This window comes from Bacteroidales bacterium MB20-C3-3 (genome assembly GCA_035609245.1).
GTDB lineage: Bacteria > Bacteroidota > Bacteroidia > Bacteroidales > UBA932 > Bact-08.
In genome coordinates, this window is the sequence record CP141202.1 from 2,017,947 (window position 1) to 2,075,617 (window position 57,671).

Sequence of the window (57,671 nt, forward strand, 5' to 3'; positions counted from 1 at the left end):
AAGCTTAACTAGTGCAAATTCAATGTGAAGGCGCTGATTACCGCTGGCCTTATAAGATGATTCGCACTGTGTAGTGATATTTAGTGCATTGAAAAGAAACTCTACAGAGCATCCGGTGGCCTGTTTCCTGTATTTTTCAGCAACAGACGGGGCCAGCTCCAGTAATTTTGCACTTGCAGGATCTTTGCATATTAGCAGATCTCTGAAGTGAGTACTCAGTCCGCCAATAAAATGGAGGGCATTAAATCCTTTAGACAAGATCTCATCAAATATCATTAGCGTAGTGGCATGCTCTCCCTTAATGAAGAGATCTGTAAGTCTTAAATAGTATTCGTAATCCAGAATGTTAAGATTGGCAATAACCTGATCATATGTGACCCTCTCTCCGCAAAAAGCGACAGACTGATCAAAGAGAGTAAGTGCATCTCTCATTGCCCCGTCAGCTTTCTTTGCTATAACATGCATAGCCTCCTCTTCAATCTCTACTTCCTCTTTTGTCGCAATCCCTCTGATATTCCTGACAATATCCTCAACGGAAATTCTGTTAAAATCGTATGTCTGGCATCTTGAAAGAATTGTTGGTATGATTTTATGCTTCTCTGTTGTGGCCAGAATAAAAATTGCGTGAGCAGGAGGTTCTTCCAGAGTCTTCAAAAAGGCATTGAAAGCTTGCTGGGAAAGCATATGAACCTCATCAATAATATATACGCTATATTTCCCAATCTGAGGGGGAATCCTTACCTTTTCATTCAGAGCACGGATGTCATCCACAGAGTTGTTTGAAGCGGCATCCAGCTCGTGTATGGAGAAAGATCTGTTTTCGTCAAAAGCTTTGCACGATTCACACTCTCCGCAAGGATCCATTTCCTGAGAGGGAGAGAGGCAGTTAATTGTCTTTGCGAATATTCTGGCACTGGTAGTCTTACCAACCCCTCGCGGTCCGCAGAATAGATATGCGTGAGCCAGCTGGTTTCTGAGAATAGAATTCTTGAGTGTCTTTGCAATATTCTCCTGTCCTATAAGCGTCTCAAAGCTTCCCGGTCTGTACTTTCTTGCCGATACTATAAATCTTTCCATACTCCACAAAAGTAAGAATTTTTATCTAATTTTGCATTTATGAGAATAATACGAATATTACAATTGACGCTGATTTTACCTATTCTCTTTTCATTCGCTTCCAGAGCAAATGGTCAGGAGATTTTCGGGAAGGCAAAATATAACTACAGGAGCTTTGCTGACAAGAAGACTTTGGTTGTAGTCAATCAACAAGACTTTACAGACCTCTCTCTGGCTGATGCAGTGAAGAGCGGATGGAAGTTGTCTCTTTATGAACTCTGCAATCAGGAGAGATTCTCTAAACTGATGACAGACACAAATTACTTTTTTCTTCTCAGGGTTGAGGGAAAAATGAAACGAGAGGGAGAGGCCTCTCTGGAGTATCTGACTCTTGTTAAGGGTGGTCCATCTGCAAAAAAAGGGATAGACAAAATGTATGAGATAGTCTCAATGCCTCTTCAGCCTATTAATGATGAGTCAGGAAAAGCATTTGTATTTATGCCTGTTCTGATAAATATAATGCAGGATCATATAATAAATGTGAGAGAGAGTATTTTGAGGGCTTATGTTGGAAACTCATTTTACAGTAACAGAATAGACAATATTGGAGATAGAGTCCTGCTAATTGACAAGGGAGATATTGGATGGAATTATTCTGACCAGGAGATGAAAGATCTTTTTGGGGATAACATTGTTATTGGAGATGCATCACAAATTGCCCGGGCAGTAAAAGATGCAGAAGAGAAGAGAGTTGTGAGTTATACCGTATCACCCGCTGGAGCCAAGAGCAGAGGATTTTCTTATAAAATGCTTATAGATGCTGAAACACACGAGCTTCTATTCTTCAGAAGACACAGAATTTCTCAGAAATCACCGGCCGGTTTTACAGAGGAGGATCTGAAAAGAATCTCCATTCCTTACAGAACAAAATAATGATTACATATACAACTCAGTTTCCAAATGGTCTTAGGTTCGGTTTTAAAAAGGCTGTCTCTCCTGTTGCATATTGTGCTCTGACAATTAATGCCGGAACAAGAGATGAGAATACCTCCCAGGGAGGTATAGCCCATCTCATAGAGCATATGCTATTTAAAGGAACCTCAAAAAGGAGCGCCAGAAGTATAAATAATTTTCTGGAAAAGCTGGGTGGCGAGTTAAATGCTTATACCACCAAGGAGGAGACAGTAATTCATGCAACTGTTTTAAAAGAGGACCTTCCCAAGGCGATAGAGCTTCTTCACGATCTGGTATTTCACTCAATATTTCCAGAAGCTGAGCTTGCAAAGGAGAAAGAGGTGGTGCTTGAAGAGATTAAATCATATAAAGACACCCCTTCTGAGCAGATTTTTGATGACTTTGAAGAGCTCCTTTTCGGCTCTCATCCACTCTCCGGTAACATATTAGGGACACCCAAGACAGTTAGAAAAATCTCCCGGGATGACCTGATAAACTTTATAAAGCTGCATTACCGGTGCGAAAACATGTCCCTTTCAATTGTAGCTGACTCAAAGGCTGAGAGATGCGAAGCTCTTGCAAAAAAATATTTTGGAAATACTGAATCTAATGATCCCCCGGGGCTTGTACCTTTGAGAACTCAGCAGATTCCCCCGGGTAATTCCGGCGGGATTCATATTGTATCAAAGAAAAGTTATCAGGCACATTGTGTACTGGGAGGGAAGGCTTACTCTCTCTATCACAAAAACAGACTTCCTCTTGCACTTCTGGTTAATGTACTGGGAGGTCCCGCACTAAACTCCAGACTTAATCTGATATTAAGGGAGAAACACGCTTTGGTTTATACTGTTGATGCATCTTATACCCCTTTTTCCGATACAGGATTATTTACAGTCTATTTTGGGACAGATAAGGCAAATCTTGAGAAGTCTCTGGCTCTGATAACAAAAGAGTTAAATACTATTAAAGAGCGTGGCCTTAGTCAGTTACAACTGAAGGCTGCAAAAAAACAGCTTGCCGGTCAGCTCGCCATCTCTACAGATAATGCCGAGTCTCAATGTCTGAATACTGGCAAGTCTCTGCTTGTATTCAAAAAAGTTGAGCCAATGGAGGAGGTTATGAAAAAGATTAATGCAATTACCTCAGATCAGATAAAGGAGGTAGCTGGTGAGATATTCACAGATGACAATCTCATAACATTAATATATAAATAGTTATGGCAGCCTTGGAGAGATATCTTGAGACAAATGAGTCTGGCCTTCATCCGGCACTTGCATGGCTTGACAGAGAGACTCATCTGAGGACAACTCACTCAAGAATGATGTGTGGCCCTCAGATTGGTCGCTTTCTTACAACTTTCTGTGAGCTTCATAAACCTAAAAATGTACTGGAGCTAGGTACATTTACCGGATACTCTGCAATTTGCCTGGCTTTAGGCCTCCCTAAAGGAGGACATTTGGATGCCGTTGAGATTAATGATGAACTGGAAGGTTTGATTAGGGATGGCTTTAAAAGGGCAGGGGTTGAGGAGAAAATTTCTCTTATTATTGGAGATGCTAAGAGTATCATTCCAACGCTGAGCAAGGTTTACGATCTGGTTTACATTGATGCCAATAAAAGAGAATATCCGGATTATTATGCAATGGTTATGGAGGTTCTTCGCCCGGGTGGATATATAATTGCAGATAATGTGTTGTGGGATGGGAAGGTTTATATGGATAATCCTCCTGCAGACAAACAGACCCGCGGGATTATGGAGTTCAACAGAATTGTAAAAGAAGACCCCCGGGTGGAGAACTATATTCTTCCACTCAGGGATGGTCTTAATATCATTAAAAAAATATGATTACAGGGAGTATCTATTGATACTCAATCTCCATTTTATATCTCCACCTTCCAAAGTAAAGATTCTCTCCTCTCCACTCAACCTCTCCCCGCTGAAAATCTACTGTTTCGCTTCTTGGGTGAATCTTTGCGGGAAAAAATGGAGCGGAGATTCCCTCATTTACTATCATTCTGTACGCATCCAGACCTCTGGTGAAGAACCAGTGAGAGTCATCGTCAGGAGCTCCAAAAACTCTTCCAAATGATTGATCAACCGGTACCCAGCCTATCCCTTCATAGTATACCTCTGCCCAGTCATGAAGGTTTTTGTTGCCGGGGTGCATCATCCATCCGCTCTCCCATTTTGCCGGTACTCCCGCGCACCTTGCCATTGTAATAAACAACAGGGATACCTGGCCGCAGTCTCCATGTCTGTTTGCCAGTACATATTCGGGGATATTTTCAATTGTTGAGTACTCCCTTGCACTCGCCCACGGGAAGTTTTTGTTTATCCATGTAAAGATTGCTCTAACCTTTTTGTAAGGATTAGCTTCGTCTCCCACTGCCTCTTTAACGGCCGCCCTTATGTTTTCACTGAATTTTATATGATCTCCGCTCTCTGATGTATACTCTTTATAAATTGAAGACTCCTTATCGTAATCTTTAAGAAGGTCTGGGTTAAAAGGGAAGTGTTGATTGTAAGAGGAGTAGGAGAGTTCGTATCCAAAAACAGCTGCCTCTCCTGCTTTTGCAACACCCTCCATGTATATGCTTTTGTGAATATTGCTGTCAGAGGCAATTATATAATCAGGCTGAGTGGTTGAGATTAGTTTTATCTCTTTGTGCGCAGGTACATCTGTTCTTGGATATGGCATCCATACTCTTATGGTCTCGCCAGCAGGCACCTCATCTGCTTTAACGGTAAGCGTGTAGCGAATCTTCATCTTTACCGGAGTGGACAGAGTAGTAATGGCTTTAGGGATGTACCAGGCGAGCAGGCGGTCCAGAGAGTCACTTTGCCTGCCGTTTGCCCCTTCATAGTACTTAGCAGCAATGGAGTCAATTCTGAAAAGATTCCGGCCTGCCGAGTGGAAATATCTCTTCTCTCCGTTGATTACCATATTCTCAATAGCATTGCTCTTCTCCCACTTTTCAATCTCTTCTGCGCTAAGGCTGGGATGGTACTTTTTGATATAGTTAAATACGGCGGTATCTTTTTGTGAAAAATCTCTCTCAATCCTCTCCATCCGCTCTATTTTAAAATTCATCTCCCAGCGATCTGCCGGGGTGAGGGAGTCGTTTGTCAGGGCTAATCTGATCATTTTTTTTGCTTCAGAAAAATTACCCTTTTCAATTGTCTGCTCAATTTGCTCGACAGTTGGGAGCATATCAGAAACAGAATCTCCGCAAGCATTAAGCAGTGCGGAGATTATGAGTATGGAGAGAAATCTCTTCATTATGTATTAATTAATTGTTATTTACATCTTTCATGATAAGAGCGGTCTCTTGTGTCTACCCTTATTCTCTCTCCCTGATTTATAAATAGTGGAACCATAATCTCTGCTCCTGTCTCAAGTGTAGCCGCCTTCATTGCATTTGTTGAAGCGGTATCACCCTTAACTGCCGGCTCTGTATAGGTAACCTCCATTTCAACAAATTGAGGAAGTTCGCAGGTAAGCGCTCTCTCCTCGTCAGCGTGGAACATCATCTCAACATTTTGGCCCTCCTTCATAAGGTCAGCATTTTCTATCATCTCTTCGCCCAGGGATATCTGCTCAAATGTTTCATTATGCATAAAGTTGTAACCCATATCATCCTTGTAGAGAAATTGATAAGGTCTTCTTTCAATACTTATGATATCAATTTTTTCACCTGCGTTATATGTATTTTCCAGAATTCTCCCACTCTCCAAATTTCTTACTTTTACCTTTACAAATGCTCCCCCCTTCCCTGGTTTAACATGCTGAAACCACACTATTGTGCAAGGCTTGCCGTTGAAGTCAATACATAGTCCGTTCTTAAAATCTGCTGTTGTTGCCATATATTAATTTTGAAATTTGATGCAAAGATAAAATAAATGGAGAATTATTTTTGCAAAAATGAAAATAAGCATTACTTTTGCACTCCCAAACCCAATGGTGCCATAGCTCAGTTGGTAGAGCAAAGGACTGAAAATCCTTGTGTCCCCGGTTCGATTCCTGGTGGCACCACTTTTAAAAGACTTAAAGTCGGAAAATCCCTGAAATTAAACCTTTCAGGGATTTTCTTTTTCTAAAAAATCCTCCATGTGAGAAGAACAAAGTTGAAAAAGATAGGTGACACGCCAATCATGCTTGTTTTGTTTTTCAAATACACCGTATTTACAGCATAATTAGGAGTGGATGTGGAGGTTGAAATTAAACAGCCGTAAATTTTACCGCCATAAAAATTTCCGCTAATTTATTATGTAAAATTTTAAATTTCATTTAACTTTGCAACGGTGGTAAAATTTACCGTCGTAAAAATACGAGTTATGAAATTCTATAATCGGATAGACGAAATTACCCTGTTGCAGCGCACAAAAGAGCAGGCATACAATGAGCACTCTAAGTTTACGGTACTTACCGGGCGTAGACGTGTCGGTAAGACTTCTCTTATTCTGAGAGCTCTTGAAAACGAGACTGTAATCTATTTGTTTGTTAGCCGGAAGAATGAGGCTGACTTATGTAGTGGATACACAAAAGAAATTGAGAAGCAGTTGGGGATATTTGTTCCTGCAATGGACAAATTTTCTGATATATTTCGCTTTCTGCTTGAGCAGGGGACTAAAACTAAGTTTTCCCTTGTGATTGATGAGTTTCAGGAGTTTATCAATATCAACGAATCGATATACAGTGATATTCAGAACTATTGGGACCGTTACAGGACTAAAACATACATAAATTTTGTTGTAAGCGGCTCCATCTATTCGTTGATGACAAAAATATTTCAGGATAAGCGCGAACCGTTGTTTGGTCGAGCCGATGCTATGCTGAAAATAACACCTTTCACAACCACTGTACTCAAAGAAATCCTACAGGACTACCATCCGGGTTACACGAATGACGAGTTACTGGCTCTCTACACCTTTACTGGTGGTATACCTAAATATATCGAACTGTTGGTAGATAACAAAGTGTTGACCATCCCTAAAATGATTAGATACATCTGCCAACGCGAATCCCCATTTATAGATGAAGGGCGTAATTTGTTGATTCAAGAGTTTGGCAAAAAATATGGAAGCTATTTCTCTATTCTTGACGCTATCTCATCGGGAAAAAATACTCAAGCAGAGATTGAAGCATTTATGGGTGAAAAAAGTATCGGCGGGCAGTTACATAAATTGGAAACAGTTTACGAAGTAATTAAAAAGCAACGTCCCATTTTTGCGAAGGAAGGAACACAAACTGTAAGGTACGAAGTAACCGATAATTTCCTGCGCTTTTGGTTCAGATATATTGAGCGGAACAGGTCGCTGATTGAGATTGGGAACTTTGAAGAACTGTCTAAAATCATGCTTGATGATTATCCCACTTATTCGGGAAAGACCTTGGAACTGTACTTTAAACAAAAGATGCAGGAGAGTTTTGCCTATCGGGCAATTGGCTCATGGTGGGAACCAAAAGGGAATCAGAATGAGATTGATATTGTGGGAGTATATTTGGATGATAAGAATGCTGTTGCTGTTGAAGTAAAACGGCAGAAAAAGAACTTCAAACCTCAATTGTTTGAAGAGAAAGTCAAAATCCTAAAAACAAAGGAACTGAATAAACATACAGTAAAAAGTTTTTGCTGGGATTTGGCAGATATGTAATAGAAGTAATGATAATTGAGATATGGATGATAAACTAAAAGCAGAATACGCCGATGCGGAAAAAGCACCTTGCTATTGCAACTACTTCGTCTGGATTATCAGGATGCTATTTACCTTAATTTTGACGATATAAGATTGTCAAATTTTGAAACCGGGGATTTTACTCGTCTTCATAGAGAAATCGAAAAAAGAGCAACTAAAGTGCTGTTCTTTGACGAAATTCAAATCATTGAGGGTTGGGAGAAATATATCAATCAACTTTTGCGAGAAGGTTACAAAGTATTTATCACAGGTTCTAATGCATCCATGCCTAGTGTTGAGCTAGGAACACATCTGACAGGAAGACATCTTTCAATGGAATTGTTTCCGTTTTCTTATTCCGAGTTTATACGATTTAAAAAACTTAATAACGAAGAATCGGCAGTTGCAGATTATTTGAAAGCGGGAGGAATACCCGAATACATCAAAAGCGGGATACCTACGGTTTTAAATACACTTGTGGATGATATATTGATGAGGGATATAGCTGTAAGACATTCTATCCGTGACATCGTTTCACTTCGTCAGTTAACAGCATACCTGATAACCAATATAGGAAACCTTGTTTCGGCAAATAAATTGGTAGGAATGTTCGACATCAAGTCTCCTGCTACATTCTTAGAGTATTTTTCATTCCTGAAAGATGCCTACTTACTTGAATTTATGCCTTTATTCAGCCATTCTCTCAAAGTACAGGCTCGCAACCCGAAGAGGGTTTATGTAATGGATATGGGGCTATATACGGAAAACTCAGTGTCAACAAGCGACAACATGGGAAGGCGTTTAGAGAATCTTATATTTTTACATCTTCGTCGAAAATACAAACAGGTTTTCTACTATAAAGATCGTGGCGAATGTGACTTTGTGGCTATGGAAAAGAATACCGTAAAAGAAGCTGTACAAGTATGCTTAACCGTAAACGATGAGAATTTCAACCGAGAGTATAATGGACTGTTAGAAGCTATGCAGAACCTCGGTCTTAACGAAGGCAGTATCATAACGCTTAACCAAAGCGATATGTTTGAAAAGGACGGCATGAGGGTTAAGATGATACCCGCCCATGAATACATGCAATAAAAGAAAGATACGGCAAAAGGTTCAGCAAATAATGCAAACTCAGGATTTAAATCGTGTGAGTTTTCCAACCTAAGAAGATATAAAACGGAGACTATCAAATTAAAGTATCAAATTAGACACAAAACACTGCATACAGTGGTACAGATTTAATATCGTTTTCAAAGCCGAAATTCTTCTTTGAAATTCTAATCGCATATTTCGATTTGTATTTCTCGGAAAAAACACCCAAACTTTTTGAACGATTGCGCCTGCCTTTTTTAACTTCAACAGGGACTACCTTTCCGTCAATTTGAAGCACGAAATCAACCTCGGCCTTTCCGTCACTCTGCCAATAAAATAGATTATATCCTTTTGACATCAATGCCTGTGCCACATAATTCTCGGTCATTGACCCCAAATAGGTGTTATCTTCATCGACGGTAGATAATATCGTCTGCAATGGCATATCTGAGCGCAAAGTAAGCATCCCTATGTCACCCATGTAAAGCTTGAAATTCGACAGATCGACATAGGCATTTATCGGTATTAGTCCATGCTCAAGCTTCTGACATTTAAGTGCAATTCCGGCAAAAGTAAGCCATTCTATTGCCTCGCCGAAGATAGTGGCAGTACCTCCGCGCTGAACGACCTTGTACTGGAATTTCGTATTTTCTTTAGCTAACTGCGCCGGAATCGAGTTGTAGCAAGCCCTGACCTTGATGCTTGTTGTAGGATCGGCATACTTAGCCATATCGGCAATATACTGATTGAGTATGTTATTCTGTATCTGTTGTGCCTTGATGAAGCTATTCGTTTCTACGAAACTTGCAACTGCGGCAGGCATACCGCCTACTATAAAATAGTGTTGATATTGCTCCAGAGCCAGCTGGTGCAGAGCATCCGGCATAGCTTCTGTCGTAGAATAATGTACCTTTATTTCGTCTGCAAGCTTCTCTTTGCCCATTGCCCAAAGAAACTCCTCAAAATCAAACGGATACATGGTCATTTCGTCAACCTTTCCCACAGGGTACGAGTACTTATGACGATTGACAGCCACGCCCAAAAGCGAACCTGCCGCAACGACATGATATTCCGGAGTCTGCTCGCAGAAATATTTTAAAGCTGTCAAAGCTCTTTCGCTAGCCTGAATCTCATCGAAAAAGATTAGAGTTTTTCCGGCGATTATTTCCTGACCTTTTGCCGCCTCGGCAAATTGAATAATCTTTTGAGGGGACAATTCTGTTTCAAAATATTTATTCAACGCACTCTCAATCTCCAAATTAAGGTAAACGACATTCTCAAATTGTTCTTTCCCGAACTGTTCCAAGATGTAAGTTTTACCCACCTGACGAGCGCCATTGACAACCAGCGGCATTCGATTTATGCTATTTTTCCACTTAACGAGAGAGGCGCTAATTTTACGTTTCATCGTATTTTATATTTATGCAAACATACAAATACGTTCCGAAAAATCAAAAATATCTGATTAAATTAACCCAATCAGAATAGGTGAGTTGAACTTAGAGAGTTATTGTCTTGCTTTTTCCCAGTACATGCTGACCATATCTGTACTGATAGAGACCAATGTGAAGCTTTTTCTTCTCTGATTTGACAGGAGATAATATAACAAAATCCATCTTAAGCGCATCTTGATCTATGGCTGCATTTTTGTCTCGAGTCTTTTCATCTTCCCATGTACCTGAATTGACATATAGACACTCCTCCCCCTTACGATTAGTGTGGGTGTTAATCTTTGGAAGATGGGTGTGTCCAAAAATCACGACTCTTACATTTGACTCAGAATTTTTGAAGTATTGTCTCTCAGCCTGCAAATCTATGAATTCTGTAACAAGGCTGCCAACAATAGCACTATCAATATTTGTCATTTTGGGAACATTATTATATCTCTCCCGTGCATCCCAGTTATCCTGAGTAAATAGCCCATTATATAAATTCATCTGGATTGAGCCGTCAGTTTCACTGTTTCTTGGCATAATGTCATTTATAGAGTATGTCTTTGTGAATCCGCCTACATTGGTTTTAATAATTGGTTCACTAAAGCTGTCCTTTACATAAATGAGATTCTCAATTACATTTTTCCACAATTTATAGTAAATATGTTTGCTTTTTTGTTCCGAATCCCCCGGATGATTGAGTTTTACATCCGGTACCTTTGTAGCTGCCTCCTTGGTTGTTGGATTGGTAAATGAGTTGGCTGCGATTCTTGCAAAGAAGTAACCTGGAGGGAGAAAAGCCCCCGGAGCCTCGCTCTCATTTGCACCAGGTGTAATTGCACAGAAGAAGTCATATCTGTGACCGTGTTCAATGGCTATCTGAGGATAATCTTCCGGATAATATGTGCCTACTCCGTATTTGTCACCTTTGTCACGGGCCTGGTTTACTCCCGGCAATGCAATATTTACATTTTCCGGAAGGAATCCCATATCATGGTTACCCGGTATATATGTCAATTTTATCTTTCCATCTTTGATGATTCCATTTAAAGCATCAAATACCCCTTGATTTGCCGTTACAGTTTTTCTTATAAAGTCTGCCTGAGAACCACCTCCATATGTATCTGTACGAGTAGGGATATACCAGTCATCAAACATATCTCCACCAATAACCAGCTCTTTTACAGTAGCGGATGAGCGAACATCAGTTAGAAATTCCTCAAGTCGTGCAAGATGTTTCACATTTTCAGAGTAAGCCAGGTCATTACCAAGATGCAGGTCGCTTATTACTACAATTTTATCTCTTGCGTTATTACTGCTCTCAAAAAGGATGTCAAATGGATTCAGGACAACCGGGTCTGTTTTTGTGCAATTTGCAAAAAACAGGATGAGTACAATCAAAATAAGTGGAAAATTGATGTTTCGCATTTTCAGAGTAATTATAAGTTTATTTGTATTTTTATTATGCAAATCTAACGAAATGCACACCTGTGCTTGTTCCGTATTTACAAAACACATGTTTCATTTATACAATTATGGCATTAATTGTTGTAAATTTGCTTAACCTGAACATTATTTATAGCATAAATGGAGTATTTATATATAGCAACAGTATTTGCCGGTGCCCTTGTCTGTTTGTTAGCCTCTGTTTTACTATTTCTTCGCCGCAAAGCCGGAGGAAGGTCTCGGATTATACTTGCTGTAATAGTATTCTTTTCTGTACTCAACTATATAACCAGATTCATTGATTTATGCAGAGGAGAGGTGCCGGAATTTATTGTTTCAGCTGATATGCTGCTGCTGGCAAATTTTATGGTAATCTCATATATTATGTATCCTGTTGAGGTAATCTCTCCCGGATGGCTGAATTTTCGCAGGATAATTGGATTGTACTCAGTCTGGCTGTTTTTTGTATTTGTATATGTTATCACCCTTGTGGCAGGAGTAAATTACACTCAATACGCCTCTGTATTGGATATGTTTCAAGATGCCGGAAAGTTTGATGTGTGGTTTAGATTGATAATGACGGCTTTAATTATTGCTCCCCTCTTTTTTGTCTTTTTTATACATCGTTCAACCAGATACAATAATAGTGACCTTGCCTGGCTTAAGAGGTACTCATCTGTATTGTTTATTAATATTGTTGCTTATCTGAGTGTCCTTTTCTTTAATCATCAGATACTACATATTGTCTATTACTACCTTAGTGTAGGCTGCAGTCTCTATATTGTATATATGGAACTGTTTGACCGGTTAATTAGCAGCTCTTTAACAGAGATCAGCACTAAAGAAAAATCTTTAAAACCACAGCATGTTCAGGAGATAAAGAATAGTGCCCTTACAGATAAGCTTGATTCATATATGAAGAAAAACAATGCGTGGAGAGATCCTAATCTGACTTTAAACATGCTGGCTTCTGAACTCTGCACCAACCGTACCACGCTTGCATCAGTTATGCGTCAAAATGGAATTGAAAACTATACAAATTATATTAACAGGCTCCGTATTGAAGATTTCCGGAATCAGATAGAATCCGGAAATTTTCAGAATTATCAGGATGCTTTCTTCTATGTTGGATTTCGCTCTCGCAGCACTGCGTTAAGAAATTTCAGGCAGTTTACCGGAATGACTCCGTCAGAGTTTTATAGTACTTAATCTGATTATTATTTTGCAGCCTGAGAAGAGGATGTTTGCTTGTCACCACTTAATCTGTCGTCATTTACATTTCTCCTGGCCTTTTTAACGACAGCCTGAAACTTCCCGAATCTCCAGACAATACTTAGCGTGGCAGCTCTTTGATATGTAATGCTCCTTGCGTGCATTCTGTATGTGATATCTTCCGAATCAAATTTGTATGTTTTTGTCTTGCTGAATGGCTCTGATAGATTTAAGGCAATCGTAAGTTTGTCGTTAAGAAACTTCTGACTAAAACCAAACGAGGTTGAGGAGTTTACCGGATATCTGGACTGGAGTGTTATATTACTTCTGAATAAAAATGCATTTGCGTTAAATGACCCACCTTTCCACAAAGTGAGATTGACTCCACCACCACCGGTATAGCCGAATCCGCTATTGCTGAGATTTAGTTCACCGGAAGAAATTACCGAGTATACAACAGAACCATTTAGAAAAATATTGAGTTTGCTACCTGCTCTGTATGAATAATTGAGATTAAGTGTGTAGTTCCTGTTTCTCCCTATGTTTTCGTATGTAGAGATGCTAACACCATTTTCGTTTACTCTTCTGATATTTTCAATATTGTTTCTTGTAAAATCCGCACCAAGTGTAACCCCAAGATTCCAGCTAAGAGAGGCTTTCATATAACTTATACTAAGAGCATCTCTCTTTACACTTTTCAGATCCGGATTACCGTAAGAGATACTCATTGGGTTTGAGTCATTGATATAGGGGTTCAGATAGTTAATACCGGGTCTGTTTACTCTTTGTGTGTATGAAAAAGAAAAAATATGACCTCCGTTCTCCATATATGAAATATTGAGATAGGGAACTACATCAAACTGCTTGTTTGTAAAATATGTATTTCCGCTTGTACTCTTAGATATCCCATCATTTAGAGTGTATTCTGCCCTGAATCCGCCCTTAAGGGTAAGCTTCTTAAATTTATATGTATACCCTCCATAAAGACTTCCTATGTGTTGGTCATAATCCAGATCATTTACTCTGGTGTAATCATATCTCCAGCTATTTGAAGATTCATCATATATTTTAATCTTAGTGTCAGAGAAATTCTGTCTAAGTGTATATTTTACACCTGTCTCAATAAAATGGGCTTTAGTTATTGGATTGTAATAGTCTGCCTGGAAGGCGTGCTCTATTCCATATGCATTGTTAAAAGAGTTCTGCTCATATCCCTCATAATCCAGAATTGGATTGATAATACTTTCAACTTTAGTGTTCATTGGACTCCAGTCTGCACTGTAACTAATTGTCAAAGACTTTTCAGGTTTTTTGAAGTTCTTCTGCCATGATATAACACCAGAGCCGGTTCCAAACTGATTATCAGTATTTGTTATATTATCATATTTTCTGGTTAAGAGCCCCGCTGAATTATATGCTGAAAACAGAGAACTTCCTGTATTTATTGCATTTCCAAGGTATCCCCATCCGGTTAAAGTTATAAGATTAAGCGAATCAATTTCATAGCTCGCATCCATAGAGAGATATGATACTCTGTTTTTAAGATCAGAGGTCCCGGCAGTTAAAGATTTTCTGAACTCCTCACTGAGAAAATTCTCAGAATCCATATATGAACCATTACGCTTCATCACAATATTACCATGGAAGAGGTTTGTGCTTATTGCGAATTTTCCTGCCTGTGCCGAAATATATCCGCCTCCGGTGTATCCACCTCTTGTGTTAACCGATGCGCTTACGCTCCCGTTATAACCATTGTTGCTTCGCCTGTTTGTGATGATATTAATAATACCGGTAATCCCCTCGGCATCATACCTTACAGGGGGATTTGTAATAATCTCTACTGATTTTATTGCACTTGCAGGAAGTGCCTGAATTGCCTCTTTGAAATTTTTTGCAAGTACTCCTGTCGAGCGCCCGTTAACCAGAACTTTAAAACTCTTCTCTCCATTAAGTCTAACCTCATTCTCCCCATCGATGCTGAGCATTGGAACCTTTCTGAGAATTTCGGCTGCTGTACTTGAGGCGGTCTGAGGATCAGAGTCAAAGTTATATGTAATTTTATCAGCTTCTGCCTTAATAAGCGGCCTCACCCCTGTAACTGTTACCTCTCCAAGCTCAAGCCCCTCAGTTAACAGGAACTCCCCGGCGTCAAATCTTCTCTCGCTTCCATCAGCAGCGATAAACTTTTTGGTTGTTGAATAACCAAGCATTGACGCAATTATTGAGTATCTCCCTGGAACAATATCACTGAACAGGAATCTCCCGTCAGCACCACCAGCAACTGCTGAAACAATTTTCATTGAATCAGAGATAAGAACAACAGTAGGGTATTCAAGTGATTTGTTTGATAAAGAGTCTTTTACATATCCACTTATGGATATTGTCTGATTAATTTTATTTTGAGAAAAAGCCTGTGTCCGGATTATTACAATAAAGAACAAAGCAAGCAGTATTCTTACCCTTGTCATTTAATAAAAGAAGTTTTGTGTTTAGCTAAAAAACAAATCTAACCACAATATCCTCTCATTGTACACTTTGAGCTAAAAAATATATAGTTTTTGTAAAAAAATAACTAATTTCAAAATCGATTGTTATACATAAAAAACTAATTATGATGAAACGAATTCTAACATTATTAACTGTTGTTGCTTTATTCACTTTTGTATCAAAAGCCGGTCACTCACAGGTAAGGTACAATATTCAGGCAGGTGTTAATTTTAGTACTCTTACAAATAATTTATTACCAAATACCTCTTCAAAAACTGGGTTTAGGGCAGGTTTAGGAATAAACTATAACTTTTCAGACTTTTTCTCAGTTGATCCTTCTTTGCTTATTGTATCAAAAGGATTTAAACAATCTGATATAAATCTTAGTGTAAATCCAATATATCTGCAGTTACCCGTTAATTTTACGATTAATCTTCCATTGACAAGGGATATTAAGATTCTTATTGGCGCAGGACCTTATGTTGCTTATGGTATCGGAGGCAGTGGATCAATTGGTCTCTCTTCCGGGGAAACTCTAATTGATGCTAAAATGTTTACTAATGAATCTGTTTTTACATACTACAATAAATTTGATGCAGGATTGAACTCATCTGTAGGGATAGCCTTCGGAGATATTGTTTTATCTCTTGGAGGAGAGTGGGGTTTCTTAAAAGTTAATGACTATGAGCTAAATAACAAGCAACATTTAAACAATAGTTATTATATTTCTCTATCATATAAATTTTAATTAAACAAATAAATGAATAAAATATTTTCACTTTTAATTTCAGCATTTATTCTGATGCTCCCATACGGAGTTACTGCACAGGATAAAAAAGCAGCTCCTCAGCAGGATTTTTATAAGCTTAGTTTTAAAACAATAACAGGGGAGAAGTTTGACTTTTCAACACTAAAAGGTAAGAAGGTACTTATAGTAAATACAGCCTCCAAGTGTGGATATACTCCGCAATTTAAAGAGCTGGAAGATCTGCACAAAAAATATGGAAACAATCTGGTAATACTGGGATTTCCATCAAATGATTTTATGAATCAGGATCCGGGATCAAATGAAGAGATTCTGACCTTCTGCCAGGAGAACTACGGAGTCACTTTTACAATGATGGATAAATCATCAGTTAAGGGTGATAAGAAAAACAATGTATATAAATGGTTAACAGAGAAATCAGGTAACGGATGGAATGATAAGGAGCCTGGATGGAATTTTAATAAATATTTGGTTGACGAAAACGGAGCTCTTGTTGAGCATTACTCATCAAAAGTAAAACCTATGTCTGATGAGATTATCTCAAAACTTTAGATAAATATTTCAGTTTTGATGTCTTTTGTTGCGGAAGGAGTTATTCATAAATCTTTCCGCAACTTTTTCCCTGTAACTTTTGGATACAGGTAAATCATCTACACCGGTTGCATCAAGTTCCAGAAAAATATTATCCCTCTCTCTTCTCATAACTTTAACCCTTGAGAAATTTACAAGGTAAGATCTGTGACATCTTGTTACAAAAGTATCTGAAAGTTCATCTTCAATCTTCTTTAAAGTGTTTCTGAGCAGGAATTTCTTGACTTGACTTCCTGTTATATAGTGAATAGTCACATAATTATCATCAGACTCTATATAGAGTAAATCTGAGTACCTTACTGAAAGTCTCAGAGTTCCTTTATCATCTGTAAAAAGTATATTTTCCGGAATTGAATTAGAATCATCTTCACTCTCCTTTTCAATTGTCTCAAGCTTCTTTTTGCTCTCTTCCCATCCAAAGTAGAACCACAGGGTTATGTAAGGCAGAAGCAATACTAAAGCAGTATTTACCATTGCCGATTTAAATGTAGCAATGATATCCCTTCCATGGTTTGCATCAATTGAAAGGGTGAAAATGGTATAGAACAGAGACATAAAGAGTATTTCAAAGAATACCCACAAGAAATATTTGACATAAGATACATCGTGTTTTCTTGAGTGGTAGTACATGATAATTCTGCTTATCACAACTACGAGAACCCCTGTAAGAATAATTGGAGCTGAGAAGAGAAAAAATTTGAAGTCCGAGACATCGTACCAGCTTTTGGATCCAAATGGCTTATATATGTTAATAAATAAAAGAGCAAAGGCTGCTGTAAAAATTACCAGCCTTACAATGTTTCCTCTCTTAACTATATGATCAGGTATTTTCATCTTTTAGCAAATTTAATCAAATTTTCATTAACCACATATATGCGAATTTCGCCCCACTATTTTGAGTTTTGCCAATTTGATGCCTGAAAAATACCATTTTTTTTTAACAGTTAAGAAGCCTCTCTTTATTTGTATTAAAATTTTAAAATATGAAGATTGAAGCCTTGAAATTTATCGAAAAACTAGGATTGGATGAGATTCTTAAAAAGAGGAGAGAGGTTGTTCCTGTTGTGCAATTTAAGACTAAAGAGGAGGAGATAAATGAGAATATCAGATTTGATTACTATGTGGTCTCTCCTGATGCCGATAATTTTTCCGGGAATAGGTGGAATTCTGCAATTTTTCTCTTTCACGGATTAAATGAGAGAAGCTGGGACAAATACAAGCCCTGGGCAGAGACACTGGCAAATAAATTAGAGAGGCCTGTCGTTCTGTTTCCACTCTCAATGCACATAAACAGATCTCCTGATTTGTGGTCAGATTCAAGAGCTATGCAAAAGCTAATAGATGAAGAGTATAAAGATAAAGAGAAGGCAGAAAACCTGACATTTGTAAACTATGCTTTAAGTAAAAGGCTTCAGGCGGATCCATACAGGTTTTATCTAAGTGGCAGAGAGACAATATACAATGTCCATCAGCTTATGAATGAGATAAGAAGAGGGAAACACCCTCTGCTTGCAAAAAGCTGTAAGGTGGATATATTTGCATATTCAATCGGAGCATTAATGTCTCAGGTTTTATTGTCATCAGATGTTGAGGGCCATTTTGACAAAAGTAAACTCTTTATGTTTTGCGGAGGAGCTCTTTTTAACGAGATGAATGGTAGTTCCAGAATGATAATGGATGGAGATACCTTCAGGACTTTAAAAAGTTATTTTACAACAAAATTTATTTTTCCTCAGTTTGAAAGCAGGATAATTGGAGATAATCTTGAAAAATCTTTTATTGCTCATGTGGATAAGTCGCTTTGTAAAGAGAGGAGAGAGGCGTTCTACAGGAAAAACAGCTACAGGATTTGCGTAGTATCATTGACAAAGGATACTGTAATACCCACATCCGGAATCAAATCTGCCCTGGGAAAGGAGGCAGAACATTGTATAGAAGAGATGGACTTTCCTTTCAGGTATTCACATGAAAACCCCTTCCCTGAGGGTGAAAAAATAGCCGCCGAGCGTAAATATTTTTTTGAAAAAGTATTCAGCAGGGCGGCAGAATTTCTAAAATAATAATTTTCTATATCATTGAGGCAGAGTCAAGATTATCTCTCTCTATATCTTTAAAATAGTTAACTGTTCCAACCATTAATTCATCTGTAGCGGCATCGTCACAAACTATAACACCTTTGGGGTGCATCTGGAGGACACTTATTGTCCACATGTGGTTCACACTACCTTCTACAGCCATTTTAAGAGCTCTAGCCTTGTGATGACCATTTACAAGAATCATTACCTCTTTTGCGTCCATGATTGTTCCCACACCTACTGTAAGAGCAGTTTTTGGCACTTTAGTTATATCGTTTTCAAAGAACCTGGAATTAGCTATGATTGTATCTGTAGTCAATGATTTCACCCTTGTTCTTGAGGCAAGTGAAGAGCCGGGCTCATTGAATGCAATATGTCCGTCAGGGCCGATTCCTCCCATAAACAGATTGATTCCTCCATATGATTCAATTTTCTTCTCATAATCTTCACACTCTTTTTCAAGATTTATTGCGTTGCCATTGAGAATATTTGCGTTTTCCGGCTTAATATCTATGTGTCTGAAAAAATTATCCCACATAAATGTATAGTATGACTGCGGATGTTCTTTAGGGATTCCTATGTACTCATCCATATTGAATGTTACAACATTTCTGAATGAGACCTTCCCCTCTCTGTATAGCCTTATTAACTCCTTATATGTTCCATAAGGTGTGGAGCCGGTAGGAAGACCCAGTATAAATGGCTTGTTGGGTGTAGGATCAAACTCCCTTATCCTTTTCACAATAAATGCAGCAGCCCATTTAGAGATCTGCTCATACGAGTTTTGAATAATTAATCTCATATTAAGTTTATTTTATAATTTTTCAGTTTCTCAGAAGCTCCTCTGCATTTGCAAGTGCAGCCTCTGTTGTTCTTGTTCCGCTAAGCATCCGTGCAATCTCTTCAATCCGCTCCTCTCCTTCAATTCTCTTTATCAAAGTTCTTGTTCCTTTTGCTTTATCGCACTCTTTATATACCAAAAGATGGCAATCACCCTTTGAGGCAATCTGAGGCAGATGTGTAATTGCAAAAATTTGCATCTCTCCTGCCATATCATTAATGAGTCTTCCCATCTTATCAGCAATTCTGCCGGATACTCCTGTATCTATCTCATCAAATATCATGGTTGGCATTCCGCTACCCTTTGCCAGGATTGCTTTCAGACACAGCATTATTCTTGATAACTCTCCTCCGGATGCAACTTTCCCCAGTTCTCTTGGTTCAATCTCTCTGTTGGCTGAGAACATCAGAGAAACGGAGGTGTTACCTGTTTCGCAATAAGTCTCTCTTTTAGATAGTTTTGCAAAAAACTCGGCATATGGCATCTCCAATTCCCTTACAGAGTCACGGACACTTTCAGAAAAAGCCTTGAGTACTGCCTCCCTTCTTTTGTGAAGCAGATCAGCTGCATCACCCCTTCTTTTATTCAGCAGATCTCTCTCTCTTTGCAATCTTTCAACATCATCTCTCTCTGAACCTGTTTTGTTGATTTTTTGCTCCAGGTTATCCATAAGCTCTATTAACCCGGATACTGAAGCTAAATGATGTTTATTTAGAAGTTTGTAAATATCTGATATTCTCTCTTCAACCAATGTAATTCTTTCAGGAGATACAATAATCTTCTCTGTCATTAATCCAACCTCTTGATGGATGTCTTTAAGCTCAATTCTGCAACTCTCAATACGCTTTGCATATTCTGCAGCAGGTGAAAAATTCTGAGATATCTTTACTGAGGATGAAGCTGCCTCTTTTAGATTTCTTAAAACAGAGAGCTCTTCAGATTCCAGAAGAGTCGAGATTAAAGAGAGTGTTCCCTTTATCTCCTCTGCATTTGACAATATTTTGTACTCCTCTTCAAGCTCCTCAAGTTCTCCCTCTCTTAGTTTTGCACTTTTAAGTTGTTCAAGCTGGAATTTATTGTAATCATTCTCCTCCTCCTGTTCTGAGATCTTTTTTCTTAGTGTAGCGAGCTCTCTCTCTCTCTCTGCAAGCTCACTAAAAACTTCCTGGTACTCTTTAAGCACTCCTCCGTTTCCGGCGTAGGAGTCAAGCACAGATAGCTGAAAACGGCTGTCACCAAGCAGAAGGTGTTGATGCTGAGCATGTATGTCAATTATCTTTCCGGAAATTGATTTAAGAAACTGAAGTGAGACTGGCTGGTCATTCACAAAGCTCCTCGATTTTCCGGCAGGGGTAATGACTCTTCTTAAAATAAGCTCTCCCGTTCTTTCTATCCCCTCACTTTCAAGCAAATCCACCATTTCTCTATCCTGAGAGTATGAAAATAGTGCTTCAACAACACAATTTTTCTCCTGATTAATGAGAGTATCAGATTCTGCTTTATTACCAAGCAGAAGAGAGAGCGCTCCCATTAAAATTGATTTTCCGGCTCCTGTTTCACCCGTAATAATAACCAACCCTTCAGGAAAATCAATTTCCAGATTTTCGATAAGGGCATAGTTTGATATTATAAGATTTTTGAGCATGCCGGCAATTTTAGAAGAGTCATAAGGATACCTACTCCTCTATCTTTCTGTAGTGAATTCGACCCTCCTCAAATTCATTAATTGCAATTAGGGATGCCTTAGGAAGTCTTTCATAGTAGCGAGATATCTCTATCTGTTCGCGATTTTCAAAAGTCTCCTCAAGCGTATCTGCGTATGTTGAGAACTCCTCCAGTTTCTGGCTTAGTTCAAATTTCATCTCTGCCGAAATCTGGTTTGATCTTTTTGCAATAATCATAACAGACTCATAAATGTTCCCTGTAGGCTCTGCAAGCTTTGAGATATCTCTTGTTACAGTATTGCCCGGTACACTTTTTCTGATTTCCATATTCTATTGATTTGTTTTTGTTTCTGCTTGTGCTTTATTGAACATCCCGTCAAGTTCTTTCCTGTATTTTGACTCAGGATATTCACTAATAAAATTGTAATACTCATCTGTAAGAGCAAGGTATCTCTCTCTCTGTTTCTCCTTAACGCTTTGCTCTGCATATCTGAAATGGGAGACAACAAGGTAATACATTATGTCTTCTCTGTATCTGTTATCAGGATTCTCCTTGATAGCGTTTTTTAGAGCAAATGTAGCAGCTTTGTAATCTTCAATTGTATGGTATATCTTTGCTGCTTCATAGCTTTTTCTGTCAAGTCTCTCCTGCAAATCTACTAGCATATCTTTACACTTAACCAAATAGTCCGAGTTGGGATAGTCATAGAGAAACTCACTTATAGCTGCCATTGCTGTATAGGTAGGGATCTGATCCAGTTCAAATCTGTATGTTGACTGATATAGACAATCCAGTCTGAGAAAACGGGCCTCCTCAGTGAAAGGGCTTCGTGGAAACACTTTGGTGAATGAATCGAAATTTGCCTCAGCTGCCTGAAGATCTCCCCATTTATAATTGCTGAGACCGACATAAAACTGTACAGTATCATCTCTCATTGTCCCTTTGGTAGCGATAAGTATCTGTTCAAAAAGGTCAACTGCCTTTTTGTACTTCTTCTGATTGTAATACTCAAAAGCACCTTTGTACTTCTCATCTACATCTGCACTTTTGTAGAGCATTTCAAACCTTGAGGAACACGAGGCAACAATTGCACCCAGGGTTAATACGGCTAGTAGCTTGATGATTTTCATTTTTTAAATATTTATTTGTTTTCAGAGAGAAAACGCTCGGCATCCATAGCTGCCATACAGCCCGAACCTGCTGCAGTTATAGCCTGTCTGTATGAATTATCCTGTACATCACCAGCTGCAAAAACGCCCGGTATGTTTGTTTTGCTGCTTTTACCTTCAGTTATGATGTAACCCTCGTCATTAGTCTTTACCCATTTAGAGAAAAGCTCAGAGTTAGGATGGTGCCCAATTGCCAGGAAGAATCCGTGGATGTCAATTTTTTTCTCAGTACCATTCTTGTGAACAAGAATCGCACCATTCACTCCTCCAAATGGTGTTCCGGTAAGCTCTCTTGTATTGTAATTCCAAAGTATTTCAATATTTGGTGTGTTTTTCACCCTCTCCTGCATTGCTTGCGAGGCTCTCAGCACATCCCTTCTGACAATCATATAAACTTTGTTACACATACCTGCAAGATATGAGGCCTCTTCACAGGCAGTGTCTCCACCACCAACTACTGCTACATCTTTTCCTTTGTAAAAGAACCCGTCACATGTTGCACATGCTGACACTCCCTGCCCCCTGAATTTCTCCTCAGATTCTATCCCCAGATATTTTGCAGTTGCCCCTGTTGATATAATAAGGGACTCTGCCAGTAAATCAGTTTCGCCGTCAACAGTTATTTTAAAGGGCCTGTTTGAAAGATCTACCTCGGTGATAGTGCCGAATCTCACATCGGTTCCAAATCTTAATGCTTGTTTTTTTAGATCTTCCATCATCTCATTACCGCTTATCCCTTCAGGATAGCCCGGAAAGTTATCTATTTCTGTGGTAGTTGTGAGCTGACCACCAGGTTGAATTCCCTCATATAGCACCGGAGCAAGGTTTGCCCGGGATGCATAAATAGCAGCAGTATAGCCTGCAGGGCCACTGCCAATTATCAGACATTTTATGTTTTCAGTACTCATATTATAATTTTGGTAAATTATTGTTTACAACCCGCAAAGGTACTAATTTTTTTCGTATGAACATTTCCAGACGGAGCTCCCATACGAGTAGAAATGAAAGAGTCCATCTTGAGGCAAGAAGCCAGGGTATAGATGCCCCTACTGAGGCAACAAGAAAAACATCTTCAAGGTTACTGTGTGATATACTTATGTGGTGATTAAGAAGATCTACATCTTTTTTTGTGATTTTCCCTGATTCAGTCTCATCAATCATAACAGCTGCACCATATGCAAGTCCCAGGGTGTTTGCCACAATCCATAAAAAAGCAGTTTTGGCGGGTAATCCAAAGAATGCCATTACAGGCCTCATAAACTTGGAGAGCCACCTTATAACACCAAACTCAGCCAGAAGTCTCTGAATAATAGAGAGAGTAAATATCAACACACTCATCATGACAACTAGCTTAAGTGTTTTGAAAAACCACACCTCCAGCATTTCAATTAATGTGAGGTCTGTTGCAGTTGCCTCTATAACAGCCATCTTGCCACCTCCGGGAATAATCAGGTTAAGAGTATAGCCAATTATTAATGAAGATATTGTTCTTACCAGAACCATTCTTACAGCAGAGGAGCCGGTCTTCTTTTGTACGGCAGTTTCTGTTATCATATTGTGAGCAGCAAGAATCATAGCTGCCAGAATAGTTACTGTTCTGATGTCCAGGTTGAGAGTAGCCATCACAGCAATAGCCGAATAGACATTAACAAAATATCCGGAAACATATGCCAGTGCGGCCTCTCCCGGCAAACCCATCAGATTGAAGACAGGACTTAAGAATTCAGATATGTATGGTAAAATATTAAAATACTCAAGAAAGAGAACTCCCAATGTTACCAGTACAGTTATACGAACAAGCCAAAGACAGGTTTTAAGTGTCTTTGGCAAGATCTCTTTTACCGAGCTAACGGCTCTATTTATTGCAGATTTATCCATATTTAAAAATAATCTGCAAATATAGCCTTATTTTCAACTCCTAATAATTATTTTTCTTTGGTTCAAAGTGTGATTTTGGATGGTTACATGCAGGGCAATTCTCCAGCGCCTTTTTTCCTTTATGTACATAACCGCAGTTGCGACACTGCCACTCAATATCCTCCTCTCTTTCAAATACTTTTTCAGCCTCCACTCTTGCAAGAAGCGTTCTGTATCTCGCCTCGTGTTCAGCCTCTACCTTTGCTATCATCTTAAATGCCGATGCAACTTTTGGAAATCCCTCCTCCAGCGCAATCTCAGCAAATGCAGGATAAAGTTCTGTCCACTCTTCTTTTTCGCCGGCTGCTGCTGCTTCAAGATTATCCTTAGTTGTTCCGACTATCCCTGCAGGATATGATGCTGTAATCTCTACCATTCCACCCTCAAGAAAACTGAAGAACCTCTTTGCGTGCTCCTTCTCTTGTTCGGCAGTTTCAGCAAACACAGCAGCTATATGCTCAAATCCCTCTTTTTTAGCAACGCTTGAAAAGTATACATATCTACTTCTTGCCTGAGACTCTCCGGCAAAAGCTTTTAGTAGATTCTGTTCCGTTCTTGTTCCTTTAATGCTCTTTTCCATAATTGTTTATATTAATGTTGAGTTACTAACAAAAATAGTCAATATATTTGTAATAAAGAAGAGTGTAATATCAATTTTTGCTATGGAAAAAAGAAAATTGCAGATGATGAGGGGATACATGAAAGAGATGGCTATCTCTGCCTTTATCGTGCCATCAAATGACCCCCATTTTGGAGAGTATATTCAGGAGCACTTCAACTGCCGGACTTGGTTATCGGGATTTACAGGCTCTGCAGGTACTTTGGCAATTACTCAGACTGAGGCAGCTCTCTGGACCGATTCAAGATATTTTATACAAGCTGAAAAAGAGCTTGATGGCTCAGGGATAGAGTTAAAGAAAATGAGGGTTGCCGGAACCGAAACTATTGAGCAGTGGATAGCTCAGAGACTCGAAAACAACCAGAGTGTAGGTATTGATTCATCTCTCTTCTCTTTCACAGAGTATAACTCATTGAAATTAGCATTTAACAACCTCAATATTCAACTCTGTAATGACCCTTTTGAAACAATCTGGACAGAGAGACCTCCACTGAAATTTAGTCCTGTATCATTGCTTTCCGAGGAGTACACCGGAGAAAGTGTAAAATCAAAACACAACAGACTTAAAACATTATTAAATGTTGAAGGGCAGTTTCTCTATATTATATCATCCTGCGATGAGATAGCATGGTTATGTAATATCAGGGGGAGAGATATTCCTTACAACCCTTTACCTCTTTCGTATGCTGCAGTTTCGGCAGAGAAGATTTTTTTATTTGTGGACAGCTCCTCTTTTACTCTTCAGGATAAAAGAGCGCTTGAGAGAGATGATGTTGTGATAATGCCGTATGATACATTTTCGTCATTTATCACAGACTATCCGGAGAGAGCTTTGAGAATTGCCAATCCGGACAAAATTTCAATAAGGAATTACAACAGCGCTGTTAAAGGAGGAGCAAGATTTCAGCTTGATCAAATACGAGGAGGAGCTGTAACTATGCTAAAAGCTATCAAGAATCAGGTTGAGCAGGAGGGTTTCAGAAAGGCTATGATTCACGACGGAATTGCATGGGTTAAAACTTTGCGAGCAATTGAAGAGAAGCTTAACTCAGATAAAAGAGTCACTGAAAAAGATATTGCAACCCTGTTCTCAGATTTCAGATCATTAAGTCCGCTTTACAAAGGAGAGAGTTTTGCCCCAATTGTTGCTTTTGGTTCCAATGCAGCTCTTCCTCATTACTCTCCATCATCAGAAGATGTTTTAATTTCAAAAGTGGGTCTTCTGCTTATGGATACCGGAGGTCAATATCTTTGCGGAACAACAGATACAACAAGAACAATAGCAGTTGGTCCGCTCACATATGAGCAACGACGGGATTATACCTTAATTTTAAAAGGTATGATAAATTTATCCAAGGCAAGATTCCTTAAAGGAACAAGAGGAACTCAGCTTGATTTTCTGGCAAGGGGACCAATCTCATCTTCCGGAAAAATTTACATGCATGGAACAGGACACGGAATTGGCCACTATCTGTGTGTGCACGAGGGCCCTCAAAGTATAAGAATGGAGGAGAATCCCGTAGCGATTGAGCCAGGAATGGTTATCTCTAACGAACCTGCAGTTTATCAGCCAGGAGAGTACGGTATAAGAATTGAAAATGTAATTCTTTGTCAGAAATGGATGGAGACAGAGAGTGGAATATTTAATGAATTTGAAACACTTACTTTTGTCCCTATTGATACAAACCCTGTAATCAGGGAATTACTGTGTGATGAGGAGATAAAATGGTTAAACAAATACCATTCAATGGTTTTTGAAAAACTATCGCCTGCGCTGGAGCCAAAAGAGGTAGATTGGCTATCTGACAGGTGCAAGGAGATCAATTGAATAATCCGGTCTGAATACAATAATTCTTACACCAAAGTTGATAACACCCATGGTATTGTCTCTCCTTTTGAATCTAAGGTCAGACTGGAGAAGTCTTGTCGATTTGTATTCGTCAATATTATCTGCAAATGAGGGACCCTCATTCTTTAAAATATCAAGAAAGTATTTTCCTGTATCGTACGCCTGAAATGCGTATGGGGTTGGCTCAGTTCCAAAAAGCGCCCTGTATCTTGAAAGAAATCTCTTAACATCTTCGCGACTATAGTCAACAAAGTACTGGAGAGCAAGATGAAGATTCATACTGTGGTAGTAATCAATATCTACACTCTCAAAATTTCTCCATCTGGGAAGCCCAAAGAGTGTGATTTTATATCCACTTCTGGTAGAGATAAGGTTAAGGTTTCTAAGAATATCAGAGACAAATGCTTCAGATTCAGAGATTATAATGACAGAATTGTCGTTATTTGTGCTTAGAAGATTTGTTATCTGATCTCTAACCAATCTGCCTTCAAGCAGAGCGTAAGAAAATTCTTTAAAAGCTATTCCGTTTTCATTAAGTATTGATCTTGTAAGTTGAAGCATCTCTGCATCTCTCCCTCCCTTTTCATAAAATAGAGTGATCTGAGATCCGTATGGAATCGATTTTAACAGTGTTCTTTGCTGCTCTTCTGCAGTAACGGGGAGTTGATAAAAAAATCTGTTTTCACTAATGTATTTTTCTGCTGCAGGATCCATTGGTGAGATTACCGGGATATCCCTCTCTCCGGCAAAATCAAGAATTCCTTCAATCTCAGAGGCAAAAACAGGTCCAACGATCAGTTCACTATTATTGAGTTTTCCGGTTGCAACAATTTGATATGAGTTCTGGTACTCCTTGTTGTCAATTACCTCAAGATTAATGGACATTCCGGAATCTTTGGCATCATTAACGGCCATTAGAAAACCATGATAAAAATCTATGAAATTTGATACTGGATTTTGTTCATTCAAATTTCTTGAATTAACAGGGAGAATCAATGATATTTTGTGTACATAATCTCTTCCCGGAATAAACCGCATCCTCTTCTCAGGGAGGCTCTTTTCAACAATATCCTCCTGAACGGATATCTCCTCCTCTGGTACCGGTGGTGCCCCAATCCTGATAAAAAGAATATCACCTGTCTTTAAACCTTCAGATGCTTTTGGATTGTCATTTATAAGGCTGTTCACATTTATATTATATGCTTTTGATATAGAGAAGAGCGTCTCTCTTTGTTGCACTTTGTGCACAAAAAATTCGCCACTCTCATTTCTGATCTTCTCGGTGGAGATTGTTACTTTAGGAGGAGTGTACTGAGCAGTAGCACAGCCGCCTGTAATAATCATAACCAAAAGTAATATAATACTTAGTCTGTTCATAGCCTCGCAAGCATATTGTTTATGTTTGTCTCAATGCGTTCGTAAATATCTTCTGAATCTTCTGATCTGCAGAAATCTGCACCGGTGATATGTTCAAAAAGTTCAATATATCTTTCAGAAATAGAGTTTACAATAGCATCTGTCATTTCCGGGACTCTCTGACCCTCTTTGCCGGAAAAACCATTATCCATCAGCCACTCTCTGACAAACTCCTTGGATAGTTGTCTCTGTTGCTCCCCTTTGTCAAAAAGAGTTTGGTAGCTCTCACTGTAGAAGTATCTGGAGGAGTCCGGAGTATGAATCTCATCAATCAGGTAAATTGTATCACCCTTTTTACCAAACTCGTATTTTGTATCTACAAGAATTAATCCCCTCTCCTCAGCAATTTCGCTCCCCCTTTTAAAAAGATCAAGTGAATATTTTTCAAGCATTTCGTACTCCTCAACAGAAACCAGCCCTTTAGAGATAATCTCCTCTTTTGAAATATCTTCATCATGAGCACCAAGCTCGGCCTTAGTGGTAGGTGTAACAATTGGCCGGGCAAAGGCCTCATGCTCCTTCATCCCTTCAGGAATAGGAACGCCGCAGATTTGTCTGGCTCCTGCTTTATAAGCTCTCCAGGAACTGCCGGTAAGATATCCTCTGACAATCATTTCAACAGGATATCCTGTGCATTTGTGACCAATTGTAACCATTGGGTCCGGAGAGGCAATTTTCCAGTTGGGTACTATGTCTGAAGTCAGGTCTAAAAACCTTGACGCAATCTGATTAAGAACTTGTCCTTTAAACGGAATTCCCTTAGGTAACACTACATCAAATGCAGAGATCCTGTCTGTTGCGATCATAACAAGGTAATCATCTCCAATGCTGTAAACATCTCTTACTTTACCTACATACTTACCGGTCTGATTTTTAAAATTGAATTCTGTTCTGGTTATTGCCTTCATATTGTTTTATACAAATTAATCAGTTTATCTGTGAAACTTTTCCATGAGAGTTTTTCTCTCTCTCTTTCAATGTTGGTTACAAAGTTACCAATTTTACCGGAATTGAAATAATCCTCAATGGCTCGTGAAACTAGTACCGGTTCAGCTTTATCTACAACAATTCCTGTGCCCGGACCCTCAATTGCCTCTTTAAGGCCTCCTACATTTGTTGTTATCATAGGAAGACCAAAGTGATAAGAGATAGCGCTTATGCCACTTTGGGTTGCTGTTCTGTAGGGCAGAACACACACATCTGCTGATGAGAAAAAAGAGGGAACCTCGTTATCAGAAATATAGCTTGTGAAAAGTTTAATTCTCTCCCTGTTTGGAGAGGACTCAATCAACTTCTCATATTTTTCAAAGCTGCCATAAGGTTCACCCGCTACAATCAATTGATATGAATCATCCAGAGATGAGAACGCCTCAAGCAGTATATCTAACCCCTTGTACTCCCTGATTAGTCCAAAAAACAGAATGTTTCTCTTGTTTGGTGCTATTCCAAGCTTTCTGCATGCCTCGCTTCTCTCCATTTTGTTCCCAAAATGGTTGTACAACGGGTGAGGAGTACTTATGAAATTAGCATCAGGCTTAAATTTTTGAAGATCTTTGCCTACAGCGTCAGAGAGAACAATAAAAGCGTCTGATGCTCCCAGGAAATATTTAGTAAATGGCTTGTCAAAGAATCGCTCTTCGTGAGGGATAACATTATCAAGTATTGATATAACCTTTGTTTGTGATGATATATGTCTGGCGACATATCCAAGAGATGGTGCAAACCAGGACATCCAGTATCTCATAATTAGAAGATCAGGATTCCACTCTCTGATAATTTTTGAGGTCTTTATGTATGAAATTGGATTTGCTGTGTCCAGCAATGATATGCTGGGGATTTTAATCGCAGAATCCCCCTCTTCCACAAGTTGTGTTTTCCCGGGGAAGAGGATGGATGGATATTGTCTGCTGAAATTAAATGCCTTTACTTCGTGAAGAGTTGATAACTCCTGGAATATATTGGCATTGAATTGCGCAATCCCACCTCTGTATGGGTAGAAACAAGATAAGATTGCAATTTTCACAAGAGGTCTTTATTTGCCTTTTGATTTTGTTTTTACATACTCTTCATTAAGACCTGCAACAACCTCTCGGGTTATATTCAGGGCTGAGTCAGCCTGAAGAACTGTGTTCATTGTAGCTGATGAATTAATAATAATAGAGAACCTCTTCTGGTCATTGTATGTTTTAAGATAGGTATTAAGGGCGTCCATTACTTTGTTTATAAGTACGCTCTCCTCTTCTGCCATCTCCATCTGCTTCTGTTGTCCCAGAGATTGCAGCTCCTGCTGACGAGCAGCCAGTTGCTGCTGTTGAGTCTCTGCCTGTGCACGTGTAATCAGACCCTTTTGAATCTTCTCTTCCCAGTCTTTGTAGTCGCGTTCAAAAGCTCTTCCTCTTTTGCTAAGGTCGTCCTGAATCACCTGAGCCTTGCTCTCCAGTTCAGATTTAAGATCGTTGAACATATCGTACTGATTCATAAGAGAGTCAATTTGAATATAAACAACGCTTCCCTGTCCTGCAACAATAGCTTCGCCTTGTTCACCGGCGGGTGAAGAGCCGGGTTTTGACGAGAAGTGTAGAATGTAAAGTACTATAACCGCAACGGCTAAAACTGAATTCAAGATAATAGAGGCATTTTTCATTTTTGTAGTGTTAAATAAAACGCAAATATAATTAATAATTGTTTAATTGTCTAAGATAGGCCTGGATGGTATTCTCCAGCCCCAGATAAATGGCATCACATACAAGAGCGTGTCCTATAGATACTTCATCAAGCCAGGTAATGTTTCTGGCAAAATAGTTGAGGTTTTCAAGGTTCAGGTCGTGTCCTGCGTTCAGACCCAGTCCGCTCTCTTTTACTGCTATTGCCGTCCTGTAGTAAGGCTCAAGAGCTCTCTCCCTGTTGTTACTATAACCGGATGCGTATGATTCTGTGTATAGCTCTACCCTGTCACATCCGCTCTCTGCAGCATAGAATATCATCTCAGGAACAGGATCAACGAATATTGATGTTCTTATACCGTGACTTTTAAAAATTGAGACAACTCCTTTAAGATAGTTAAGGTTCTTTTTTGTATCCCATCCACTGTTTGATGTTATTACATCATGAGCATCAGGAACAAGAGTAACCTGTTCAGGAAGTACCTCCAGAACAAGATTTATAAAACTGTCTACCGGATTTCCCTCAATGTTGAATTCTGTAGTAAGGATACCTTTTAGATCTCTTGTATCCTTGTATCTGATATGTCTCTCATCTGGTCTGGGATGGACTGTAATACCCTGAGCTCCGTATCTCTCGCAATCAAGAGCTGCCTTAAGAACATCGGGCAGATTGCCACCCCTTGCATTTCTGAGAGTAGCAAATTTGTTTATATTTACACTTAATTTTGCCATAGTGGAGACAAATTTATGTAATTTTGGCAACTTTTAAATATTTAAGATGAAGATTGCAATATTTGCGAGAGAAATTGACAAGAGGTGGCACGACAAACTCACCTTTATTATCAATTCTCTATCATACAGAGGAGCAGAACTCATCTTTTATGCACCTTTTTATAAAAGAGCAATTGGATTTCACAAACTTGCCATACCAGCATCGGCACTTTTTCACAGTTATGAAGATATGGATCCGGAAACGGATATCTTTCTTTCACTTGGAGGAGATGGTACTCTTCTTGAATCTCTAACTTATATAAGAGACAGAGGAATTCCTGTAGCAGGCATAAACTTTGGAAGACTCGGCTTTTTAACAACAGCAGACTCGGAACCAAGTCATTACTGGATTGAGAGACTTATAAACAAAGATTACAAAACAGAAAAACGAAGTCTTCTGAAGCTTAGTTCCGGGAGTTATCTTAACGGACTTTATCCTTATGCCCTCAATGAAGTTTCTGTACAAAGACAGGATCCCTCAATGCTATCTGTAACTTTGAAAATTGATGGGGCTGAACTACCTCCTTACTGGTCAGATGGGATGGTGATTGCAACCCCCACCGGATCAACTGCATATTCACTTAGCCTTGGTGGACCTATAATGATTCCGGCCTCAAAAGCTGTAATTGTTGCTCCAATTGCTCCACATAACCTGAATATCAGGCCACTTGTTGTATCAGACGAATCCATAATTGAGGTTACTGTTACTTCAAGAAGAGCAGGAGCTGTCCTTAGTCTGGACAACAGATCTGTAATTGTCTCCTCCGGAGAAAAATTTATGGTTAGTAAGGCCGAGTTTGATCTGAATTTTATTTCACTTTCCAGTAATAACTTCATAGAGGCTCTTAAGGAGAAATTGTTCTGGGGAGAAGACCGGAGAAACACTTAATATCTAAGATGATTGATAATGGAAAAATACCTGTCCATGTTACAATAATAATGGATGGAAACGGAAGATGGGCAAAAAAGCAGGGGCTTAAAAGAGTTTTTGGCCACAGAGCAGGAGTTGAGTCAGTAAGGCAGGCAACAGAATTTGCCGCAGAAAAGGGGATTAGGTTTTTGAGCCTCTTTGCCTTTTCCGATGAAAACTGGAAGAGGCCGCAGGATGAGGTCAATACTCTTATGGAGCTTATGGTTGATGCGATACTGAAAGAGACACCCACACTGCTTAAAAATAATGTTAAATTCAGGGTGATAGGAGATAAGGAGAGGCTTCCTAAAGTTGTTCAGGAAAAAATTCTCTCTGCGGAAGATTCCACAAAAGCCTCAACGGGCCTCACTCTTATTGTTTTTCTCAGTTATAGCGGAAAATGGGATATACTTCAGGCAGCCCACAGATATTATAAAGAGAATAGCCTCTCCCTGCAGATGCCTTCGCCAGATGAGTTTGACAAGTATCTCTCAACGGCTGGAATACCAGATCCTGACTTGCTTATCCGCACAAGTGGAGAGCAAAGGATAAGCAATTATCTTCTCTGGCAAACGGCATATACAGAATTTTACTTCCCAGAAGTGCTTTGGCCCGATTTTCGCAAAAATGACTTTCAGCAAGCACTGGAGGAGTATGCTGCCAGAGAGCGCAGATACGGAAAGACCGGTGAACAAGTTAATAATCTATAATCTCTTGGGCTTTGAATCCAAATAAAAACCTATATTTGCAATTTTACCCACATAGTGTGCAAATGAAGTCTCTTTCGCTATTATTACTACTAGCATTGCTCTCTCCGCTTGGAGCCTCGGCTCAGCAGCAGAACCAGCAGAAAACAAACATTGTAGTTGACTACAATTCTCCTAAAGAGTATGTAATAGGAGGTCTTGAGGTTTCCGGTATACAATACCTTGGAAAGGATCAAATTCTATCTCTCACAGGATTATCCGTTGGAGATAAAATCACAATTCCCGGAGAGGATATATCGGCAATCATTAAGCGTATCTACATGCAGAGATACTTTTCTGATGTAAGTGTCCATATTGATTCTGTGTTAAGGGATACAGCATACATAAGATTTGACTTGCTTGAAAGGCCAAGAGTGTCAAGATGGGAATTTGAGGGGATTAAGTCAGGAGAGAAGAGTGATCTTAATGAAAAACTTAAGCTGAGAAGGGGAAGCGAGCTGTCTGAATACCTAATTGGCTCCACCTCTGAAATAATAAGGAAATTTTATATTGAAAAGGGTTTCCTTCAAACAGAGGTTAATGTTGTGCAGGAGCAGGATACTCTTATAAGAAACGCCGTAAAGGTCACCTTTAAGGTTGACAGAAAATCTAAAGTTAAGATTAAGAAGATATCTTTTGAGGGTAATGAGAATGTTAAGGGGTCAAAGCTTGCCTCTGCAATGAAAAAGACAAAGGATATGAGAATCCTTAACTTTTTCAATTCAAAGAAATTTAACGAAAAGGAGTATCCTAATGACAAGAGGCTCTTACTTCAGGCTTATGGAGAGAGAGGATACAGGGATGCTCGTATTGTAAAGGATTCTATGTATTACATTGAAGATGGAAGACTGGGAATCCATTTTGTAATTGATGAAGGAAAGAGGTATTATTTCAGAGATATAACATGGACCGGTAACTCAATTTACTCTTCTGAACAGCTGAATTCAGTACTTAAAATTAAAAGCGGAGATATCTATGATGTTGTCTCTATGGAGAAGAGATTATTTGAAGCAGAGGAGGGCAACGTCTCAAAATTATACAGGGACAATGGTTATCTCTTTTTCAATGTGTCACCTGTTGAGGTTAGAATTGACGGAGATTCGGTAGATGTAGAGATGAGAATGGTTGAGGGAAAACCGGCAACATTTAACCGTATTGTTATCAATGGAAACAACATAACTAACGAGAAAGTTGTAAGAAGGCAGTTATGGACAAAACCGGGCTATCTCTTTAGTCAGTCTGAACTTGAGCGTTCATTAAGAGATCTTGCATCTATGGGGCACTTTGAACCTGAGAAGATAATGTCTCCATCCGGATACAATATCATGCCTAATTACAATGCTAACACAGTTGATGTTACATATAATGTAGAGGAGAAGCCAAACAGTCAGCTGGAACTGGCCGGAGGTTGGGGAGGTAATACTTTTGTAGGTACCCTTGGGTTGAGTTTCAATAACTTTTCCATAGGGAGGGTTTTCAAAAAGAGTTCATGGAGACCAGTTCCACTTGGTGATGGTCAGCAATTATCTATAAGATTCCAGACAAACGGAACATATTACACTGCGTTTTCAGCAAGTTTCTCTGAGCCCTGGCTTACCGGGAAGAAACCTACATCGCTAAATATCTCAGCATACTATACAAGACAAACCAACTCCTACTATTTTTACCAGAATTCAGGTCAGAGTATGGAGGTATATGGATTTGGCGCCGGGATTGGTACAAGATTAAAATGGCCCGATAACTGGTTTGTTTTCTATAATGAACTAAGCTGGCAGACATACAGGTTAACTGACTGGCAGTACTATTTCCTCTTTACAGATGGTCTATCCAACAATATAAGCTGGAAGATTAATCTTTCAAGGAATTCAACTGACCAGGCAATCTATCCCAGAAAGGGCTCTGATTTCCAAATGGGACTGCAGTTGACTCCTCCATACTCACTCTTCCGCCCAAAGGATACCAATTATAAGGGTATGACAGATGCTCAGAGGTACAAATGGATTGAGTATCACAAATGGACATTCAAAGGGGCTCTTTTTACACCAATTGTTGGAGACCTCGTACTTATGACCAGAGCTCAGTTTGGATATCTGGGATACTATAACAGAAATCTTGGCTATTCACCATTTGAAGGTTTTATAGTAGGCGGAGATGGTATGTCGGGTTACAATACATACGGATCAGATATCATCGGTTTGAGAGGATACGAAAACAACTCGCTTACCCCAAGAAAGAACAATGGATATGTAGGCAATGTATACGATAAGTTTACTGTTGAACTTCGTTATCCGCTTGTTTTGCAGCCACAATCAACTATATATGCGCTTCTCTTCCTTGAAGGTGGTAACTCATGGTCAGATATTAAAGACTTTAACCCTTTCCAGATCAAGAGATCTGCCGGTGTGGGTGTAAGAGTTCTTCTTCCAATCGTAGGGATGCTTGGTATTGACTGGGGCTATGGATTTGATCCTGTAGGAGACAAGAGAAGGGGAGGAAGTAATTTCCACTTTGTAATTGGACAACAATTTTAAAATTAACATCTACAGATATGAAAAGAATTTTGATAACATTCGCATTTGTTCTGGCTTCTGTTTTTACAGTAAATGCTCAGAACTATGGATATCTGAACACTCAGGATATTCTTGACAAAATGCCCGAGTATAAAACAGCACAAAGCCGCCTTGACCAGGTTAGAGAGGGTCATGAAGCCGATATTCAAACAGACAAGGATAGAATTGAGATGCTTTTCAGGAAATATCAGTCTGAGAAGTCAAGACTAAGCGACAATTTACGCCAGGCAAGGGAGAACGAGATTATCACGATGGAGAGGAACGCAAAAGAGAGACAGAAAGAGATATTTGGCCAGGATGGATCCTTTTCAAAAATGACAATGGAGCTTATGGAGCCTATACAGAGAAGAGTGCAGGGGGCGATTGATGCCGTTGCTGCCGAGATGGGACTGGGCATAGTTTTTGATATCAATGTGGTACAGGGGGTAGTTTACAAAAACCCAAGAGTTGATATTACTGACAGAGTAATAAGGAAATTAAACCTGAAATAACAAACACAATAATTTATAATTCTTTTATGAAACATTTATCGAAAATACTACTGGTACTATTTCTTGCAGTATCCACGACTTCGTTTTCGCAAGCTCTGAAATTTGGTCATTTGAACACACAGGAGTTGGTTGCGTTGATGCCGGACAGAGATAGTGCTGCAGTAAAACTAGAGAAATATTCTGCTGACCTTAACGAAACAATGGAGGCTATGCAGGTTGAGTTTAATACTAAACTGAATACATATCAGCAAAAACAGGCTACCTGGACTGCTGCTGTATTGGAGGCAAAACAAAAGGAGCTTCAGGAAATTCAGGCTAGATTTGAACAGTTTCAGCAAAGTGCAGGTCAGGAGTATCAGCAAATGCAAAACTTACTACTTGCTCCGGTCTTCAAAAAAGCAAATGATGCTATTCAGAAAATTGGCAAAGAGCAAGGATTTATTTACATTTTTGATACATCAACAGGAGCAGTGCCTTTCATTAATGCAGAACAGAGTGTTGATGTGATGCCTATGGCAAAAAAGGAACTTGGAATCCCTGCAGATAAAAAACTTCCTGCTCCACAGCAACAGTAGAGAATATTTTTTTATAACTTTACAATCGTCCTGCAAATCAAATTGTAGGGCGATTTCCTTTTTTATATGGATTCTCAAAACAAACAAAATAACATTGTAGGTATCTTTGACTCCGGAGTAGGCGGATTATCAGTCTGGAGAGAGTTAATTAAAGTTATACCCGGTAACAGGATGATTTATGTTTCAGATAATGCTTTCTCACCCTATGGACCCAGGCCACAGTCTGAGATTATTTCCAGAGCAATGAGCATTACTGATTTTTTAATTAAAAATGGTGCCGGAATCATCGTTATTGCTTGCAATACAGCTACTGCAGCGGCCATTGAGGAGCTAAGGTGGAAATACGAAATTCCATTTGTCGGAATGGAGCCTGCAGTTAAACCTGCAGCAAAGATGTCAAAAACAAAAGTTATAGGAGTTCTGGCAACAAAAGGGACATTTATGGGAAGGCTTTACAACAAGACTCTAAGAAGATTTGCAACAGGACTGAGAGTTGTTGAGAAGGTAGGAACCGGCCTTGTTGATATTGTTGAAAACGGTAAGGCCGATACTCCGGAGAGTAAAAAATTATTGTCCAAATATATTACCCCAATGATAGCTAAAGGGGCGGACTATATTGTACTCGGTTGTACTCACTATCCTTTTCTGAGTGATCAGATCAGGGAGATAGCAGGAGAGGGCGTTACTCTTGTTGATCCTGCACCGGCTGTTGCAAAACATACATATGAAATAATGGAGGAGAGAGGCCTGATTCAGGAGGGAACTCTAAATCAGGAAGAGCAGACCAGGTTCTTTTCAACAGGTTCAGAAGCGAACCTTAAAAGAGTAGCCAGGACCATTTTGCCCTCAATAGAAGAGGGCTTTTTTGAACACATGGATTAACCAAACTTCAAATTATGAAAACTGAACTTCTTTTCTATCTGGTGCCGCTAGCCTCACTTGCAGCACTGATTTTTGCCCGCTATTTCTTTAAAGAGATGATGAAAGAGAGCGAAGGGACTCCGCGAATGATGGAGATTGCCTCCTATGTACGCAGCGGAGCAATGGCGTATTTAAGGCAGCAGTACAAAGTTGTTACTATAGTTTTTATTGTTATTGCAATTTTCTTTGCAATTCTTGCCTATGGTTTTGGTGTCCAGAATGAATGGGTTCCGTTTGCATTCCTTACAGGCGGATTTTTCTCAGGGCTTGCCGGGTTTATTGGAATGAAGACAGCAACATACGCATCGGCCAGGACTGCAAACGCATCAAGAAAGTCATTAAACGGGGGGCTCAGAGTAGCCTTCAGATCTGGTGCCGTAATGGGACTTGTTGTTGTAGGGCTGGGACTTCTTGATATCTCTGTATGGTATATTCTTCTTGATAATTTTATAGAGGCAACAGAGGGACAAAAGTTAGTTATTATTACCACCACAATGCTGACATTTGGAATGGGGGCATCTACTCAAGCCCTCTTTGCAAGAGTAGGAGGGGGTATATACACAAAAGCAGCAGATGTGGGAGCGGACCTTGTTGGTAAGGTAGAGGAAAATATTCCTGAAGATGATGCAAGAAACCCTGCAACTATAGCTGATAATGTTGGAGATAATGTAGGAGATGTTGCCGGAATGGGTGCAGATCTTTATGAGTCTTATTGCGGGTCAATCCTTGCAACTGCCGCCCTTGGAGCATCGGCATTTTACATAAATCCTCAGCTTCAGATGAAGGCTGTTTTTGCACCAATGCTTATAGCTGCTGTTGGTATCCTTCTCTCAATTATTGGGATATTTCTTGTAAGGACAAAAGAGGGTGCCGGAATGAAGGAGTTACTCAAATCTTTGGGCGTTGGGGTGAATGTCAGCTCAATATTAATAGCGGCAGCAACCTTTGGAATTCTTTATATTCTTGGTCTTGAGAATTGGGTTGGTATATCTTTTTCTGTAGTTGTAGGACTTGTAGCCGGAATAATAATCGGCCACTCAACAGAATACTATACCTCTCATTCATATAAACCAACCAAGAGTATATCAGAGAGTGCTCAGAGCGGTCCGGCAACCGTTATCATATCCGGGATAGGAATTGGGATGGTATCAACTGCTATACCGGTACTTACAATTACAGCCGCAATCATACTTGCTTTTTTATGTGCAACCAACTTTGATGTTCAGAATATGCTTTCAGCGGAGAACCTTAGCCTTGGGCTTTATGGTATTGGGATAGCTGCTGTGGGAATGCTCTCTACACTAGGAATTACTCTGGCAACAGATGCTTATGGCCCAATTGCTGACAATGCAGGAGGAAATGCTCAAATGAGTGGTCTTGAACCCGAGGTGAGAAAAAGGACGGATGTTCTGGACGCTCTCGGAAACACAACTGCTGCAACAGGCAAAGGATTTGCCATTGGTTCAGCTGCCCTTACAGCAATGGCACTTCTTGCATCATATATTGAAGAGATAAAAATCGGATTGATCCATCTTGGTCAGAATACAATAGATATTGCCGGTCGGACAGTTGAAGTAGCACGGGCAACTATCCCTGATTTTATGGAGTACTATGAAGTATCTCTTATGAATCCAAAAGTTCTGGCAGGTGTTTTTTTGGGCTCAATGATGTCTTTTCTTTTCTGTGGCCTTACAATGAATGCAGTTGGAAGAGCTGCACGCCAGATGGTTGAGGAGGTAAGAAGGCAGTTCCGTGAAATCAAAGGTATTCTTGAGGGTAAAGCAACTCCTGATTATGCAAGATGTGTTGAGATTTCAACCAAAGGGGCTCAGCGAGAGATGCTTTTTCCCTCTATTTTGGCAATAGCTGTACCTGTAGTAACAGGCTTGGTTTTTGGTGTTTCAGGAGTGATGGGTTTACTTGCCGGTGGTCTTGGTGCCGGTTTTGTACTTGCAATATTCATGGCAAATGCAGGAGGAGCTTGGGATAATGCAAAGAAATATATAGAGGAGGGGAACTTTGGCGGGCCTGGTTCACTCAGCCATAAGGCGTCAATAGTTGGCGATACTGTTGGGGATCCCTTTAAGGATACCTCAGGTCCTTCACTTAACATACTTATTAAGCTAATGAGTATGGTTGCTATAGTGATGGCCGGCTTGACAGCAGCATTCAGTTTGCTGTAGCTTGAACATATACAATTCCGCTGTAAATCTAAAACCCGAGCTGCGTGAAGTGGCAGCCCCGTGCGGCTGTATCTTGCTTGCTGTAAGTGCGTTAACACTTAATCCCGCGGATCATCCGCGGGATTAAGTGTTAACTTAAAGGTATATAGCGTGTTACAAGGGCACGGGTGTAGAATATAAAACGGTTTTTTGATGTGGGAAACTTTAGATGGCTTCGCCACTATAACCGTCCGGCAGCATCAAAGGGCAAAAAAAAGGGTGTCCAAAATTTCTTTTTGGGCACCCTCATTATTTTAAGACTCAAACTTTATTTAGCTGTAATTCCGAGTTGTTCCTCAATGAAAGATACAAGCTCCTCTTCACTTACTTTGCGTTTGATAATTTTACCTTCACTGTCAACAAATATATTCTGTGGAATGTATTTAACATGGTAAAGTTTTGCAGCTGCGCTGTTCCAGTACTGAAGATCAGAAACCTGAGGCCAAGTTAGTTTGTCATCCTTGATTGCGCTGTTCCAAAGTTCTGCGTCTCTGTCAAAAGATACACCAAATACTCCAAATCCAAGTTTGTTGTACTTTTTGTAAATCTCAACAAGAGTTGGGTTGAAACGACGGCAAGGGCCGCACCATCCTGCCCAGAAATCAATCATAGTGATTTTGTTGTTAGGATACACAGATGAAAGTGCAATTGGATTTCCCTGAGGATCATTCATTGTAAAATCAGGAGCTACCATTCCAACCTCAAGAGTCTTAAGGGTTGCAAGACTCTCTTCAATCTGAGCAATATATCTGTTTCCTTCAAATTCAGGAAGAGCTTTGAAAGAGGCAATTTTTGCCTCCATCTCTGCCATTGGAAAATCTTCTACCTTTTGAGTAAGCTGGATAAGAGTATAAAATGAGTTTGGATTTGCAGCCTGGAATGCAGAATCAACAGCAAAAGCCTCTTTTTGTGATTGATTGTATACAGCAATAATCTCAGCCTTTCTTTCAGGAGTTGTCTCCTTGTTTCCGTACTCACGCATAAGTGAATCAAGACCATACTTTGCACCAATCTCCTCCTGTTGCTTTCTCAGACCCATAACAAGGTCATTTGTAACACCACCTGTGATTGTTGCATTAGGGAAGTCCTCTGCAGCACCTTCAATAGTGATTTCTGAGTTGTCAAGGAAAAACTGGATTCTTCCATCAATTCCCTCAATTGTAATTGCATAATTTTCAGGAGTAACAACCTTTCCTTCAAATCTGAATTTACCGCCAATGAAATCTACGGTGTCAGAAATTTGCTCTGCTCTTGCAAAGTTTGAAAGGATAACCTTTCCTTCAGGAAGATTCTCTCCTGTTATTGTTCCCTCGATAATGTATCCGTCGTGCTTGGGCTGACACGCGAAAAGACCTACTAAGGCCGCGAAAAAAATAATTTTTTTCATCTAATTTAAATTTTGTTGATTAATATTTTGGGTAATTAGCTACTCTTCTTCGCAGGAGCTGAGAAACCACTCCTTATATTTCATATAGCCCTCGGCATTTCTCTTTGCCGACTCCCCAATCTCAGGAGTCCCCTCTTTTACCATTTTTGCAGGAATTCCCGCATATACACCGGGCTCAAGTTTTACATTGCTTAGAACAACGGCACCGGCAGCAATAATAGTATTGTCTGGTACTACAGCATTATCCATTAGTATAGCACCCATCCCGACAAGTACATTGTTCCCGACAGATGCTCCATGGACAATAGCGTTATGCCCCACTGAGACATTGTCTCCAATCTCCACCACGGATTTTTTATGCAATGTGTGCAAAACCGCACCATCCTGAATATTAACCCTGTTCCCTATCCTGATTGGATTTACATCTCCCCTTAACACCGCTCCGTACCAGATACTGCAGTCATCTCCAATAACAACATCTCCAATTATTGCAGCATTCTCTGCAATAAAGCAATTTTTTCCGATAGTTGGGGAAATCCCGTTTAGTTTTCTAATTATAGCCATAGTAATATGTTGCAAATATATCAAAATATAACAAAATATCTTTCATATTGTTCTGAATCGGCATATTTGCCGGATTTATGTTAAACTATAAGGTGTGCTATTCCGTATACTTAACAAATTGCACAAAATTGGCAATATTTGATAATAAATTAAAATTTCAGCAAAAAAGATTTTTTGGTTAAGAATAATGTATAAATTTGTCAAGATTTTGTAAACAAAACTTATATGCAACACAAGGTTATTGACACTAAAGAGGTTGTAATCCGTTTTACCGGAGACTCCGGTGATGGAATGCAGCTTACAGGTACTCTGTTTGCCGACGCCTCAGCTCTTTTTGGGAATGATTTTTCTACATTTCCCGACTTTCCTGCTGAGATAAGGGCCCCTCAAGGAACAATCTCAGGGGTATCGGGTTTTCAGGTTAACATAGGCAGCGGAGAGATAAGAACCCCGGGAGATTTATGCGACGTATTGGTTGCAATGAATCCGGCAGCTCTTAAAGCAAATGCCAAATGGACCAAAAGCACTGCAACAATTATTTTGGACTCTGATACATTTGATGAAAAGGGTTTGAAAAAAGCTGGTTTTGCGACAGAGGATCCGGTAAGAGAGCTGAAAATTGAAGACAGAACTATAATATTTGCTGCAATTACCTCTTTGACAAAAGAGAGTTTAAAAGATAGCGGACTGGACCCAAAAGCAATTGTAAGGTCTAAAAATATGTTTACTCTGGGTATGTGCTACTACATGTTTAACAGACCCCTGGAGTTTACCTTTAAATATATTAAGAAGAAATTTAAAAAGAACCCTGCTCTTATAGATGCAAATCAGAAGGTTCTTCAGGATGGCTTTAATTATGCATCTAATATTCACGCTATTCCAAACACTTATAAAATTGAGCCTGCCAAGCTGAAAAAAGGTCTTTACCGCAATATAAACGGCAATCAGGCTACTGCCTGGGGACTTCTTGCAGCATCTGAAAAATCCGGCAGACCTTTGTTCTGTGGATCTTATCCTATTACACCGGCAACCAGTATCCTTGAAGAGCTAGCTCTGCACAAGGAGTTAAATGCAAAGACTCTTCAGTGTGAGGACGAAATAGCAGGTATTTGTACAGCAATTGGAGCTGCTTATACAGGAAGTCTGGCAGTAACAACTACATCAGGACCCGGTTTGTCTCTTAAGTCTGAGGCGTTGGGGCTTGCAGTTATGACTGAGCTTCCGCTTGTAGTTGTTGATGTTCAGAGAGGAGGACCATCTACAGGTATCCCTACAAAAACTGAGCAAACTGACCTTAATCAGGCGCTTTACGGAAGAAACGGAGAGTGCCCGATTGCAGTAATTGCAGCCCACTCACCATCACATTGTTTTGATGCAGCATTTTATTCTGCAAAATATGCAATGGAGCATATGATGCCGGTGATGCTTCTTACCGAGGGCTTTCTCGGAAATGGATCTGAACCATGGAGAATTCCAAGTATGAAAGATTATCCGGAGATTAATCCTCCAATACTGGAAAAACCTGATGAGGTGCCTTTCTGGCCATTCAAACGCGATGAGGAGAGACTTGCCAGAAGGTGGGCACTCCCCGGGACCGTTGGTTTGGAGCACAGAGTGGGAGGTCTTGAAAAGAATAATAATGGTACCGTATCTTCAGATCCTATTGTTCACGAAAGAATGGTTAATGAGCGTGCAGAAAAGGTTGCAAGACTTGCAAACTATATTCCTGATCAGACTGTAATTGGAGATGAGAGCGGTGAAGTTCTTATTGTTGGATGGGGCGGAACTTACGGGCATCTGTACACAGCTCTTAAAGAGCTGCACGAGCAGGGAAAGAGTGTTAGCCTTGCCCATTTTGACTATATCTTCCCATTGCCAAAAAACACAGCTGAGGTATTCTCAAAATTCAAAAAGATAATTGTGTGCGAGCTTAACAGCGGTCAGTTTGCAAATTATCTAAGAGCTTGTCATCAGCAATTCCAATATCATCAGCATAATAAAGTTCAGGGTCAGCCATTCACTGTTTCTGAAATTGTAGATGCTGTTAATGCAATACTTTAATCTCAAACAAGTAAAATAATTTGAAATGAAATATACACCACAAGATTTCAAAAGTAATCAGGAGGTAAAATGGTGTCCGGGTTGTGGAGACCACGCTATCCTTGCCTCTGTTCAGAGAGCAATGCCTGATATTTGCGAGGCTCTCAACTATACTAAGGAGAGATTTGTATTTGTATCAGGTATAGGATGTTCATCAAGATTTCCTTATTATATGGAAACTTACGGCTTCCATGGAATTCACGGTCGTGCCTCTGCAATATCTACCGGAGTTAAGGTTGCAAACCCTACACTTTCAGTGTGGCAGGTTACCGGAGACGGAGATGCTCTCGCCATAGGGGGAAATCACTTTATACATGCAATCAGGAGAAATATAGATATAAATATACTTCTATTCAATAATCAGATTTACGGTCTTACAAAAGGGCAGTATTCACCTACTTCAGTTTTGGGAAAGGTTACAAAAACATCCCCTTATGGAACTGTAGAGCATCCTTTTAACCCCGGTGCTTTGGTACTTGGAGCAAGAGGAACATATTTTGCAAGGAGTTTAGATGTAGAACTTAAACTCACACAGGATATAATGCTTGAATCTGCTAAGCACGACGGCACAGCTGTTGTTGAGGTTCTGGTGAATTGTGTCATTTTCAATGATAAAACTCACTGGAATTTGGTAGACAGAGAGTATAGATCAGATAGAACAATTGTTCTAAAGCACGGAGAACCAATGATTTTTGGCAAGGATAGAGACAAGGGTCTGATGCTTGACGGAATGAAACTAAAGGTTGTTAAACTTGGTGAGAACGGTATCACAGAGAAGGATCTGCTTGTTCACGATGCTCACCAGGAGAATCCAGGCCTTCATTCAATGCTTATCGATATGCAGTATCCTGAATATCCTGTTGCACTTGGTGTAATCAGAGCTGTGAAAGACACGACATATGACGATAATGTAAGAGACCAGATTACAGAGGTTCGCTCAAAATCGCCAATCCAGTGTATGGATGATCTACTGGTGAGCGGAGCAACCTGGGAAGTGGAATAATTGAGTACCAATATTAACTAACATAACAAATAAAAAACATTTCTATTATGAAAGTAGCAGATGTAATGGCCAAACTTGAAAAGAAATATGGTCATGAGAAAGAGTACCTTCAGGCAGTTCACGAAGTTCTTGAATCAATTGAGGGAATTTACAACCAGCATCCGGAATTTGAGAAAGCAAAAATTATCGAGAGATTGGTTGAGCCGGACAGAATTTTTACATTCAGAGTTACCTGGCAGGATGATAAAGGTGAAGTTCAAACTAACCTTGGTTACAGAGTTCAGTTTAATAACGCCATAGGTCCGTACAAAGGTGGTTTCCGTTTCCACCCTTCTGTAACCCCTTCAATTCTTAAGTTTCTCGGCTTTGAGCAGACATTTAAAAATGCACTGACTACTCTTCCTATGGGAGGCGGTAAAGGTGGATCTGACTTTGATCCTAAAGGAAAATCAGATGCAGAGATTATGCGTTTTTGCCAGGCATTTATCACTGAGCTTTGGAGACACCTCGGCCCGGATACAGATGTTCCTGCCGGAGATATTGGAGTAGGCGGCCGCGAAGTAGGCTATATGTTTGGCTACTATAAAAAACTTGCTCGTGAAAACACAGGAGTTCTTACAGGTAAAGGCGCAACATGGGGAGGATCTCTAATCCGTCCTGAAGCAACCGGATTTGGCGGTGTATACTTTGTAACACACATGCTTGCTACAAAAGGTATCGAAATTAAAGGAAAAACTGTTTCGGTTTCAGGCTTTGGTAATGTTGCCTGGGGAGCTGCAATGAAAGCTACTGAACTTGGTGCTAAAGTTATTGCTCTTTCCGGACCTGATGGAGTTATCATTGACGAAGAGGGGATGAATGCCGAGAAGATAGCATACATGCTTGAACTTCGCTCATCAAACAATGATGTTGTTGCCCCTTATGCAACTAAATTCCCGGGTTCAAAATTTATCGCCGGCAAAAAATCCTGGATGGTTAAAGTTGATATAGCTCTTCCTTGTGCATTCCAGAACGAACTTAACGGTGACGATGCAAAGGAACTAATTAAGAACGGTGTTACCTGCGTAGGAGAGATCTCAAATATGGGTTGTACTCCGGAAGCTATAGCAGAGTTTGTAAAAGCTAAGATCCTCTTTGCTCCGGGCAAGGCAGTTAATGCCGGTGGTGTTGCAGTTTCAGGTCTTGAGATGACTCAGAATGCAATGCATATCAGCTGGACAGCTGAAGAGGTTGATGCAAAACTTAAACAGATCATGAGCAGCATCCACTCAGCTTGCGTGAAATATGGAAAACAGAGTGATGGTTACATTAACTATGTTAATGGTGCAAATATTGCAGGCTTTATGAAGGTTGCTCAGGCTACTCTGGAACAAGGGCTTGTCTAAACAAACATTTTTATTTTAATTTTTTAAAGGTGGCTTAGTGAAGCCACCTTTTTTATTTGGATTAACAGATAAAAATTAGGTAGTGTAATATATTTTGTTAAATTTGTGGTGCCTTATTCCTAAGTAAGGCTAACCTAAATTTCAAACTAAACTAAAAACTTATTTATGAATGTAAAAGAGAATTTTACAAGAGTGGGCAAATTTATTGCCTTTACTCTGGTACTCCTGTTGGCAGGAGTCTCTTCTTGGGCGCAAGGACGCGTTACCGGTAAGGTGATTGACGTTAATGGCCAGCCACTGGGTTTTGTTACCGTAGTTGTTAAGGGTACAACAACTGCCACTAATACGGCAGATAACGGAACATTTACCTTCAGTAATGTTCAGAGCGACGGATCTCTAATCGTAAGCTCAATTGGTTACAGAACACAAGAAGTTGCCCTAAATGGAAGGGCTTATGTAGAGATTGTTCTTGAAGAGGACGCTATTAAGATTGATGAACTTGTTGTAACAGCCTTGGGTATCTCCCGTGAAAAGAAGGCTCTGGGTTACGCAGTTCAGGATGTAAAAGGTGATGAACTACAGAAAGTTCGTACATCCAATGTTGTTTCTGCTCTCTCCGGAAGAGTTGCCGGTGTGCAGATACAGGCAGCATCGGGCCAGATGGGTGGTGGTGCAAAGATTAATGTCAGAGGTAACACATCTCTTACCGGTAGCAACCAGCCGCTTTTTGTGGTAGATGGTATTCCTATCAGTAATGCAGACTACTCATACGGAGCAACAGGCGGTGGCGGTTATGACTTAGGTAACCTTGCATCTGACCTTAATCCGGATGATATTGAATCTATGTCCGTTCTTAAAGGCGCATCAGCTACTGCTCTGTACGGTTCAAGAGCAGCAAATGGTGTTGTAATGGTAACTACCAAAAAGGCAAAAGCTTCACAAAAGACTTTCGGTGTAAGTGTTAACTCATCAGTAACTATAGACCAGGCTGCCTATATGCCGCAACTTCAAAAACTGTATGGTGGTGGTTTTGTTTACGAAGGGGCTGGTACTCTTGATGGTTTTCTTGCAGCTACCATTGGTGGTAAAACTTACAGACTTGTTGACTATGCAACAGACGAGAGCTGGGGTCCAAAGTATGATCCTAATATAAAAGTTCTTGAATGGAATGCCTTTGATGCATGGGATACTAAAAATTATTTAGTAGAGAGACCTTGGGTGTATCCTGAGAATGACTATAAAACATTCTTCCAGAATGGTGTTAACTACACAAATAACATCCAGATTGCAAAAGCAGGTGAAGACGGAACATTCAGATTGTCTTACACTAACAGTGAGATTACCGGAATTACCCCTAACAGTAAGCTAAGCAGGAATACTGTAAGCTTTAGCGGAACGGCTAATCTGAATAAGTATCTTGATGGCTGGGCAAGTGTTAACTATGTTAATAATGGTGCAACAGGCAGACCTGAAACCGGTTATGGTGAGAGGAACCCAATGCAGAAGATGTGGCAGTGGTCACAAACTCAACTGGATTATCAGGATTTGAAAGAGTATTTAAATGAAGATGGTACTCAGCGTACCTGGAACAGAACATCATGGGATGACGGAACTCCAATGTATACAGATAACCCTTACTGGTCTGCATATAAAAACTATCAGAGTGACAGAAGAAATCGTGTATACGGAAATGCCGGACTAAACTTAAAACTTACTGACTGGTTAAAAATTACAGGTCGTGTAGGTGTTGACTATTTCAATCTTGCAATGGAGGAGAGATTTGCAGTTGGTTCACAAGCAACTTCAGAGTATTATCTTGATGTAAGAGAGGCTTTGGAGACAAACATGGAGCTCTTTGCAAACTTCAACAAGAGATTCTTTAGTGATAAATTTGGAGTATCTGCTCTGTTAGGAACAAGCAGTTCAGACAGGAAGAGCTGGAGAACAGGCGGTATAACAGTTGGCGGTTTGGTTATTCCTGAACTGTACAACCTTTCAAACTCACAAGTTAAGGCAACAGCCTATGACAGCAAGTCCCAAAAAAGGATAAACTCTGTGTTTGGTAATGTAACAATGGACTGGAATCAGTTTATTTACCTGGATATTACTGCCAGGAATGACTGGTCTTCAACATTACCTGCAGGTAACAGATCGTATTTTTATCCATCAGTAAACTTAAGTGCAGTTTTAACATCCCTTGACGCACTTAAGGATATGAGCTGGCTTAATTTTGCAAAAGTACGCGGAGGCTGGGCACAGGTAGGTAATGATACAAATCCTTATAACCTGGAGTCTTATTATGCGGCATCATCAGGTGGTGCATTTGGCTCAAACCCTCGCTATAGCCCTGCTACAACAATGTCTAATCCACTCCTTAAACCAGAATCAACCAGATCTTGGGAGGTTGGTCTAGAGGCTCGTATGCTTGATAACAGAGTTGGTTTTGATGTTTCCTACTTCCAGAAAGATACTTACGATCAGATTGTACCGGTTATGATTTCAGGTGCAACAGGATATGCAAGTATGTATATTAATTCAGGACATATGTCAAATAAAGGTATTGAGGTTACTCTTAATCTTGTTCCGGTTAAAACAAATGATTTTACCTGGGATATGCAACTGAACCTTGGTACACTTGAAAACAAAGTTATCTCTATTGCTGAAGGGCTAAACTACCTGAACCTTGCTAACGCTCCATTCCGTGTTAAATCAGGAGCATTTACAGGTGCCTCATATCCAGTAATCTATGGTACAGGATATGTGTATGATGACCAAGGTAATAAACTCGTTAATTCATCTACAGGATACTATGCAGCCACACCTATCAGAAACATAGGAAATGCTACTCCTAACTTTACTGCAGGTTTGACAAATGCATTTAATTATAAAGGCTTTGATCTGAGTGTCCTTATTGATATGCAGAGAGGTGGCCATATGTATTACACTTCTTACATGTGGGGTATGTATTCAGGTATTTTTGAAGAGTCTGCTCTTCAGAATGGTAAGGATATCCGTGAAAATGGCGTCTTAATTGACAGCTATTATGGTAAATGGGATGCTGCCGCAAATAAATTTGTCTATACAGATGCTTCCGGAGCTGTAACAACAACCCCGGTTAAAAACACAAAGGTTCTTGGAGCAGAAACATACGGAGCATATCACTACGACAGAAATGACGAGCAGAATGTATTTAGCACAGATTACTTTAAACTTCGTGAAGTAAGACTTGGTTATACAATACCTTCTAAGTTTACAGGTCCTATCAAGCAGCTGCGTGTCTCTGCATTTGGCCGTAATCTGGCTATATGGGGAGAGGCTACCAAGCACTTTGATCCTGAATATTTGCAAATGGCCGGATCTAATGCTCAGGGTATTGAGGGAGGTTATATCCCATCTACCAGATCATTTGGTTTCAGTCTCAGCTTTAACTTTTAATTAATAGGAGATGCTATATATGAATACAATAAAAAAACTATTTTTTGCGCTTTTAGCACTTCCTGTTTTATTGACAGGCTGTGACAAGCAATTTGATGAAATAAACACCAGTCCAAACTCTACTACAAGTGTGCCTACACCGTATATTATGACTTACGCGCAGAGAGAGTTAGGATTCTATATCTTTGATACATGGCGTTCCGGCCGTCAGTCAAGTATTGCCTGCCAGCATCTGGCTCAGAGAAACTACACTTCAGAGGACAGATATCTCTTTAGACAAGAGGTTACCGATGGTTTCTTCAGGAATACCTACTTTATTACGCAAAGTTTCCAGGATATTATCAATCTCAATACAAAAGAGGCTACCAAAGGTAATATGCTTGCTTATGGAGATAATTCTGTCCAGATAGCAACTGCAAAACTTATGCAAATATGGGCTGTAGAACTTCTTGCAGAGACATTTGGTGATGTTCCTTATACTGAAGCCTGGCAATCTCCGGAGATTGTTATGCCTAAGTATGACAAACAGAGTGACCTGTTCCCTAAACTTCTTGCAGATGCCAAGACTGCTGTAGATGCATTAAAGGCTGCTAACAAAGGATGGACTAACGGAGACATTATTTATGGTGGAAATCTTGCCAAATGGATTAAATTTGGTAACTCTATCAGACTAAGATTAGTCCTTAGAATGTCAAATGTTAAAGCTGACTGGAAAACTGTAGCGAAATCTATTATTCAGGAGGGAGTTATGACTTCAAACAGCGATAACGCAATTGTTAAGTTTACAGGCGCTGGTGCGCCTAACGAGGCTCCATTCTATAATGGATTTATAGTTGGTAAAAGAAATGACTTTACCCTCACCAAGCAATTTGTTGGCCTTCTGGCCGGTGTTGATGATACTGACAAGGGTTATACAAATCCGTTTAACGGAATTGAGGATCCAAGACTAAAAGTATACATTGGAGAGAGTAACTATTCAACAGGAAGAACAACAGGTGTTCCTTACGGAATGCTTGACGCTGCTACCGGAGGTTTTGTAAATGCTAATGTTACAACTGTTATTAACTTAACAAGACAACCTCTTCCACTACTTCTTCAACCAAATTTCTGGTCTACATTTATGGATTACCCTACAGTTTGTTTTATGATGAGCGAAGTTAACGACTTTGATAAAGCAAATCTAGAGGCAGGAATCCGGGCTTCTCTTGCAATGTGGGGAGCTACAGTGGATGAGGCATACATCTCTGCAGTTCTTGCCAAGTATGATGCAGCAAATGCTGAGGGGAAGAAAGAGATTGTACTTACTCAGAAGTATATCCACCTGTTCTCTCAATCTTTTGAGGCTTGGGCAGAGTATCGCAGAACAGGTTATCCTAAATCAATTGTGAAGCCGGGTGAGGTTACCTATAACGGAGTTAAGTTTGTAACTGCTAATGATACAGGCACTGATATAGTACCTCGTCTGAAGTATGATACTAATGAATATACTCTTAACAAAGAGAATGTATCTGCTGCTGCAACAAGTATAGGTGGGGACGCCTATACAACTAAATTGTGGTGGGCTAAGAAGTAATTTCAAGGTTTTTATTGATCTTTTTGAGGGTGGCTATTTTTTAGTCACCCTCTTTTTATATTATTGCTACAACCATTTTAAATAAAATTTTATTATATTTGTCGTTAAGTCCAAAATATTTTAAAAAAAAGACTAAATAGACCTAATAAAAACATAAACCTTTTTTAATAACCAAAAAATTACTAAATGAAAAAAATCAGATTAGTTCTGGCCATCCTTGTTTTATTGGCCGGTAATGTGCTTAACGCACAGGTTTTGAGGGTAACAGGTATTGTTACCGATGCGTCTGACAATTCTCCACTAACAGGAGCCACAGTTAAGGTTAAGGGCGTTAACGCCGGAGTCATTTGTGGTGTCAATGGAGAGTTTGCAATTAACGCAGACAAAAATGCTGTTCTAGAAGTATCCTTTATTGGGATGAAGACCTTGGAGGTTCCCGTTAACGGAAGAGCAGTTATCAATGTACAACTTCAGTCTGACGCAGTCCTGCTATCAGAAACAGTTATTGTAGGATATGGTACAGCAAAGAAAGTTGGAAATGTTGTAGGGACAATTAATCAAGTTAATTCTGAAAAGATCCAAAACAAGCCTGTTGCTAACGTAATGGATGCGTTGCAGGGGCAAGTTGCCGGTCTTCAGGTTTACACATCTTCAGGTGAGCCATCTGCTACATCATCTGTTAGATTAAGAGGTGTTGGATCTCTTACAGCAGGTAACACTCCTCTTTATGTTCTGGACGGATCCCCAATTGACGCCGGTACTATGGTGTCTCTAAATCCAAACGATTTTGAGAGCGTTACAGTGCTTAAGGATGCTTCAGCTACATCTATCTACGGATCTCGTGCTGCAAATGGTGTAATTTATATTACAACCAAGAGAGGTAGAATAGGTGAAGATGCAAAAGTATCTTTTAACGCAATGTATGGTATCTCTTCTCTAGCAAACAAGAATTTCCTCAGTCCTATGAACTCTGAGCAGCTTCTTGCACACCAGTTAGAGTATAAGATTATTACCCAGGCAAGACATGATGAACTTAAAGCTATGGGCCATGACACAAGATGGGTAGATTATTTTTTCAAAGATAATGCTCCAACTTATCAAGGTGACCTTTCTATCCAAGGTGGTGGCGGAAGAACAATGTATTATGTATCTGGTGGATATTTCAAACAAGAGGGTACTTCTCCAAGATCTGTATTTGAAAGGTATTCATTCCGTTCAAATATTGAATCTCAGGTTAAGAAATGGCTAAGAATTGGTGCTAATCTTTCCGGTGGTTACGATGAGAGACAAAATTCAGGATACACTTACCAGGCTTCAAACTCATTGGCCGGTGGTATTTTTGGTACAATGCTGAGACAGCCATATTACAATCCTTATGGTGACAATGGTGAAATTCTTGATTTTATTCCTGGTATTAATGCTTACAGCCCTTACTATCTATTGGCAAAACAGCCTTCAGTTGGCAAAAATGTACAGTTCAATGGTAATGCATTTATTCAGATAACTCCTATGGAGGGTTTGACTATTAAGTCTCAAGCCGGTATGGATGCGTATGACTACCGCTCAAGTTCCAAGAGACTTCCATCTTATGCAGGCTCTCTTAATAATGGTAGAGTTGCTGAATCTTTCTCAAGAGGTATCACAAGAACTATCACAAATACAGTTGAATATAAATTTGATATCAATAACAGACACGAAATATCTGTTCTTGCCGGTCATGAGGGTATTGACTACTACTATGAGGCTTTTGGGGCTAGCACAACAGGACATACAGATGACAGGCTTGTTCTGTTAACATCTGGTCCTACAAATGAAAACCCAACTCATTCAAAAGCAGAATATGCTTACCTTTCATATTTCGCTAGGGCAGATTACAATCTTGATGGCAAGTATTTCCTTGATCTATCTGTTCGTAATGATGCTTCATCAAGGTTTGGTAGAGACAACAGAAGTGCTACTTTCTATTCAGTAGGTGCAATGTGGAATATGAAGAGCGAAAATTTCCTCAAGACAGTTGCATTTTTAACAAAATTAAATCTTAAAGCAAGTATTGGTACAACCGGTAACTCTAGTATCGGAAACTATGACCACCTTGCTTTGGTTGGAACAAATCAGTACAATGGCCAGACAGGCTGGGCAGTATCATCAGCAGGTAACCCACAATTAGGCTGGGAAACTCAGATGCTTTCAAATATTGGCGTTAATGCTGAGTTCTTTGATAGAATTCGTCTGGAACTTGACTATTATATCAGAACAACTCAGAATATGCTAATGTCTGTTCCTGTTCCTTATACTTCAGGTTTTTCTGCAATTACAGCAAATGTTGGAAGTATGAAGAATAGTGGTATTGATCTTTCACTAGGTGTTGATGTTATAAGAACAAAGAATACATATTTTGGAATAAACAAGACATTCAACTACAACAAAAATGAGATAACCAAACTCTTCTATGATCTTAATGAGTGGGTTGTTCCAAACACCGGAGTTGGATATGTTGTTGGTAGACCAGTCGAGTTCTATTATCCTGTTTATGCAGGTGTTGATCCAACCGATGGTATGCAAACATGGAAGGTTCCCGGAACTGATCAGGTGACTAAAACATTTAACTCAGCTGCATTACAGCAAATGACAGGTAAGCCAAGATACGCACCTATTTCCGGAGGTTTAAGTCTTAACTTTAGCTGGAAAGGTATCGGTTTAGTTGCAGACTTCTCTTATGTTTTGGGCAAATACATTGTAAACAACGACAGGTATTTTGGAGAAAACCCATACAACTTCAGAGGATACAATCAATCTTCAAGAGTTCTTTCAATGTGGAAACAACCGGGTGATATAACTGATATGCCTAAGTTTGGCCAGGTTATGCAGTTTGATACTCACTTACTGGAAAATGCATCATTCCTGAGAATGAAAAATATTACCCTTTCATACACTCTTCCAAAGAATCTGATTAAAGGTGTATTTAGTAATGTTAAGTTTTATGCATCAGGTCGTAACCTGTTTACAGTTACAGAGTATTTAGGAGCTGATCCTGAAATTGATTCAAACCTTACATATGGTGCTTATCCAAACTCAAAGCAAGTTAACTTTGGTGTTCAACTAGCATTTTAATTAAAGATAAATTTTGATATGATGAAAAACAGAATATTTATTTCTATAGTTGGCCTGCTGGCTCTAACCACATCTTGCAACCTGGACAAGTATCCATACGCTTCGATAGAGCAATCTCAGGCATTCCAGACAGTAAAGGATGCTGCAACTGTGAGGACAGGTCTATACTCCTACCTTCGTGCAGCTGTAGGCGGACAGTATGTCTACACAACAGATTTCCAGTCAGATTTGCTTAATGCAACCCTCGACTATGGTAACAGAGGCGGACTTATCTATCGTTGGGAGTTTCTTGACAATGATTATAGCCTCAGAGATATGTGGCAGGTACATTATCAGTTAATTAACAATGCAAACAGTTTCCTTGACAATGTTGCAAATGTAACACCTGCAAATGCAACTGAACAAACTCAGCTTGACAATTACATTGGCGAGGTACATTTTATGCGTGCATTTGCATACCACAGACTTGCAATCAGATATGCAAAGGATTATGAGCCTGCAACAGCAGCAGCTACACTTGGCCTTCCACTGGTTCTTAAGTATGATCCTAATGCAAAACCTGCAAGAGCTACTTTAGAGGAGACTTACAAACAAATTAAAGATGATTTGGCAATAGCTAAACAAAAGCTAAATGCCGCAGGAGCTGCAAATTCATACTATCTTACTGTAGATGCAGTAAACGCTTTTGAAGCAAGAGTTGCACTTTATGCACACGATTGGACAACTGCTATTTCAGCAGCTGACAAGGTTATTGCTAAATATCCGCTTATTGATAATGAAGCTGATTTCCAGAAACTTTGGAACAACGACCAAGGTTCTGAGATCATTACCAAGCTCTTTATGTCAACTAACGAGCTAAGTGGTCAGATGAATGTTTTCATTACTTACAATACCGGTATTAAATCAAATGTTCCTGACTTTATCCCTCAGCAGTGGGTTGTTGATCTTTTTGCTGATAACGATATTCGTAAGAGTGCGTATCTGAAAAAAGATAAGATTACCATTCAAAGTCAAAATTATACTGATGTATATATGATTAACAAGTACCCTGGTAATCCAACTCTTTGGACTACAGCCGTAAGTAACTACTATAACATGGTGAAATTGTTCCGTTCTTCAGAGGCTTATCTTATTAAGGCAGAAGCTGCATACAGAGCATCTCAGCCTACAGTAGCTGTTTCTGCACTAAATGCACTAAGAGTTAAACGCGGTCTCTCTGAGTTGCCTACAACTCTTACAGGTGCTGCTCTTTTCACTGCAATTCAAGAGGAGAGAACTCGTGAAATGCTTTGTGAAGGTACAAGACTAGATGACCTGAAGAGATGGGGACTAGGTTTCTCAAGGAAGGCTCCGCAAAATGCAAACATGGTTCTTACCGGAACTGCAGCATCAGGCTTGTCTGTTGAGGCAAATAACCAGAAATTTGTATGGGAAATCCCTGCAAATGACCTTCAAACTAATAAAAATCTTGTTCCAAACTGGCAATAAGTATTTATTGTATGTTTTTATAGTGCCTGTGAATAAACAGGCACTTTTTTTTTATCTTTGAAAAAATGTTTAATAATGAATCTCTTCAAAAAAATATTTTACATAATAATTGGGTCGATTTTTCTTGTATCATGCAAGAAGGATCCTCTTCCTGTTTTGACTTTATCGGCTGATAAAATAGTTTTTTCAAACAAAACATCAACTGAAACCATTTCTGTAAGTTCAAATTATAATTGGTCAATTTCTAATGATTCAGACTGGATTTCAATAACACCTACCTCTTCAACAGGAGAGTCAACTGTAAAAATATCTGCAACAGAGAACAACACAGACTCTGATCGCACAACAAATCTTGTGGTGACAACCGGAAAAGAAGGCACCCCAAGTTATTTGAGAAAGGTGATAAGCATAACGCAGTCAAATAGTGTCCTTTATATTGATTTTGACTACATCAGTTTTGAAAAAGTTCAATCTTCAAAATCTTTGGTCATATCTTCGAATACAGATTGGGAGTTAATAATACCAGCAAATATTAGCTGGATTACTTCAGATATCCTCAAAGGTTTTGGGAATGGTCAGTTAAATCTCACTGTTGTTGAAAATACCGGACAAGACAGATCTGTTGATGTTGAATTTAAATACGCAGGGAAAACAAAGATTGTTAAAATATTTCAAAAAAGGGGCGTTAATTCTCCGCCCGCACCTGTGTCACCTATTCACCCTCAGAATAATCTTACAAATATCCCAAGAATACTTGAATTTAGCTGGGAAAAGTCAGTTGACACAGATAAGGATCAGGTTAAATACGACATAGAACTTTCTGAATCTGCGAATTTCCCAGAAGGAGCTCTAACTAAGAAATTCAGTACAGATACATTAACCAAATATTCAACTCCTGAACTTTTAAAGGAAAATACTAAATACTACTGGAGGGTTACAGCCTCTGACTCATATGGTGCAAAAACTGTATCATCTGCATTTACATTTACAACAGGAACCAAAGGTGGTTATGCCAACGGAGAGTCCAGGGTTGCCTTTTTTAATACTAATGGTCTAATTGCAAATGAAATAGTGTTTGTTGGAGATGGGTATACTATAGCGGACTTTGTAGATGGAGGCAAGTTTGATCAGGATATGAATGAGGGGATAGATGCGTTTTTCTCTGTTGAACCATACAAATCATACAAGCAATATTTCAGAGTTTATAAACTTGCAGCCTATTCTAAGGATAGCGGTGCAACACAGCTTGACAAGGGAATTGTAAAAGAGACAGCATTCAGCACTGTTTTTAAGGGTGGATCAAGCATGGAGTCAGATGATGAAAAGGTGTTTGAATTTGTCTCTGTTAATGTTGAGGGGATGGAGGATACTAACCCATATTATTCAGGGATACAGGGTAAACTTCAGAATACACTTGTAGTATTGGTTGTTAACGAGGACAGATATGCCGGAACCTGCTGGATGTTCAGTGACGGCAGGGCATTGGCA

General features: G+C 39.5%; 46 protein-coding genes and 1 tRNA gene (2 of these 47 cut by a window edge). 26 read left to right on the plus strand and 21 right to left on the minus strand.

Going from position 1 to position 57,671, the window contains the following annotated elements:
• On the minus strand, positions 1-1,077 hold the 5' portion of the coding sequence (gene dnaX, locus U5907_09215; GenBank protein WRQ32755.1) for a DNA polymerase III subunit gamma/tau. The gene continues 642 nt to the left of window position 1, outside the view; the window shows 1,077 of its 1,719 coding nt (coding positions 1-1,077); it begins with the start codon at positions 1,075-1,077; its stop codon lies beyond the left edge, outside the window.
• A gap of 39 nt (positions 1,078-1,116) precedes the next feature.
• On the opposite strand from dnaX, the gene U5907_09220 reads away from it, so the two are divergent.
• Genes U5907_09220 through U5907_09230 form a run of 3 tightly spaced genes read left to right on the plus strand, consistent with a single transcriptional unit; the run spans position 1,117 to position 3,856 of the window.
• Positions 1,117-1,989: a hypothetical protein gene (locus U5907_09220; GenBank protein ID WRQ32756.1), complete on the plus strand. Its 873-nt coding sequence runs from the start codon at positions 1,117-1,119 to the stop codon at positions 1,987-1,989.
• A complete protein-coding gene (locus tag U5907_09225; protein ID WRQ32757.1) occupies positions 1,989-3,224 on the plus strand; it encodes a pitrilysin family protein in 1,236 nt (411 codons plus the stop codon). Before U5907_09220 ends, U5907_09225 begins: the two co-directional genes overlap by 1 nt.
• 2 nt (positions 3,225-3,226) lie before the next feature.
• Positions 3,227-3,856, plus strand: a complete 630-nt coding sequence (locus U5907_09230; protein ID WRQ32758.1) for a class I SAM-dependent methyltransferase — start codon at positions 3,227-3,229, stop codon at positions 3,854-3,856.
• Positions 3,857-3,869: 13 nt separating this feature from the next.
• Here U5907_09230 and U5907_09235 read toward each other — a convergent pair whose 3' ends face one another.
• Both U5907_09235 and efp read right to left on the minus strand, forming a co-directional pair.
• On the minus strand, positions 3,870-5,291 hold the full coding sequence (locus tag U5907_09235) for a transglutaminase-like domain-containing protein (GenBank protein ID WRQ32759.1): 1,422 nt from the start codon (positions 5,289-5,291) through the stop codon (positions 3,870-3,872).
• A 17-nt stretch (positions 5,292-5,308) separates the two neighbouring features.
• On the minus strand, positions 5,309-5,875 hold the full coding sequence (gene efp, locus U5907_09240; protein WRQ32760.1) for an elongation factor P: 567 nt from the start codon (positions 5,873-5,875) through the stop codon (positions 5,309-5,311).
• Positions 5,876-5,971: 96 nt separating this feature from the next.
• Here efp and U5907_09245 point away from each other — a divergent pair.
• The 3 genes from U5907_09245 (at position 5,972) to U5907_09255 (ending at position 8,782) form a co-directional block, all read left to right on the plus strand.
• Positions 5,972-6,044 (plus strand) — tRNA-Phe (locus tag U5907_09245).
• A 302-nt stretch (positions 6,045-6,346) separates the two neighbouring features.
• The gene (locus tag U5907_09250; protein ID WRQ32761.1) at positions 6,347-7,666 is read left to right on the plus strand and encodes an ATP-binding protein; all 1,320 of its coding nucleotides are present in this window, start codon (positions 6,347-6,349) and stop codon (positions 7,664-7,666) included.
• Positions 7,667-7,711: 45 nt separating this feature from the next.
• Positions 7,712-8,782, plus strand: coding sequence for an ATP-binding protein (locus U5907_09255; GenBank protein ID WRQ34095.1), 1,071 nt, complete (start codon positions 7,712-7,714; stop codon positions 8,780-8,782).
• A 112-nt stretch (positions 8,783-8,894) separates the two neighbouring features.
• Here U5907_09255 and U5907_09260 read toward each other — a convergent pair whose 3' ends face one another.
• Positions 8,895-10,190, minus strand: a complete 1,296-nt coding sequence (locus U5907_09260) for an ATP-binding protein (protein ID WRQ32762.1) — start codon at positions 10,188-10,190, stop codon at positions 8,895-8,897.
• A gap of 91 nt (positions 10,191-10,281) precedes the next feature.
• Positions 10,282-11,643: a metallophosphoesterase gene (locus tag U5907_09265; protein ID WRQ32763.1), complete on the minus strand. Its 1,362-nt coding sequence runs from the start codon at positions 11,641-11,643 to the stop codon at positions 10,282-10,284.
• 159 nt (positions 11,644-11,802) lie between these two features.
• On the opposite strand from U5907_09265, the gene U5907_09270 reads away from it, so the two are divergent.
• Positions 11,803-12,870, plus strand: coding sequence for a helix-turn-helix domain-containing protein (locus U5907_09270; protein WRQ32764.1), 1,068 nt, complete (start codon positions 11,803-11,805; stop codon positions 12,868-12,870).
• Positions 12,871-12,878: 8 nt separating this feature from the next.
• On the opposite strand, the gene U5907_09275 is transcribed toward U5907_09270, so the two are convergent.
• Positions 12,879-15,341, minus strand: coding sequence for an outer membrane beta-barrel family protein (locus U5907_09275; protein ID WRQ32765.1), 2,463 nt, complete (start codon positions 15,339-15,341; stop codon positions 12,879-12,881).
• Between the two features lie 146 nt (positions 15,342-15,487).
• On the opposite strand from U5907_09275, the gene U5907_09280 reads away from it, so the two are divergent.
• Together U5907_09280 and U5907_09285 are read left to right on the plus strand one after the other, a co-directional pair.
• A complete protein-coding gene (locus tag U5907_09280; GenBank protein ID WRQ32766.1) occupies positions 15,488-16,108 on the plus strand; it encodes an outer membrane beta-barrel protein in 621 nt (206 codons plus the stop codon).
• Positions 16,109-16,120: 12 nt separating this feature from the next.
• The gene (locus tag U5907_09285; protein ID WRQ32767.1) at positions 16,121-16,678 is read left to right on the plus strand and encodes a glutathione peroxidase; all 558 of its coding nucleotides are present in this window, start codon (positions 16,121-16,123) and stop codon (positions 16,676-16,678) included.
• A gap of 9 nt (positions 16,679-16,687) precedes the next feature.
• On the opposite strand, the gene U5907_09290 is transcribed toward U5907_09285, so the two are convergent.
• Positions 16,688-17,551, minus strand: coding sequence for a LytTR family DNA-binding domain-containing protein (locus U5907_09290; protein WRQ32768.1), 864 nt, complete (start codon positions 17,549-17,551; stop codon positions 16,688-16,690).
• 149 nt (positions 17,552-17,700) lie between these two features.
• Between U5907_09290 and U5907_09295 the strand changes: the two genes are divergently transcribed.
• Entirely contained in the window at positions 17,701-18,777 is a 1,077-nt protein-coding gene (locus U5907_09295; protein ID WRQ32769.1) for a DUF6051 family protein, read from the plus strand.
• A 7-nt stretch (positions 18,778-18,784) separates the two neighbouring features.
• On the opposite strand, the gene nagB is transcribed toward U5907_09295, so the two are convergent.
• Genes nagB through U5907_09330 form a run of 7 tightly spaced genes read right to left on the minus strand, consistent with a single transcriptional unit; the run spans position 18,785 to position 24,964 of the window.
• A complete protein-coding gene (nagB, locus tag U5907_09300) occupies positions 18,785-19,594 on the minus strand; it encodes a glucosamine-6-phosphate deaminase (GenBank protein ID WRQ32770.1) in 810 nt (269 codons plus the stop codon).
• 22 nt (positions 19,595-19,616) lie between these two features.
• Positions 19,617-21,278 carry a DNA repair protein RecN gene (gene recN / locus U5907_09305; GenBank protein WRQ32771.1) on the minus strand — a complete coding sequence of 554 codons (1,662 nt, stop codon included), beginning with the start codon at positions 21,276-21,278 and terminating at the stop codon, positions 19,617-19,619.
• Positions 21,279-21,309: 31 nt separating this feature from the next.
• Positions 21,310-21,624, minus strand: a complete 315-nt coding sequence (locus U5907_09310; GenBank protein ID WRQ32772.1) for a DNA-directed RNA polymerase subunit omega — start codon at positions 21,622-21,624, stop codon at positions 21,310-21,312.
• A gap of 3 nt (positions 21,625-21,627) precedes the next feature.
• On the minus strand, positions 21,628-22,428 hold the full coding sequence (bamD, locus tag U5907_09315) for an outer membrane protein assembly factor BamD (protein ID WRQ32773.1): 801 nt from the start codon (positions 22,426-22,428) through the stop codon (positions 21,628-21,630).
• A gap of 11 nt (positions 22,429-22,439) precedes the next feature.
• The gene (gene trxB / locus U5907_09320) at positions 22,440-23,375 is read right to left on the minus strand and encodes a thioredoxin-disulfide reductase (protein ID WRQ32774.1); all 936 of its coding nucleotides are present in this window, start codon (positions 23,373-23,375) and stop codon (positions 22,440-22,442) included.
• Between the two features lies 1 nt (position 23,376).
• Entirely contained in the window at positions 23,377-24,345 is a 969-nt protein-coding gene (locus U5907_09325; protein WRQ32775.1) for a nucleoside recognition domain-containing protein, read from the minus strand.
• Between the two features lie 40 nt (positions 24,346-24,385).
• Positions 24,386-24,964: a rubrerythrin family protein gene (locus U5907_09330; GenBank protein ID WRQ32776.1), complete on the minus strand. Its 579-nt coding sequence runs from the start codon at positions 24,962-24,964 to the stop codon at positions 24,386-24,388.
• Between the two features lie 82 nt (positions 24,965-25,046).
• On the opposite strand from U5907_09330, the gene U5907_09335 reads away from it, so the two are divergent.
• Positions 25,047-26,831 carry an aminopeptidase P family protein gene (locus tag U5907_09335; GenBank protein WRQ32777.1) on the plus strand — a complete coding sequence of 595 codons (1,785 nt, stop codon included), beginning with the start codon at positions 25,047-25,049 and terminating at the stop codon, positions 26,829-26,831.
• On the opposite strand, the gene U5907_09340 is transcribed toward U5907_09335, so the two are convergent.
• The 5 genes from U5907_09340 to U5907_09360 are packed head-to-tail and all read right to left on the minus strand — an operon-like array spanning position 26,802 to position 31,663.
• Positions 26,802-28,229 carry a LysM peptidoglycan-binding domain-containing protein gene (locus tag U5907_09340; protein WRQ32778.1) on the minus strand — a complete coding sequence of 476 codons (1,428 nt, stop codon included), beginning with the start codon at positions 28,227-28,229 and terminating at the stop codon, positions 26,802-26,804. The two genes, U5907_09335 and U5907_09340, sit on opposite strands and share 30 nt — an antisense overlap.
• Complete coding sequence (locus tag U5907_09345) at positions 28,226-29,176, minus strand: phosphoribosylaminoimidazolesuccinocarboxamide synthase (GenBank protein ID WRQ32779.1); 951 nt, start codon at positions 29,174-29,176, stop codon at positions 28,226-28,228. Before U5907_09345 ends, U5907_09340 begins: the two co-directional genes overlap by 4 nt.
• Complete coding sequence (locus tag U5907_09350; GenBank protein WRQ32780.1) at positions 29,173-30,291, minus strand: glycosyltransferase; 1,119 nt, start codon at positions 30,289-30,291, stop codon at positions 29,173-29,175. The genes U5907_09345 and U5907_09350 overlap by 4 nt, the downstream gene beginning before the upstream one ends.
• Before the next feature lie 9 nt (positions 30,292-30,300).
• Positions 30,301-30,912, minus strand: a complete 612-nt coding sequence (locus U5907_09355) for an OmpH family outer membrane protein (protein WRQ32781.1) — start codon at positions 30,910-30,912, stop codon at positions 30,301-30,303.
• A gap of 31 nt (positions 30,913-30,943) precedes the next feature.
• Positions 30,944-31,663: a pyridoxine 5'-phosphate synthase gene (locus U5907_09360; protein ID WRQ32782.1), complete on the minus strand. Its 720-nt coding sequence runs from the start codon at positions 31,661-31,663 to the stop codon at positions 30,944-30,946.
• A gap of 46 nt (positions 31,664-31,709) precedes the next feature.
• Here U5907_09360 and U5907_09365 point away from each other — a divergent pair, with 46 nt between their 5' ends.
• From U5907_09365 to U5907_09395, 7 genes are all read left to right on the plus strand, one after another.
• Positions 31,710-32,591 (plus strand): NAD(+)/NADH kinase, encoded by an 882-nt coding sequence (locus U5907_09365; protein WRQ32783.1) that lies wholly within the window; start codon positions 31,710-31,712, stop codon positions 32,589-32,591.
• Between the two features lie 8 nt (positions 32,592-32,599).
• Positions 32,600-33,322, plus strand: coding sequence for a polyprenyl diphosphate synthase (uppS, locus tag U5907_09370; GenBank protein WRQ32784.1), 723 nt, complete (start codon positions 32,600-32,602; stop codon positions 33,320-33,322).
• Between the two features lie 62 nt (positions 33,323-33,384).
• Complete coding sequence (bamA, locus tag U5907_09375; protein WRQ32785.1) at positions 33,385-35,889, plus strand: outer membrane protein assembly factor BamA; 2,505 nt, start codon at positions 33,385-33,387, stop codon at positions 35,887-35,889.
• A 17-nt stretch (positions 35,890-35,906) separates the two neighbouring features.
• The gene (locus U5907_09380) at positions 35,907-36,419 is read left to right on the plus strand and encodes an OmpH family outer membrane protein (protein ID WRQ32786.1); all 513 of its coding nucleotides are present in this window, start codon (positions 35,907-35,909) and stop codon (positions 36,417-36,419) included.
• Positions 36,420-36,445: 26 nt separating this feature from the next.
• The gene (locus U5907_09385; protein WRQ32787.1) at positions 36,446-36,994 is read left to right on the plus strand and encodes an OmpH family outer membrane protein; all 549 of its coding nucleotides are present in this window, start codon (positions 36,446-36,448) and stop codon (positions 36,992-36,994) included.
• A 66-nt stretch (positions 36,995-37,060) separates the two neighbouring features.
• Positions 37,061-37,876, plus strand: a complete 816-nt coding sequence (murI, locus tag U5907_09390; protein ID WRQ32788.1) for a glutamate racemase — start codon at positions 37,061-37,063, stop codon at positions 37,874-37,876.
• A 14-nt stretch (positions 37,877-37,890) separates the two neighbouring features.
• On the plus strand, positions 37,891-40,098 hold the full coding sequence (locus tag U5907_09395; protein WRQ32789.1) for a sodium-translocating pyrophosphatase: 2,208 nt from the start codon (positions 37,891-37,893) through the stop codon (positions 40,096-40,098).
• Between the two features lie 307 nt (positions 40,099-40,405).
• Here U5907_09395 and U5907_09400 read toward each other — a convergent pair whose 3' ends face one another.
• Together U5907_09400 and U5907_09405 are read right to left on the minus strand one after the other, a co-directional pair.
• On the minus strand, positions 40,406-41,524 hold the full coding sequence (locus U5907_09400) for a TlpA disulfide reductase family protein (GenBank protein ID WRQ32790.1): 1,119 nt from the start codon (positions 41,522-41,524) through the stop codon (positions 40,406-40,408).
• Positions 41,525-41,563: 39 nt separating this feature from the next.
• The gene (locus U5907_09405) at positions 41,564-42,088 is read right to left on the minus strand and encodes a gamma carbonic anhydrase family protein (protein WRQ32791.1); all 525 of its coding nucleotides are present in this window, start codon (positions 42,086-42,088) and stop codon (positions 41,564-41,566) included.
• Between the two features lie 225 nt (positions 42,089-42,313).
• On the opposite strand from U5907_09405, the gene U5907_09410 reads away from it, so the two are divergent.
• The 8 genes from U5907_09410 to U5907_09445 all read left to right on the plus strand — a co-directional run.
• Complete coding sequence (locus U5907_09410) at positions 42,314-44,149, plus strand: 2-oxoacid:acceptor oxidoreductase subunit alpha (GenBank protein ID WRQ32792.1); 1,836 nt, start codon at positions 42,314-42,316, stop codon at positions 44,147-44,149.
• Positions 44,150-44,174: 25 nt separating this feature from the next.
• Entirely contained in the window at positions 44,175-45,191 is a 1,017-nt protein-coding gene (locus U5907_09415; protein WRQ32793.1) for a 2-oxoacid:ferredoxin oxidoreductase subunit beta, read from the plus strand.
• 47 nt (positions 45,192-45,238) lie between these two features.
• Positions 45,239-46,576 carry an NADP-specific glutamate dehydrogenase gene (gdhA, locus tag U5907_09420; GenBank protein ID WRQ32794.1) on the plus strand — a complete coding sequence of 446 codons (1,338 nt, stop codon included), beginning with the start codon at positions 45,239-45,241 and terminating at the stop codon, positions 46,574-46,576.
• A 165-nt stretch (positions 46,577-46,741) separates the two neighbouring features.
• Entirely contained in the window at positions 46,742-50,011 is a 3,270-nt protein-coding gene (locus U5907_09425; protein ID WRQ32795.1) for a SusC/RagA family TonB-linked outer membrane protein, read from the plus strand.
• Positions 50,012-50,030: 19 nt separating this feature from the next.
• A complete protein-coding gene (locus U5907_09430) occupies positions 50,031-51,584 on the plus strand; it encodes a SusD/RagB family nutrient-binding outer membrane lipoprotein (GenBank protein ID WRQ32796.1) in 1,554 nt (517 codons plus the stop codon).
• A 186-nt stretch (positions 51,585-51,770) separates the two neighbouring features.
• Positions 51,771-54,695 carry a TonB-dependent receptor gene (locus U5907_09435; protein ID WRQ32797.1) on the plus strand — a complete coding sequence of 975 codons (2,925 nt, stop codon included), beginning with the start codon at positions 51,771-51,773 and terminating at the stop codon, positions 54,693-54,695.
• Positions 54,696-54,716: 21 nt separating this feature from the next.
• Positions 54,717-56,183, plus strand: coding sequence for a RagB/SusD family nutrient uptake outer membrane protein (locus U5907_09440; protein WRQ32798.1), 1,467 nt, complete (start codon positions 54,717-54,719; stop codon positions 56,181-56,183).
• Between the two features lie 75 nt (positions 56,184-56,258).
• On the plus strand, positions 56,259-57,671 hold the 5' portion of the coding sequence (locus U5907_09445; protein WRQ32799.1) for a M64 family metallopeptidase. It continues 585 nt past the right edge of the window; the window shows 1,413 of its 1,998 coding nt (coding positions 1-1,413); it begins with the start codon at positions 56,259-56,261; its stop codon lies off the right edge, out of view.

Excerpts from the sequence above, each read along its gene's own strand:
- U5907_09415 (WRQ32793.1), top strand. The coding sequence starts at position 44,175 with ATGAAATATACACCACAAGATTTCAAAAGTAATCAGGAGGTAAAATGG.
- U5907_09410 (WRQ32792.1), top strand. The coding sequence starts at position 42,314 with ATGCAACACAAGGTTATTGACACTAAAGAGGTTGTAATCCGTTTTACC.
- U5907_09340 (WRQ32778.1), bottom strand. The coding sequence starts at position 28,229 with ATGAACAGACTAAGTATTATATTACTTTTGGTTATGATTATTACAGGC.
- trxB (WRQ32774.1), bottom strand. The coding sequence starts at position 23,375 with ATGAGTACTGAAAACATAAAATGTCTGATAATTGGCAGTGGCCCTGCA.
- uppS (WRQ32784.1), top strand. The coding sequence starts at position 32,600 with ATGATTGATAATGGAAAAATACCTGTCCATGTTACAATAATAATGGAT.
- U5907_09425 (WRQ32795.1), top strand. The coding sequence starts at position 46,742 with ATGAATGTAAAAGAGAATTTTACAAGAGTGGGCAAATTTATTGCCTTT.
- U5907_09325 (WRQ32775.1), bottom strand. The coding sequence starts at position 24,345 with ATGGATAAATCTGCAATAAATAGAGCCGTTAGCTCGGTAAAAGAGATC.
- bamD (WRQ32773.1), bottom strand. The coding sequence starts at position 22,428 with ATGAAAATCATCAAGCTACTAGCCGTATTAACCCTGGGTGCAATTGTT.
- U5907_09280 (WRQ32766.1), top strand. The coding sequence starts at position 15,488 with ATGAAACGAATTCTAACATTATTAACTGTTGTTGCTTTATTCACTTTT.
- U5907_09435 (WRQ32797.1), top strand. The coding sequence starts at position 51,771 with ATGAAAAAAATCAGATTAGTTCTGGCCATCCTTGTTTTATTGGCCGGT.
- U5907_09265 (WRQ32763.1), bottom strand. The coding sequence starts at position 11,643 with ATGCGAAACATCAATTTTCCACTTATTTTGATTGTACTCATCCTGTTT.
- U5907_09355 (WRQ32781.1), bottom strand. The coding sequence starts at position 30,912 with ATGAAAAATGCCTCTATTATCTTGAATTCAGTTTTAGCCGTTGCGGTT.
- U5907_09330 (WRQ32776.1), bottom strand. The coding sequence starts at position 24,964 with ATGGAAAAGAGCATTAAAGGAACAAGAACGGAACAGAATCTACTAAAA.
- U5907_09270 (WRQ32764.1), top strand. The coding sequence starts at position 11,803 with ATGGAGTATTTATATATAGCAACAGTATTTGCCGGTGCCCTTGTCTGT.
- U5907_09295 (WRQ32769.1), top strand. The coding sequence starts at position 17,701 with ATGAAGATTGAAGCCTTGAAATTTATCGAAAAACTAGGATTGGATGAG.
- murI (WRQ32788.1), top strand. The coding sequence starts at position 37,061 with ATGGATTCTCAAAACAAACAAAATAACATTGTAGGTATCTTTGACTCC.
- U5907_09430 (WRQ32796.1), top strand. The coding sequence starts at position 50,031 with ATGAATACAATAAAAAAACTATTTTTTGCGCTTTTAGCACTTCCTGTT.
- gdhA (WRQ32794.1), top strand. The coding sequence starts at position 45,239 with ATGAAAGTAGCAGATGTAATGGCCAAACTTGAAAAGAAATATGGTCAT.
- nagB (WRQ32770.1), bottom strand. The coding sequence starts at position 19,594 with ATGAGATTAATTATTCAAAACTCGTATGAGCAGATCTCTAAATGGGCT.
- U5907_09290 (WRQ32768.1), bottom strand. The coding sequence starts at position 17,551 with ATGAAAATACCTGATCATATAGTTAAGAGAGGAAACATTGTAAGGCTG.
- U5907_09250 (WRQ32761.1), top strand. The coding sequence starts at position 6,347 with ATGAAATTCTATAATCGGATAGACGAAATTACCCTGTTGCAGCGCACA.
- U5907_09380 (WRQ32786.1), top strand. The coding sequence starts at position 35,907 with ATGAAAAGAATTTTGATAACATTCGCATTTGTTCTGGCTTCTGTTTTT.
- U5907_09345 (WRQ32779.1), bottom strand. The coding sequence starts at position 29,176 with ATGAAGGCAATAACCAGAACAGAATTCAATTTTAAAAATCAGACCGGT.
- U5907_09230 (WRQ32758.1), top strand. The coding sequence starts at position 3,227 with ATGGCAGCCTTGGAGAGATATCTTGAGACAAATGAGTCTGGCCTTCAT.
- U5907_09225 (WRQ32757.1), top strand. The coding sequence starts at position 1,989 with ATGATTACATATACAACTCAGTTTCCAAATGGTCTTAGGTTCGGTTTT.
- U5907_09360 (WRQ32782.1), bottom strand. The coding sequence starts at position 31,663 with ATGGCAAAATTAAGTGTAAATATAAACAAATTTGCTACTCTCAGAAAT.
- U5907_09260 (WRQ32762.1), bottom strand. The coding sequence starts at position 10,190 with ATGAAACGTAAAATTAGCGCCTCTCTCGTTAAGTGGAAAAATAGCATA.
- U5907_09440 (WRQ32798.1), top strand. The coding sequence starts at position 54,717 with ATGAAAAACAGAATATTTATTTCTATAGTTGGCCTGCTGGCTCTAACC.
- recN (WRQ32771.1), bottom strand. The coding sequence starts at position 21,278 with ATGCTCAAAAATCTTATAATATCAAACTATGCCCTTATCGAAAATCTG.
- U5907_09220 (WRQ32756.1), top strand. The coding sequence starts at position 1,117 with ATGAGAATAATACGAATATTACAATTGACGCTGATTTTACCTATTCTC.
- U5907_09285 (WRQ32767.1), top strand. The coding sequence starts at position 16,121 with ATGAATAAAATATTTTCACTTTTAATTTCAGCATTTATTCTGATGCTC.
- U5907_09235 (WRQ32759.1), bottom strand. The coding sequence starts at position 5,291 with ATGAAGAGATTTCTCTCCATACTCATAATCTCCGCACTGCTTAATGCT.
- bamA (WRQ32785.1), top strand. The coding sequence starts at position 33,385 with ATGAAGTCTCTTTCGCTATTATTACTACTAGCATTGCTCTCTCCGCTT.
- U5907_09365 (WRQ32783.1), top strand. The coding sequence starts at position 31,710 with ATGAAGATTGCAATATTTGCGAGAGAAATTGACAAGAGGTGGCACGAC.
- U5907_09310 (WRQ32772.1), bottom strand. The coding sequence starts at position 21,624 with ATGGAAATCAGAAAAAGTGTACCGGGCAATACTGTAACAAGAGATATC.
- U5907_09400 (WRQ32790.1), bottom strand. The coding sequence starts at position 41,524 with ATGAAAAAAATTATTTTTTTCGCGGCCTTAGTAGGTCTTTTCGCGTGT.
- U5907_09395 (WRQ32789.1), top strand. The coding sequence starts at position 37,891 with ATGAAAACTGAACTTCTTTTCTATCTGGTGCCGCTAGCCTCACTTGCA.
- U5907_09335 (WRQ32777.1), top strand. The coding sequence starts at position 25,047 with ATGGAAAAAAGAAAATTGCAGATGATGAGGGGATACATGAAAGAGATG.
- U5907_09385 (WRQ32787.1), top strand. The coding sequence starts at position 36,446 with ATGAAACATTTATCGAAAATACTACTGGTACTATTTCTTGCAGTATCC.
- U5907_09275 (WRQ32765.1), bottom strand. The coding sequence starts at position 15,341 with ATGACAAGGGTAAGAATACTGCTTGCTTTGTTCTTTATTGTAATAATC.
- U5907_09405 (WRQ32791.1), bottom strand. The coding sequence starts at position 42,088 with ATGGCTATAATTAGAAAACTAAACGGGATTTCCCCAACTATCGGAAAA.
- efp (WRQ32760.1), bottom strand. The coding sequence starts at position 5,875 with ATGGCAACAACAGCAGATTTTAAGAACGGACTATGTATTGACTTCAAC.